42 protein-coding genes and 3 pseudogenes (2 of these 45 cut by a window edge) are annotated in these 57,671 nt (G+C 71.3%); 31 read left to right on the forward strand and 14 right to left on the reverse strand.

From position 1 onward, the window contains the following. The 5 genes from ABT137_RS19120 to ABT137_RS19140 form a co-directional block, all read left to right on the forward strand. A protein-coding gene (locus tag ABT137_RS19120) for an alpha-mannosidase (RefSeq protein ID WP_351710255.1) crosses the window boundary here: on the forward strand, positions 1-1,769 show its 3' portion. The gene continues 1,339 nt to the left of window position 1, outside the view; 1,769 of the gene's 3,108 nt are visible here — the last part of the coding sequence; its start codon lies beyond the left edge, outside the window; the stop codon is at positions 1,767-1,769. A gap of 114 nt (positions 1,770-1,883) precedes the next feature. Further along, positions 1,884-3,104 (forward strand): ROK family transcriptional regulator, encoded by a 1,221-nt coding sequence (locus tag ABT137_RS19125; protein ID WP_351710258.1) that lies wholly within the window; start codon positions 1,884-1,886, stop codon positions 3,102-3,104. Between the two features lie 208 nt (positions 3,105-3,312). After that, a complete protein-coding gene (locus ABT137_RS19130) occupies positions 3,313-5,130 on the forward strand; it encodes an ABC transporter ATP-binding protein (RefSeq protein ID WP_351710261.1) in 1,818 nt (605 codons plus the stop codon). A gap of 190 nt (positions 5,131-5,320) precedes the next feature. Further along, a complete protein-coding gene (locus ABT137_RS19135; RefSeq protein WP_351710263.1) occupies positions 5,321-5,989 on the forward strand; it encodes an NUDIX domain-containing protein in 669 nt (222 codons plus the stop codon). Between the two features lie 74 nt (positions 5,990-6,063). Continuing rightward, a complete protein-coding gene (locus tag ABT137_RS19140) occupies positions 6,064-7,050 on the forward strand; it encodes an aldo/keto reductase (RefSeq protein ID WP_351710266.1) in 987 nt (328 codons plus the stop codon). Here the strand turns inward: ABT137_RS19140 and ABT137_RS19145 are convergent. From ABT137_RS19145 to ABT137_RS19180, 8 genes are all read right to left on the reverse strand, one after another. Beyond that, positions 7,044-9,053 (reverse strand): beta-galactosidase, encoded by a 2,010-nt coding sequence (locus ABT137_RS19145; protein ID WP_351710269.1) that lies wholly within the window; start codon positions 9,051-9,053, stop codon positions 7,044-7,046. The two genes, ABT137_RS19140 and ABT137_RS19145, sit on opposite strands and share 7 nt — an antisense overlap. Continuing rightward, the gene (locus tag ABT137_RS19150; protein ID WP_351710272.1) at positions 9,050-10,372 is read right to left on the reverse strand and encodes a glycoside hydrolase family 36 protein; all 1,323 of its coding nucleotides are present in this window, start codon (positions 10,370-10,372) and stop codon (positions 9,050-9,052) included. Before ABT137_RS19150 ends, ABT137_RS19145 begins: the two co-directional genes overlap by 4 nt. A 26-nt stretch (positions 10,373-10,398) precedes the next feature. Next, positions 10,399-11,286 (reverse strand): carbohydrate ABC transporter permease, encoded by an 888-nt coding sequence (locus tag ABT137_RS19155; RefSeq protein WP_351710275.1) that lies wholly within the window; start codon positions 11,284-11,286, stop codon positions 10,399-10,401. Then, the gene (locus ABT137_RS19160; protein ID WP_351710278.1) at positions 11,283-12,263 is read right to left on the reverse strand and encodes a carbohydrate ABC transporter permease; all 981 of its coding nucleotides are present in this window, start codon (positions 12,261-12,263) and stop codon (positions 11,283-11,285) included. The genes ABT137_RS19155 and ABT137_RS19160 overlap by 4 nt, the downstream gene beginning before the upstream one ends. A gap of 8 nt (positions 12,264-12,271) precedes the next feature. Further along, complete coding sequence (locus tag ABT137_RS19165; RefSeq protein WP_351710280.1) at positions 12,272-13,585, reverse strand: ABC transporter substrate-binding protein; 1,314 nt, start codon at positions 13,583-13,585, stop codon at positions 12,272-12,274. 320 nt (positions 13,586-13,905) lie between these two features. Continuing rightward, positions 13,906-14,691, reverse strand: a complete 786-nt coding sequence (locus ABT137_RS19170) for a GntR family transcriptional regulator (RefSeq protein ID WP_351710282.1) — start codon at positions 14,689-14,691, stop codon at positions 13,906-13,908. A gap of 29 nt (positions 14,692-14,720) precedes the next feature. Further along, a complete protein-coding gene (gene iolD / locus ABT137_RS19175) occupies positions 14,721-16,592 on the reverse strand; it encodes a 3D-(3,5/4)-trihydroxycyclohexane-1,2-dione acylhydrolase (decyclizing) (protein WP_351710284.1) in 1,872 nt (623 codons plus the stop codon). 8 nt (positions 16,593-16,600) lie between these two features. Further along, entirely contained in the window at positions 16,601-16,744 is a 144-nt protein-coding gene (locus ABT137_RS19180) for a hypothetical protein (protein ID WP_351710286.1), read from the reverse strand. A 245-nt stretch (positions 16,745-16,989) separates the two neighbouring features. Here ABT137_RS19180 and ABT137_RS19185 point away from each other — a divergent pair, with 245 nt between their 5' ends. From ABT137_RS19185 to ABT137_RS19205, 5 genes are all read left to right on the forward strand, one after another. After that, a complete protein-coding gene (locus tag ABT137_RS19185) occupies positions 16,990-18,009 on the forward strand; it encodes a sugar ABC transporter substrate-binding protein (RefSeq protein WP_351710288.1) in 1,020 nt (339 codons plus the stop codon). Positions 18,010-18,014: 5 nt separating this feature from the next. After that, a complete protein-coding gene (locus ABT137_RS19190) occupies positions 18,015-19,085 on the forward strand; it encodes an ABC transporter permease (RefSeq protein ID WP_502984538.1) in 1,071 nt (356 codons plus the stop codon). Positions 19,086-19,089: 4 nt separating this feature from the next. After that, positions 19,090-20,001, forward strand: a complete 912-nt coding sequence (locus tag ABT137_RS19195; RefSeq protein ID WP_351710290.1) for an ATP-binding cassette domain-containing protein — start codon at positions 19,090-19,092, stop codon at positions 19,999-20,001. A 4-nt stretch (positions 20,002-20,005) separates the two neighbouring features. Next, positions 20,006-20,908 (forward strand): sugar phosphate isomerase/epimerase family protein, encoded by a 903-nt coding sequence (locus ABT137_RS19200; RefSeq protein WP_351710292.1) that lies wholly within the window; start codon positions 20,006-20,008, stop codon positions 20,906-20,908. Positions 20,909-21,035: 127 nt separating this feature from the next. Then, positions 21,036-21,206 (forward strand): hypothetical protein, encoded by a 171-nt coding sequence (locus tag ABT137_RS19205; RefSeq protein ID WP_351710294.1) that lies wholly within the window; start codon positions 21,036-21,038, stop codon positions 21,204-21,206. A gap of 433 nt (positions 21,207-21,639) precedes the next feature. On the opposite strand, the gene ABT137_RS19210 is transcribed toward ABT137_RS19205, so the two are convergent. Both ABT137_RS19210 and ABT137_RS19215 read right to left on the reverse strand, forming a co-directional pair. Then, complete coding sequence (locus ABT137_RS19210) at positions 21,640-22,644, reverse strand: Gfo/Idh/MocA family protein (protein WP_351710296.1); 1,005 nt, start codon at positions 22,642-22,644, stop codon at positions 21,640-21,642. 60 nt (positions 22,645-22,704) lie between these two features. Continuing rightward, positions 22,705-23,871 carry a phytanoyl-CoA dioxygenase family protein gene (locus ABT137_RS19215; RefSeq protein WP_351710552.1) on the reverse strand — a complete coding sequence of 389 codons (1,167 nt, stop codon included), beginning with the start codon at positions 23,869-23,871 and terminating at the stop codon, positions 22,705-22,707. Positions 23,872-23,993: 122 nt separating this feature from the next. On the opposite strand from ABT137_RS19215, the gene ABT137_RS19220 reads away from it, so the two are divergent. Next, on the forward strand, positions 23,994-25,025 hold the full coding sequence (locus ABT137_RS19220) for a LacI family DNA-binding transcriptional regulator (RefSeq protein ID WP_351710298.1): 1,032 nt from the start codon (positions 23,994-23,996) through the stop codon (positions 25,023-25,025). A gap of 26 nt (positions 25,026-25,051) precedes the next feature. On the opposite strand, the gene ABT137_RS19225 is transcribed toward ABT137_RS19220, so the two are convergent. Further along, positions 25,052-25,399: a cupin domain-containing protein gene (locus ABT137_RS19225; protein ID WP_351710300.1), complete on the reverse strand. Its 348-nt coding sequence runs from the start codon at positions 25,397-25,399 to the stop codon at positions 25,052-25,054. Positions 25,400-25,529: 130 nt separating this feature from the next. Between ABT137_RS19225 and ABT137_RS19230 the strand changes: the two genes are divergently transcribed. The 8 genes and pseudogenes from ABT137_RS19230 to ABT137_RS19265 all read left to right on the forward strand — a co-directional run. Then, positions 25,530-26,042: a hypothetical protein gene (locus ABT137_RS19230; RefSeq protein WP_351710302.1), complete on the forward strand. Its 513-nt coding sequence runs from the start codon at positions 25,530-25,532 to the stop codon at positions 26,040-26,042. Positions 26,043-26,137: 95 nt separating this feature from the next. After that, on the forward strand, positions 26,138-26,995 hold the full coding sequence (locus ABT137_RS19235) for an intradiol ring-cleavage dioxygenase (protein ID WP_351710304.1): 858 nt from the start codon (positions 26,138-26,140) through the stop codon (positions 26,993-26,995). Positions 26,996-27,000: 5 nt separating this feature from the next. Further along, on the forward strand, positions 27,001-28,062 hold the full coding sequence (locus ABT137_RS19240) for a maleylacetate reductase (RefSeq protein WP_351710554.1): 1,062 nt from the start codon (positions 27,001-27,003) through the stop codon (positions 28,060-28,062). A gap of 450 nt (positions 28,063-28,512) precedes the next feature. Further along, the gene (locus ABT137_RS19245) at positions 28,513-29,880 is read left to right on the forward strand and encodes an esterase/lipase family protein (protein ID WP_351710306.1); all 1,368 of its coding nucleotides are present in this window, start codon (positions 28,513-28,515) and stop codon (positions 29,878-29,880) included. Beyond that, positions 29,877-32,036 carry a vWA-MoxR associated conflict system protein gene (locus tag ABT137_RS19250; RefSeq protein WP_351710308.1) on the forward strand — a complete coding sequence of 720 codons (2,160 nt, stop codon included), beginning with the start codon at positions 29,877-29,879 and terminating at the stop codon, positions 32,034-32,036. The genes ABT137_RS19245 and ABT137_RS19250 overlap by 4 nt, the downstream gene beginning before the upstream one ends. Then, a complete protein-coding gene (locus ABT137_RS19255) occupies positions 32,033-32,947 on the forward strand; it encodes an AAA family ATPase (RefSeq protein ID WP_351710310.1) in 915 nt (304 codons plus the stop codon). Before ABT137_RS19250 ends, ABT137_RS19255 begins: the two co-directional genes overlap by 4 nt. Before the next feature lie 91 nt (positions 32,948-33,038). Beyond that, positions 33,039-35,135: pseudogene (locus ABT137_RS19260) on the forward strand (SAV_2336 N-terminal domain-related protein); the annotation flags it as partial. A 981-nt stretch (positions 35,136-36,116) separates the two neighbouring features. Then, positions 36,117-36,446: pseudogene (locus ABT137_RS19265) on the forward strand (NYN domain-containing protein); the annotation flags it as partial. 531 nt (positions 36,447-36,977) lie between these two features. On the opposite strand, the gene ABT137_RS19270 reads toward ABT137_RS19265, so the two are convergent. Continuing rightward, a complete protein-coding gene (locus tag ABT137_RS19270) occupies positions 36,978-37,511 on the reverse strand; it encodes a hypothetical protein (RefSeq protein WP_351710312.1) in 534 nt (177 codons plus the stop codon). A 395-nt stretch (positions 37,512-37,906) separates the two neighbouring features. Between ABT137_RS19270 and ABT137_RS19275 the strand changes: the two are divergent. Both ABT137_RS19275 and ABT137_RS19280 read left to right on the forward strand, forming a co-directional pair. Further along, positions 37,907-38,308: pseudogene (locus ABT137_RS19275) on the forward strand (dehydroquinate synthase/iron-containing alcohol dehydrogenase family protein); the annotation flags it as partial. A gap of 39 nt (positions 38,309-38,347) precedes the next feature. After that, positions 38,348-40,543, forward strand: coding sequence for an ATP-binding protein (locus tag ABT137_RS19280; RefSeq protein ID WP_351710314.1), 2,196 nt, complete (start codon positions 38,348-38,350; stop codon positions 40,541-40,543). Positions 40,544-40,612: 69 nt separating this feature from the next. Here the strand turns inward: ABT137_RS19280 and ABT137_RS19285 are convergent, their stop codons facing one another. Beyond that, the gene (locus ABT137_RS19285; RefSeq protein WP_351710316.1) at positions 40,613-40,978 is read right to left on the reverse strand and encodes an ArsR/SmtB family transcription factor; all 366 of its coding nucleotides are present in this window, start codon (positions 40,976-40,978) and stop codon (positions 40,613-40,615) included. A 196-nt stretch (positions 40,979-41,174) separates the two neighbouring features. Continuing rightward, positions 41,175-41,549 (reverse strand): roadblock/LC7 domain-containing protein, encoded by a 375-nt coding sequence (locus tag ABT137_RS19290; RefSeq protein WP_351710318.1) that lies wholly within the window; start codon positions 41,547-41,549, stop codon positions 41,175-41,177. Positions 41,550-42,615: 1,066 nt separating this feature from the next. Here ABT137_RS19290 and ABT137_RS19295 point away from each other — a divergent pair. From ABT137_RS19295 to ABT137_RS19340, 10 genes are all read left to right on the forward strand, one after another. Next, complete coding sequence (locus ABT137_RS19295) at positions 42,616-44,094, forward strand: sugar transferase (RefSeq protein ID WP_351710320.1); 1,479 nt, start codon at positions 42,616-42,618, stop codon at positions 44,092-44,094. 73 nt (positions 44,095-44,167) lie between these two features. Then, positions 44,168-45,493, forward strand: a complete 1,326-nt coding sequence (locus ABT137_RS19300) for a nucleotide sugar dehydrogenase (RefSeq protein ID WP_351710322.1) — start codon at positions 44,168-44,170, stop codon at positions 45,491-45,493. Further along, complete coding sequence (locus ABT137_RS19305; RefSeq protein ID WP_351710324.1) at positions 45,483-46,748, forward strand: glycosyltransferase family 4 protein; 1,266 nt, start codon at positions 45,483-45,485, stop codon at positions 46,746-46,748. Before ABT137_RS19300 ends, ABT137_RS19305 begins: the two co-directional genes overlap by 11 nt. After that, the gene (locus tag ABT137_RS19310; protein WP_351710326.1) at positions 46,745-48,118 is read left to right on the forward strand and encodes a Wzz/FepE/Etk N-terminal domain-containing protein; all 1,374 of its coding nucleotides are present in this window, start codon (positions 46,745-46,747) and stop codon (positions 48,116-48,118) included. The genes ABT137_RS19305 and ABT137_RS19310 overlap by 4 nt, the downstream gene beginning before the upstream one ends. Then, positions 48,115-49,668 carry a Wzz/FepE/Etk N-terminal domain-containing protein gene (locus ABT137_RS19315; protein ID WP_351710328.1) on the forward strand — a complete coding sequence of 518 codons (1,554 nt, stop codon included), beginning with the start codon at positions 48,115-48,117 and terminating at the stop codon, positions 49,666-49,668. The genes ABT137_RS19310 and ABT137_RS19315 overlap by 4 nt, the downstream gene beginning before the upstream one ends. 3 nt (positions 49,669-49,671) lie before the next feature. Then, positions 49,672-51,606 carry an asparagine synthase (glutamine-hydrolyzing) gene (gene asnB, locus ABT137_RS19320; RefSeq protein WP_351710330.1) on the forward strand — a complete coding sequence of 645 codons (1,935 nt, stop codon included), beginning with the start codon at positions 49,672-49,674 and terminating at the stop codon, positions 51,604-51,606. A gap of 18 nt (positions 51,607-51,624) precedes the next feature. Then, on the forward strand, positions 51,625-53,826 hold the full coding sequence (locus tag ABT137_RS19325; RefSeq protein WP_351710332.1) for a bi-domain-containing oxidoreductase: 2,202 nt from the start codon (positions 51,625-51,627) through the stop codon (positions 53,824-53,826). After that, a complete protein-coding gene (locus ABT137_RS19330; protein ID WP_351710334.1) occupies positions 53,823-55,814 on the forward strand; it encodes an alginate lyase family protein in 1,992 nt (663 codons plus the stop codon). Before ABT137_RS19325 ends, ABT137_RS19330 begins: the two co-directional genes overlap by 4 nt. A gap of 7 nt (positions 55,815-55,821) precedes the next feature. After that, entirely contained in the window at positions 55,822-57,363 is a 1,542-nt protein-coding gene (locus ABT137_RS19335) for a right-handed parallel beta-helix repeat-containing protein (protein WP_351710336.1), read from the forward strand. A 1-nt stretch (position 57,364) separates the two neighbouring features. Then, positions 57,365-57,671, forward strand: the 5' portion of a protein-coding gene (locus ABT137_RS19340) for an O-antigen ligase domain-containing protein (protein ID WP_351710338.1). Its footprint extends 929 nt past the window's final position; only the first 307 of its 1,236 coding nucleotides appear in the window; the start codon lies at positions 57,365-57,367; the stop codon falls past the right edge of the window.

A 57,671-nucleotide genomic window follows, 5' to 3' on the forward strand; every position in this document is an offset into this window, starting at 1 on the left:
ACTTCGCCGACAAGGGGGTGGCCACCCGGTCGCTGGCCCCGTTCGGCCACGGCGACGGCGGGGGCGGTCCCACCCGCTCGATGCTGGAGAAGGCCCGCCGGCTGCGCGACCTGGAAGGCTCCCCGAAGGTCGTCATCGAGTCGCCGGACACGTTCTTCGACGCGGCCCGCGCCGAGTACAAGGACCAGCTTCCCGTGTGGCGCGGCGAGTTGTACCTGGAGAACCATCGCGGCACCTACACCAGCCAGGCCCGCACCAAGCGCGGCAACCGCCGCAGCGAGGCGCTGCTGCGCGAGGCCGAGCTGTGGGCCGCCACCGCCGCCGTCCGGGCCGGGGCGCCGTACCCGTACGAGCGGCTGGAGTCGCTGTGGCGGCGGGTGCTGCTCAACCAGTTCCACGACATCCTCCCCGGCTCCTCCATCGCCTGGGTGCACCGGCAGGCGGAACGGGAGTACGCGGAGATCCACGCGGAGCTGGAGACGCTGATCGCCGAGGCCGTGGCCTTCCTGCCCGGCCCGCCGGCCCTCCTCAACGCCGGGCCGTACCCGCGCCGCGAGGTCGCCGTGGTCCCCGAATTCCCCGGTGGCCAGCGGCTGTCGGACGGCCGTACCGCCGTCCTCGCCGAGGCCGGCGCGCTCGCCTCCGGCTCCACGGTCGACGAGCACCACGGATCGGTCACCGCCACCGCGCGCGACGGCGGCTTCGTCCTCGGCAACGGGGTGCTGACCGTCGTCGTCGACAGCCGTGGCCTCCTCACCTCGGTGTACGACCAGGCGGCGCGGCGCGAGGCGATCGCCCCCGGAGCCGCCGGCAACCTCCTCCAGCTCCACCCGGACGACCCCAACCTGTGGTCGGCGTGGAACCTCGACCCCTACTACCGGGACACCGTGCGCGACCTGGACGAGGCCGAGTCGGTGACACTCGTGGACGCGGGGCCGCTGCTCGCGTCGGTCCGGGTCGAGCGCGCGCACGGCTCCTCGCGGTTCGTGCAGCACATCGAGGTGGCCGCCGAGAGCCGTCAGGTGACCGTCCGCAACGACATCGACTGGCAGGAGCGGGACACCGTGCTCAAGGCGGCCTGGCCGCTGGACGTGCACGCGGACCAGGAGAGCGCCGAGATCCAGTTCGGGCACGTCCGGCGGCCCACCCACGAGAACACCAGCTGGGACGCGGCCCGCTTCGAACTGTGGGCGCACCGCTGGGTGCACGTGGGCGAACGACACTGGGGCGCCGCCCTGCTCACCGACTCCACGTACGGGCACGACGTCCGCCGCGACACCCGCGACGACGGGGGTACGACCACCACCCTCCGGCTCTCCCTCCTGCGGGCCCCGCACAGCCCCGACCCGCAGGCCGACCGCGGCCGGCACAGCTTCGGCTACGCGCTGCTCACCGGCGCCGGCGCCGGCGTCGAGGAGGCCGTGGCCGGCGGCTACGCCCTGAACCTGCCGCTGCGGCCCGCGCCGGCCGCGGCCCGGGCGCTGGTCGCCCTGGACACCACCGATGTCGTGGTGGAGTCGGTCAAGCTCGCCGACGACCGCAGCGGCGACGTCGTCGTGCGCCTGTACGAGGCCTGCGGGGGAGCGGTCCGGGCCCGCCTCACGGCGGGCTTCGCGACCGCCGCCGTCCACGACTGCGACCTGCTGGAGCGGCCGGAACAGGAACTGCCCCAGGTCTCCGGCGAAGCCGCCGTCGACCTCGGGTTCCGGCCGTTCCAGATCCGGACCCTGCGGCTGCGCCCGGCCGGCGGATCCCCGACAGGAGTCTGACGTGTACGCGCACAGAGCATTCGTGTCCGCGGGGCCGTGCCCTAACATTCCACCAACCGAATGCGTCGGAGGGGCGGGCGCGGGGCGCCGCCGGCCGAGGCAGGGAGAAGCACGTTGACCAGCACGACGGGGAGCACGGCGAGCACCGGGCAGCCCACCATCCGGCGCGGTACCAACCTGCCGCGCCTCGGCGACTTCAACGAGTCCGTGATCCTGGACGCCATCCGCCGGCACCCCACGGGCCTGAGCCGGGTGGAACTCGCCCAGGCCACCGGGCTGTCCGCGCAGACCGTCTCGAACATCACGCGCCGGCTGCTCGACGGGGGCGTCGCCCGGGAGTCGGGCAAGCAGAGCACCGGCAGCGGAAAGCCCCGCACGCTGCTCGAGATCGTCCCCGCGGCCCGGTACGCGGTCGGGGTGCACCTCGACCCCGCGGTCATCACCTGCGTCCTGGTCGACCTGCTCGGCACCGTGGTGGCCCAGCGCAGCGTGGTGACACCGAGCGGCGGCGACACCGACGCCATCGCCGCGGACATGGCGGCCTCGGTCTCCGCGATCGTCGCCGAGTCGGGCGCCGACCGGGAGCGGGTCCTCGGCCTCGGCATCGCCGCCCCCGGCCCCATCGACGCGGCCGCCGGCTGGGTCGTGGACCCGCCCGAGCTGCCCGGCTGGGGCCGCTACCCGCTGCGCGACAGGCTCAGCGAGGCGACCGGGTTCCCGGCACTGCTCGACAAGGACGTCACGGCCGCCGTCGTCGCCGAGCGCTGGACCGGAGCGGCCACCGACAGCCGCAACCTGCTCTTCTTCTACCTCGGCACCGGATCCGGCATGGGCCTGGTGGTGGAGGACACCGTGCTGCGCGGGGTCTCCGGGAACGCGGGCGAGGTCGGCGGCCTCGGCGCCGCCTCCTCGACGAAGACGCTCGTCGAGGAGGGCGTCGCCCTGGGCGTGCTCGGCGCCGAGTACACGGTGACGAACCCGGCCGACGCCCAGCGCGGTCTGGAACGGCTCGTGGAACTCGCCGCCGCGGGCGACTCACAGGCGGACGGCATCATCGAGCGTCTCGCGATCCGGATCGGCCGGGGCGTCTGCGCGGCGGCGACCCTCCTGGACATCGACACCATCGTGTTCGGCGGACCGACCTGGAAGCTGCTCGCCGACCGGCTGCTGCCCGTCATCGAACCCATGGTCGCCCGCTCCCCGTTCGTGAAGCCGACCCACCCCACGGTGGTCGTCTCCACCACCCTCGGCGAGAACGTCGCCGCCGTGGGCGCGGCCTCCCTCGTCCTCGACCAGGCGCTCTCCGCCCAGCCCAGGTCACTGCTGCTGGGCTGAGACCCGACCCGACGGGGCCGTACCGGAGCACCCGGCTGCGGCCCCCCGGTCGAGAGCGTGTTCGCTCCGTAGTCGCCGACGAAAAAACACGTGGACCGAGCGACCGTCGTCGCGGGACACTTCCCTTACCTGACCTGCCGATTCCAGGCCGCCGCGGACCATGCGGCGGCCGACTCGGCATGCCGTGCGACGACTACACAGGGTTGAGATGACATCCTCTGTCGATTTACCTGCGACGGGACCACGCAAGGGCGCGGTGCTGCTCGCCCTTCGCTACTACGGACGGGAGCTGGCCCGGCTCAAGCGGTTCACGCTGCCCGGGTTGCTGCTGCCGGCGCTCGGCAACATCGGAATCAACTACGTGGCCCCGCTGGTCGTGGCCAAGCTGATCGGCCGGATCGCCGACGGCCACGGCCTGGGCTTCGGCGCCACACTGCCGTACGTCCTCGGCTTCGCCGGTGTCCTGCTGCTGGCGGAGGTGTTCTGGCGGGTGGGTCTGCACTGCCTGAACCGTATGGACGCCCTCGGCATCGAGCACTTGTACGTCATCGGCATGGACGAACTGTTCGCGAAGGACGCCGCGTTCTTCCACGACAACTTCGCGGGATCGCTCACCAAGCGGGTGCTGAGCTTCGCCACCCGCTTCGAGGAGTTCGGCGACACGCTGACCTTCAACATCGTCGGCAGCTTCGTGCCGCTGGCGTTCGGTTCGGTGGTGCTGTGGCGGTACCAGCCGCTGCTCGTCGTCGCGCTCCTCGCGATGATCGCGGTGACGGCGGGGTGCGTGTTCCCGCTGATCCGCCGCCGCCAGCGGCTCGTCGACCAGCGCGAGGAGGCGATCGCCCGGGTGTCCGGGCATGTCGCCGACAGCCTGATGAACATGGACACGGTCCGGGCGTTCGCCGCCGAGAGGCGGGAGGCCGCCGAACACCGGTCGAGGGTCGCCGAGTCGAGGCGGCGCACCCTGCGCTCCTGGGACTACGGCAACCTGCGCATCGACACGTTCGTCGCGCCGATGTCCGTGGCGACCAACGCGGTGGGCCTGCTGCTCGCGGTGGCGCTGGCGGGCGGCGGGCACAGCGTGGAGGCGGTCGTGGTCGCCTTCACCTATTACACCAACGCGACCCGGATCATGTTCGAGTTCAACCAGATCTACCGGCGCATGGAAAGCTCCATGACGGAGGCTGCCCAGTTCACCGAGTTGCTCCTTGAACCGCCGACCGTCATCGACCCCCCGGCCCCGGAGCCGCTCGCGCCCCGGGCCGCCGACGTCCGCTTCGAGAAGGTCTCCTTCACCCACGCGGGCGCCAAACCGCTGTTCGAGGGGCTGGAGCTGGACGTGCCCAGCGGGTCGAAGTTCGGGTTCGTCGGCCGGTCGGGCGGCGGCAAGACCACGCTGACCCGGCTGCTGCTGCGGATGACCGACATCGACGCCGGCCGGATCATGATCGGTGGCCAGGACATCAGCCGGCTGCGCCAGGCCGACCTGCGCAGCCAGATCGCCTACGTCCCGCAGGACCCGGCGATGTTCCACCGCACCCTGCGGGACAACATCGCCTTCGCCCGGCCGGACGCCACCGACGCCGAGATCCGGCTGGCCGCCGAGGCCGCGCACGTCACGGAGTTCGCCGACGCGCTGCCGGACGGGTTCGGGACCATGGTGGGGGAGCGAGGCGTCAAGCTCTCCGGCGGCCAGCGCCAGCGGGTCGCCCTGGCCCGGGCGATCCTCAGGGACGCCCCGATCCTGCTCCTGGACGAGGCGACCAGCGCGTTGGACTCCGAGAGCGAGATCCTCGTCCAGGAGGCGCTGTGGCGGCTCATGGAGGGCCGCACGGCACTGGTGGTGGCGCACCGCCTGAGCACGGTCGCCTCCATGGACCGGCTGGTGGTCCTCGACCGCGGCCGGATCGTCGAGCAGGGCACGCACCACGAACTGCTCGCCGCGGAGGGTGCCTACGCCAAGCTGTGGCAGCACCAGTCGGGCGGGTTCCTGGACGAGGGACCTCGGCCGGCCGAAGTGCACTAGGCGCTTCGCTGGAGGGACCGGGGGTGCGTTGTCGGTTGGCTGCGGCACCGTCGTGGCTGGTCGCGCAGTTCCTCTCCCAGCCTTCGGCTGGGGGTACCCCCAGCGCCCCTTCGGGGGCGCTGCCGCGGGCGGGTGGTAGACAGGTGACCATGAGCCACCTGAACGCCCTCGCCCGCCCGGCGGGACTGCGATGACCGCCGGCATCGACACCCCCGACCGCCGGGGCCGCACCGGCCTCGACCGGACCGGTCTGGATCTGACCGGCAACCCGCGCGTGAAGGTCCGGGAGGTGAAGCTCCTGTCCAGTCACTGGTACGTCGAGCGGGCCACCACCTTCGACCTCCAGCACGCCGACGGCACCTGGCACACCGAGGAACGCGAGACCCACGACCGCGGCAACGGCGCCACGCTCCTCCTCTACGACGCCGAGCGCGAAACCGTCCTGCTCACCCGTCAGTTCCGGTTCCCGGCGTACGTCAACGGCCACCCCGACGGCATGCTGGTCGAGACCCCGGCGGGCCTCCTGGACGACGAGGCCGAGCATCCCGAGCACGCGGTCCGCCGCGAGGTCGTCGAGGAGACCGGCCACACCGTCGGCGAGGTCGAGCACGTCTTCGACGTCTACATGAGCCCGGGTTCGGTCACGGAGCGGATCTCCTTCTACGCGGCCGCCTACGGCCCCTCGACCCGCACGCACGAGGGCGGCGGCCTGGACGAGGAGGGCGAGGACATCGAGATCCTCGAACTCCCCTTCCGCCGGGCCCTGGAGATGATCCGGACCGGCGAGATCGCCGACGCCAAGACGATCATGCTGCTGCAGTGGGCGGCCCTGGACGGACCGTTCGCCGGGCGCCCTTGACTTCGTGCGCACTTCAAGCCGAAGACTCACCACCGTGCACCTGATTCCCCGGGTGCGCGGACGGAGGAGACGGCATGAAGTACCGCACCATCGGCACCGCCCCGAGCACCCGCCGCGAGGTGAGCGTCCTCGCGCTCGGCGCCATGCTGTTCGGGTCCCGGACCGACGAGCAGACCTCCTTCGCCGTCCTCGACCGCTATGTCGAGGCCGGCGGGAACTTCATCGACACGTCCGACAACTACGCCTTCTGGGAGGACGGCGGTCAGGGCGGCCAGAGCGAGGAACTGCTCGGCCGCTGGCGGCGCAGCCGCGGGATCGGCGACGAGGTCGTGATCGCCACCAAGCTCGGCGCCCGCCCCCTCGCCCCCGGCACGAGCTACACCGACAACCCCGAGGGCCTGTCCGCGAAGGTGATCCGGGAGTCGGCCGAGCGCAGCCGCGAACGCCTCGGCGTCGAGAAGCTGGATCTGCTGTACGCCCACATAGAGGACGCGGCCGTCCCGCTCCGCGAGACCGTCGAGGGGTTCGCCGCGCTCGTCGAGGAGGGCACCGTCGGCCTGCTCGGCGCCAGCAACCACGCCGTCTGGCGGCTGGAGCGCGCCCGCGCCCTCGCCGCCGCGGCCGGCCTGCCCGGCTACGAGGTGCTCCAGTACCAGCACAGCTACCTGCGCCCGCGCACCGACATCCCCGGCGACCTGTTCCCGGACGGCAGCCTCGGCTCCGCCGACGCCCAGCTCCGCAGCTACCTGCGCGCGGAGCCGGACGTCACCCTGGTGGCCTACTCACCGCTGCTCAAGGGCGCCTACACCCAGCCCGGCAAAACGCTGCCCGCCGATTTCGACCACCCCGGCACCCCGGCCCGCCTCGCGGCACTGGACGCGGTGGCCGGGGAGACCGGGGCGACCCGCAACCAGGTGGTGCTGGCCTGGCTGCTGGGCGGGCCGCTGCCGGTCGTCCCGCTGGCCGGGGTGTCGTCCGTGGCGCAGCTGGAGGAGAACCTCGCCGCCGTGGACCTGGAGCTCACGCCCGGCCAGCGCGCCCGCCTTGACGCGGCTCACTGACCGCGCGGCTCCCGTACGACGGCGACCTCGCCCGGCGCCACGGTGACCGTGCCGTCGGCCGGCTTGCCGGACAGCAGCTCCACCGAGCCGGGCGCGACCGGGACTTCGGCGCCCTCGCCGGTGTGGTCGATCACGAACACGTAGTCCGCGTCCGCCCCGCGCCGCACGGCGACCTCCACGCCCGCCGGGGCGGTGCGGCCCGCGGCCACGCCCGCCTCGGCACGGATCCGGCCGAGCAGCCCCGCCAGGGTGGCCGGGTCCGGGAGCGTCGCCACGTACCACGCGGTGCCCGAGCCGTAGCCGTGCCGGGTCACCGCTGGTACCCCGGCCAGCGGCCCGTCCGCGTACGACGTCACCGCCGTCGCGCCCGCCAGCCCCACCCGCTCCGACCAGAGCGAGCCGGTGCCGCCCTCGCTCAGCGTCACCCGCTCCTCGGGCAGCAGCGGGAACAGCTCGTCGGTGCGCACGCCCAGCAGCTCCCGGAAGGCGCCCGGGTAACCACCCAGCCGCACATGGCAGTTCTCGTCCACGGCGCCGCTGTGGAAGCCGACGGCGAGGCTGCCGCCGGCCTCCGCGAAGGCGGTCAGGTTCGCCACGCCCATGTCGTCCACCAGGTACAGGCTCGGGGCCAGCACCACCTTGTACGCCGACAGGTCCGCGTCCGGGCGGACGAAGTCCACCGCCACGCCCGCCCGCCACAGCGGCTCGTACCAGGCGCGGACGACGTCCAGGTAGCGCAGCTGCTCGCTCGGCTGCGAGGGCAGCTCCACGGCCCACCGGGCGTCCCAGTCCCAGACGACGGCCACCTCGGCGGTGCCGGTGCTGCCGCGCACCTCGGCGAGTGCCTGGAGATCGGCGCCCAGCCGGACCACGTCCCGCCAGATCTGGCTGTCGGTACCGGCGTGCGGCAGCATCGCCGAGTGCCACTGCTCGGCCCCCGCCTTCGCCGCCCGCCACTGGAAGTAGCAGATGCCGTCCGCGCCGTGCGCCACATGGGCGAGCGCGTTGCGGCGCAACTCGCCCGCGGTCTTCGCCCGGTTGACGGGCTGCCAGTTCACCGCGCCCGTCGAGTGCTCCATCAGCAGCCACGGACCGCCCGCCAGCGACCGCATCAGGTCGCCGCTCAGCGCGATGTCGATCTGCGACTCGGGGTCGGTGGACCGCAGATAGTGGTCGTTGGCCACCACGTCCAGCTCCGGTGCCCAGCGCCAGTAGTCGAGGGCGTCGAAGTTGAACATCACCATGAAGTTGGTGGTGGCCGGGATGGCGGGCGCCGCCTCCCGGAGCACGTCCCGCTCCGCCGTGTACAGCGAGAGGAGTTCGTCCGAGCAGAACCGCCGCCAGTCCAGCTGGTGGGTCGGGTTGGGGACGGCGCCGGTCGCGCGGGGCGGCAGGACCTCGGCCCAGTCGTAGTACCACTGGCTCCAGAAGGTGGTGCCCCAGGCGGCGTTGAGGGCGGCCAGGTCGTCGCCGTACCGGGCCCGCAGCCAGCGGCGGAAGGAGGCCGCGCTGGTGTCGCAGTAGCAGGCCGCGTTGTGGCAGCCGTACTCGTTGTGGACGTGCCACATCCGGACGGCCGGGTGGCTCGCGTACCGGTCGGCGATCGCGCCCGCGATGCGCAGCGCGGCCTCGCGGTAGGCGGGGCTGCTCGGGCAGAACGTCTGACGGCTGCCGTACGACAGGGTGCGGCCGTCGTGGTCCACCGGGAGTGCCTCGGGGTGGGCGCGGAAGAACCAGGCCGGCGGGGCGGCCGTCGGGGTGGCGAGGTCGGCGGCGATGCCGTTCTCGTGCAGCAGGCCGAGGATCCGGTCCATCCGCGAGAAGTCGTAGACGCCCTCGGACGGTTCCATCAGTGCCCACGAGAAGATGCCGACGCTGACCATGTTCACGCCCGCCTCGCGCATCAGGCGGACGTCCTCGTCCCACACCTCCTCGGGCCACTGCTCGGGGTTGTAGTCGCCGCCGTAGACGATGCCCGGGACGGAGAGGGTGCGGTCGCTCATCGGTTGACTCCGGTAACTCCGGTGAGAAGGCGGCGGGTTGTCTCCACGCCCCATTGGTCGAGGGAGAGCAGCCGGTCGCTGGAGGCGACCAGGCCGCCGACGGCCTCCACATGCGCCGCCCAGCGCGCCCGGGTCTCCACGGCCGGGCGGGCCATCAGGCAGTCGGGGTCGTTGACCCAGAGGCGGCCGTGCTGCCACTGGCGGCCGACGCCGGTGAACTCGGCCGGATCCTGGCCCGGTTGGCTGTAGTCGTCGGCCTCGGGTCGGCGGTGCGGAGCCGTGTCCGGGCTGACCCGCATCGCGTCGAACAGCCCGATGGAGGGCAGCATCGGCGCGCCGCAGCCCAGCAGGTAGGCGTCCGCGCCGATCGCCTCCCGGATCAGGCCGACGCCCAGCCGGTACGCCGTGAGCGGGTCCGCGCCCGAGTGCCGTACGCCGTCCATCGCGCCCGCGTAGAGGAAGTCGGCCTTGAAGTAGTCGTAGCCCTCGGTGCGCAGCGTCGCGAAGACGTCGGTGAGGTAGGCGGCGGCGGCCGGGTGGGTGGTGTCCAGGACGTACAGCACATGACCCCAGTTGCGGCCCGCGCGCAGCGGTCTGCCGTCGGGGTCGCGGACCAGCCAGTCCGGGTACGTCTCGGCGAGGTCGCTCGCCGGGTCGACCAGGAAGGGCGCCGTCCAGATGCCCGCCCGGCGGCCGCGGGCGCGGATGGCGTCCGCGATGCCCCGCCGGGAGCGGAAGCGGCCGGAGAGGGTCAGCCAGTCGCCCAGGGCGCTCTGGTAGCCGTCGTCGATCTGCACGACGTCGATCGGCAGGTCGAGGGTGTCCATCGCCCGCAGGTTCTCGTGGATGTCGTCCTCGGTGACGGCCGTGAAGTACTCGTACCAGGAGCACCAGACGGTGGGCGCGGGGCGGGGCGCCGGCACGGCCAGGGCGCCGGCCCAGTCGGCCAGCACGGACTGGATGCCCGTGCCGGTCCACTCCTTGACCGGGCCGTCGGCCTCGACCTCCGCGACCCCGGCCGCCACGGTCAGCCGGACCGACGGCACCTCGTGCAGCGGGTCGGCCGCCGCCCAGAGCCGGACCGGGGAGCCGTCGCCCGGGTCGAGCGCCAGCAGGCCCTCGCCCTGGAAGGCCCCGGCGGGCACCCGGCGGCCGGGGCGGTAGCACACGGTCGCCCAGTTGTCGTTCGTCGGGCGGTACGGGGCCGCGCCGAGGGCGTAGGCGCCACTGGGCGACCAGGACTGCCAGCCCTCCTCGTGGACGCGGGCGGTGCGCGTGTCCACGGGCACGGAGGCGACCGGGGTGAACGGGTTGTGCACGAGGTTCTCTTTCGAAGGGGGCCGGATCAACCCTTGGCGGAGCCCAGGGTCAGACCGCTGACGAACTGCTTCTGGAGCGCGAAGTACACGAGCAGCGTCGGGATCGCGGTGAGCAGGGAACCGGCGGCGACCAGGTTCGGGTCGGTGAAGTACTGGCCGGAGAGGTTGTTCAGCGCCGAGGTGATCGGCATGTTCTCCCCGGTCGAGATCAGCACCAGCGCCCAGAAGAAGTCGTTGTAGATCCAGATCGACAACAGGGTCGCCAGGGCCGCCATCGCCGGCCTGCACAGCGGCAGCGTGACCTGCCAGTACAGCCGCCACACCGACGCGCCGTCCACCAGCGCGGCCTCGGTCAGCTCGTGCGGCAGCGAACGCATGTAGTTGCTGAGCACGAACGCACAGAACCCGGACTGGAACGCCACATGGATCAGCACCAGGCCGAGCGCCGAGTCGTAGAGCTTGCCGCTCGCGGTGATGCCCGGCAGGTTCGTCAGCAGGTACATCCGGTACAGCGGGGTGATGATGACCTGCTGCGGCAGGAGGTTGCCGGCCGTGAAGACCAGCAGCAGGAAGAGGTTGACCCGGAAGTCGAAGCGAGCGACGTAGAACGCGACCATCGACGACAGGAACAGCGTGAGCAGCACGGCCGGGACCGCGATGACCAGCGTGTTCATGAAGTAGTGGGTCATGTCCGACTGCTCGAACGCGTTCTTGAAGTTGTCGAAGTTCAGCGTGTGCGGCCAGGACACGTAACCGCGGTTGCTGGTCTCGCTGTACGGGCGCATGGCCGAGAAGATCGCCCACAGCAGCGGGGCGAGCCACGCCAGGGCCGTGCCGGCCAGGAACACGTGCAGCAGGACACGGGCCGGGCGGATCGGGTTGCGCTGCTTGGGCAGCGCGCTCAGGGTGCTCATGCGCTCCGCTCCTTCCGGAAGGTCGCGATCAGATACGGGATGATCACGATCAGGGAGATGAACAGCAGCACCACCGCGATGGCCGAGCCGTAACCGATGCGGCTGGACTCGCCGATGATGTTGTTGGTCACCAGGATGGAGAGCAACTCGGTGCCCTGGGCGCCCTTGTTGAAGACGAAGACCAGGTCGAAGGCGCGCAGCGCCTCGATGATGGTCACGACCAGGACGATGGTGTTGGTCGGCCGCAGCGTCGGGAAGATGACGTTCTTGAACGTCTGCCACTCGTTGGCGCCGTCCAGCGCCGAGGCCTCCCGCAGCGACGGGTCGACGCTCTTCAGGCCGGCCAGGTACAGGATCATCATGTAGCCGGTGTGCCGCCAGGACGCGGCGACCAGGACCGCCCACAGGTTGAGGTTCGGGTCACCGATCCAGTCGATGTAGTGGCCCGGCTTGTTGGCGCCGATGAGGCTGTTGATCAGGCCCGTGTCCGGGTTGTAGATCAGCTGCCAGACGAACCCGATGCAGGCCAGGGAGATGACGACCGGGAGGAAGAACGCCGTCTGGTAGACCCGGCTGAACCTGATCTTCTTGTCCAGCTGCACGGCCAGGAAGAGGCCGAACGGGGTCGGGATCAGGATGAGGACGACGAACCAGATGACGTTGTGCTGGACGGCCGGCCAGAACTGCGGGTTGTCGGTGAAGAGTTGATGGAAGTTGTCGAGGCCGACCCACTTGATGGAGTCGAACCCGATGCCGTCCCAGGAGGTGAAGGCGAGGAGGATCGAGGCCAGGGCGGTGACCCAGACGAGGAGGACATGGAGGACCGTCGGCACGCCCGCCATGAAGGCGAGGGTGATCCGGTCACGGCGGGTCAGCAGGCGCTTGTGGCCCTGCCGGATCCGCTTCTTCTCGGACGCGCGCCCAGGAGGCGGCACGGCGGCCGCCTCCTGGGACTTCGTGGGGGTGTCGGTCGACATTCGGGAACTCACTCGGACGCGAAGATCGTCTTCTTCTGGCGCTCGATGGACGAGAGCAGGCTGTCGATCCCCTTGGGGTTCTGCAGGAACTTCTGCAGACCGGGCTGCATCACCGTGGAGGTGAAGTCCGGGCGGGAGTCGCGGTCCATGAACTGGGTGAGGCTCTTGGCGGCGCCGATCATGTCGAACGCCTTCTTCTGCAGGGTCGAGTACGACGAGGTGCTGGCCTTGCTGGAGGCGGCCACCACGCTCGGGTCGCCCTTGAGGTAGAGCTCCTCGGCCGCCGGGGTGCCCAGGTACTCGAGGAGCTTGACGACACCGTCGTGGTTCTTCGGGGACTTGGAGACCATGAAGCCGTCGGTGGGCGCCTCCACGGTGTCCTGGCCGTACGCGGAGTTGATCTCCGGGAAGGCGAAGAAGTCGAGGTCGTCCAGGTCGGCCTTGTTGGTGAACTGCTGGGCGACGAAGGTGCCCAGGAGGTACATGCCGGCCTTCTTCGACACCAGGGTCTGGGCGGCGTCCTGCCAGGTGCGGCCCATGAAGCCGTCCTGGTGGTAGGGGAGGAGCTCGGCCCAGTGGTCGAAGACGTCCTTCACCTTGGAGTCGGTCCACTCCGCCTTGCCCGCCATCAGGTCGACGTGGAAGTCGTAGCCGTTGAGGCGGAAGTTGATCTGGTCGAAGGTGCCCATCGCCGGCCAGGCGTCCTTGTCGCCGAAGGCGATCGGGACCAGGTTGTCCTTCTTCATCTGCTTGCACAGGGCGACCAGTTCGTCCCACGTGGTGGGGACCGTGTAGCCCTTCTCCTGGAAGACGCTCTTGCGGTAGAAGACCGCCCAGGGGTACGTGGTCATCGGCACGAAGTAGTACTTGCCGTCCGCGCCCTTGCTGAGCTTCTTCATCGCGTCGGGGAAGTTGTCCCCGATCTTCTGCCACACGTCGTCGATCGGGGAGGCGAGGCCCTTGGACGCGAAGAACTGCATGCGGTAGCCGGCGAACCACTTGAACGCGTCGTCCGGGGTGCCCTGCAGATACGAGTTGATCTGCTCCTGGAAGGTGTTGTGGTCCTTCGTGTTCACCTTGGCGGTGATGCCGGACTGCTTCTGGAAGGCCGCGTACACAGCCGCGTACGCCTTCTTCGGCACGGCGTCGGAGTCGTTGGAGCCGACACTGACGGTCTTGGGGTCCGACGAACTGCCGCTGCCGCCGCACGCGGAGAGCAGGGGTATGCCGGCGCCCGCGAGGAGGGCGGCCGAACCTGCACCGCGCAGGACGTTACGGCGGCTCGGACCCGGCACGTGAAGACCGGACGGGGAGATGCGCATGGCGGCTCCTGAGTAACAGGGTTCGGCAAGGGGAAGAGTTGATCTTCGAAAGGTCCCGAAACCGATCAGAAACCAACTCGGCCGAACATCGTGGGCGCAATAACAGCCGCTTGTCCGCTCATGCGTCAATAGCCTGCGGCTCTCTCGCCCGTCTCTTGCCCGAAACGTAATCGACATGGTTGTCTGCCGGTTTGTTGAACAAAGCGGTACGACAGAGCCCCCACGGGACAAACTCCGTGGGGGCTCGTGTGCGGGCGTGTTGGTTTCGGGTGGCAGGACCAGCGGTTAAACCCGCAGCAACCGGCCCGGCACGGCATGTTCTACGGCCGTACCAGCAGTTGGAAGTCGAAGGCGTACCGGGACGCCCGGTAGACGTGGCTGCCGTACTCCACCGGGCGCCCGGTGTCGTCGTACGCCGTGCGCTGCATGGTGAGCAGGGCGGCGCCCTCCTGCTCGTCGAGCCGGACGGCCTCCTCGGCGGTGGCGCTGCGGGCGCCCACCGTCTGCCGGGCGCTGTGCAGGGTGATGCCGGCCGTGCGCATCATCCGGTACAGACCGGTCGACTCCAGCCGCTCCGTGTCGAGTTCGAGCAGGGCGGCCGGCAGGTAGTTGCACAGGAACGCCACCGGCTGGCCGTGCGTGCAGCGCAGCCGCTCCAGGACGACCACCTCCGCATCCTCCGCGATCCCGAGCGCGGCGGCCACCTCGGCGGTCGCCGGGATCCGCTCGTTGCGCAGCACCCGGGTGGTCGGGCCCTGCCCGGCCGACTCCAGGTCGTCGTAGAGGCTGCTCAGCTCCAGCGGCCGCTTGACCTGGCTGTGCACCACCTGGGTGCCCACGCCCCGGCGGCGCACAAGGAGGCCCTTGTCGACAAGCGACTGAATGGCCTGGCGGACCGTGGGCCGGGACAGGCCGAGCCGCACCGACAGGTCGATCTCGTTGCCCAGGAGGTTGCCCGGGGCGAGCACCCCGTGCTCTATGGCCTCCTCCAGCTGCTGGGCGAGCTGGTAGTAGAGCGGAACCGGACTGCCGCGGTCCAGGGCGAAGTCCAGGGTGTCGAGCGCCGAGACGGTCGCGCTGCGGGCGGAATCACCGGTACGGGCCACCGGGACACCTCCTTCCGGGGATCGGGGGATCACAGGTGCCGGCGGCGGTCGGCGACCTGCCGGTCGTACTCCTCGCGGGCGTGCACGGCGGCCTCGCGGGAGGCGGTCTCGGCGACCGGCACGTCCCACCAGGCCTCGGCCCCGGGAGCGGTCGGCGCCGGGTCCGTCTCCACGTACACGCACGTCGGCCGGTCGCTCGCGCGGGCCGCGGCGAGCGCCTCGCGCAGCTCCCGCACGGTCTTGGCGCGCAGCACCTCCATGCCGAGGCTGGCCGCGTTGGCGGCGAGGTCCACCGGCAGCGGCGCCCCGCCGAAGGTGCCGTCGGCGGAGCGGAAGCGGTAGGCGGTGCCGAACCGCTCGCCGCCGACCGTCTCGGAGAGGCCGCCGATGGAGGCGTACCCGTGGTTCTGGATGAGGACCAGGTTGACCGGCAGGCCCTCCTGGACCGCGGTGACGATCTCGGTCGGCATCATCAGATAGGTGCCGTCGCCCACCAGGGACCAGACCACGGTGTCCGGGGCCGCCTGCTGGACGCCGATGCCGGCCGGGATCTCGTAGCCCATGCAGGAGTAGCCGTACTCCAGGTGGTACTGGCGCGGCGAGCGGGCCCGCCACAGCTTGTGCAGGTCGCCCGGGAGCGAGCCGGCCGCGTTGATGACAACGTCGTCATCGCCCACGACGGCGTCAAGGGCCCCGAGTACTTGAGTCTGTGTGGGCACGGCGTCCTCGTCGTCCGCGCGATAGGCGGCCTCGACGACCGCGTCCCAACGCTCCTTGCCGGCCCGGTACTCGGCCTCGTACCCGCCGTCCACGCGGTACCCGGACAGCGCCCCCGCGAGCGCCTCCAGAGCCGCCCGCGCGTCCGCCACGACCGTCCGCGCCGCCAGCTTGTGGGCGTCGAAGCCGGTGATGTTCAGGTTCAGGAAGCGGACGTCCGGGTTCTGGAAGAGGGTGCCGGAGGCCGTGGTGAAGTCCGTGTACCGGGTGCCGACGCCGATGACCAGGTCGGCGGCGCGGGCCAGGTCGTCCGCGACGGCGGTCCCGGTGTGCCCGATCCCGCCCAGGTCGGCCGGGTGGTCGTGGCGCAGCGAGCCCTTGCCCGCCTGGGTCGACGCGACGGGGATCCCCGTGGCCTCCACAAGCGCCCTCAGGGCGTCTTCCGCGCGGCTGTGGTGGACTCCGCCGCCCGCCACGATCAACGGCCGCTGAGCGGCCCTCACGGCGGTCACGGCGTCCGTCAGCTCCACGGGGTCCGGGGCGGGCCGCCGGACCCGCCACACGCGCTCCGCGAAGAACTCCTCCGGCCAGTCGTACGCCTCCGCCTGGACGTCCTGGGGGAGGGCCAGGGTGACCGCGCCGGTCTCGGCCGGGTCGGCGAGGACCCGCATGGCGTTCAGCGCGGAGGGGATCAGCGCCTCGGGGCGGGTGATCCGGTCGAAGTAGCGGGAGACCGGGCGCAGGGTGTCGTTGACGGAGACGTCGAACTCGCTCGGGTGCTCCAGCTGCTGCAGCAGCGGGTCGGGCCCGTGGCTCGCGAAGTAGTCGCCGGGGAGCAGGAGGACCGGCAGCCGGTTGATGGTGGCGAGGGCGGCGCCGGTCACCAGGTTGGTGGCGCCCGGGCCGATGGACGTGGTGACCGCCTGCGCGGAGAGCCGGTCCAGCTGGCGGGCGTGGCCGACCGCCGCGTGCACCATCGCCTGCTCGTTGCGGCCCTGGTGGTACGGCATCACGTCGCTGTACTCGACGAGCGCCTGGCCGATCCCCGCCACGTTGCCGTGGCCGAAGATGCCCCAGGTGCCGGCGATCAGCCGGTGCCGGACACCGTCGCGCTCGGTGTACTGCGCGGACAGGAACCGCACCAGCGCCTGGGCGACGGTCAGGCGGGTGGTCGGCTGGCTCATGGGGGACCTCATTCGGACGGGGTGGTGGAGAGGGGCGGGCCGGCGTCCTGCTCCGCCCGGGTGAGGGGTACGCCCGACGGGAGCGGGTAGAGATCGCCTTCGGAACGGCCGGTCGCGACAGGGCCGGAGGCCTGTGGCGGCGACTCGGTCATGCGAGGCTCCTCGGGTGGGCGGATGCCCCTCAGGTGTAGATCGGGGCAGGTCGCGCTGTCAATGGTTTGTACTTACATTCGGACCTGAATGTGAAATGATGTCTTAACAAAGTATTGACAGCGGGCCTCCCAGGGACTTGTATCCCGTCCCAGCGCACAGCAGTGACCCGGACCACCTCCGTCGGCCCGGGTCCGGGGATCCGCCGGATCCCTTCCTTCCCCCCGGTCGCACAGTGAGGTGCAGGATGGACCGCTCTTCCCACTCCCGTTCGCGCAGGCTGGCCCCGATCGTGGCCGTCGCCGCGGCGGCAGCCCTGACCCTCGCAGGCTGCTCCAGCAGCTCCGGAGGAAAGAAGTCCGAAGAGGGAGGTGCGGCGGCCTCCGCAGGCAAGGCGTCCACCCCGCGCATGACGGTCGCGCTGGTCACCCACCAGTCGCCGGGCGACACCTTCTGGGACATCGTCCGCAAGGGTGCGCAGGCCGCCGCCGACAAGGACAACATCAAGCTCGTCTACTCCGCCGACCCGAACGCGGGCAACCAGGCCAACCTGGTGCAGAACGCGATCGACCAGAAGGTCGACGGGATCGCCGTCACCCTCGCCAAGCCGGACGCCATGAAGGACGTCATCGGCAAGGCCAACGCCGCGAAGATCCCGATCGTCGGCCTCAACTCCGGTCTGAGCGACTGGAAGAAGCTCGGTCTGCTGGAGTTCTTCGGCCAGGACGAGACGGTCGCGGGCGAGGCGCTCGGCAACCGGCTGAACACGGAGGGCGCCAAGAAGGTCGTCTGTGTCATCCAGGAGCAGGGCAACGTCGGCCTCACCCAGCGCTGCGACGGAGTGAAGAAGACGTTCTCGGGGACGACGGAGACCCTGTACGTCGACGGCACGTCCCCGACCGCGGTCAAGTCGACGATCACCGCCAAGCTCACGCAGGACAAGGCCATCGACCACGTGGTCACCCTCGGCGCCCCGATCGCGCTGATCGCCGTCCAGTCGGTGTCCGACGCGGGCAGCAAGGCGAAGGTCGCCACCTTCGACCTCAACAAGGACCTGACCACCGCCATCAGCAAGGGAACCATCGAGTTCGCCGTGGACCAGCAGCCCTACCTGCAGGGCTACCTGGCGGTCGACTCGCTGTGGCTCTACAAGAACAACGGCAACTACAGCGGCGGCGGTGAGCAGCCGGTGCTGACCGGGCCGGCCTTCGTCGACAAGTCCAACGTCGACAAGGTCGCCGAGTTCGCCGCGAAGGGCACCCGGTGATCGACATGAGTCAGCAGGCACAGCCGGCGGTGGCGACGCCGCCGGCTCCCGGCCCGAAGGAGAAGGACGGGCGGACCGCGCAGCGCCCCCTGGCGCTGCGGATCCTGGCCCGACCGGACGTCGGCGTCTTCCTCGGCGCCGTCGCGGTCTACGTCTTCTTCCTGATCGCGGCCCCGCCGGTGCGCGAGGCCAGCTCGATGGCGAACATCCTGTACCAGTCGTCGACCATCGGCATCATGGCACTGCCGGTCGCCCTGCTGATGATCGGCGGCGAGTTCGACCTCTCCGCCGGTGTCGCGGTGGTCAGCTCGGCCCTCACCGCCGCGATGCTCAGCTACCAGCTGACCCTCAACGTGTGGGCGGGCGTGATCGTCGCGCTCATCGTGTCGCTGGGCATCGGTTTCCTCAACGGCTGGCTGGTGGTCAAGACCGGACTGCCCAGCTTCCTCATCACCCTGGGCAGCTTCCTGATCCTCCAGGGCGTGAACCTCGCGGTGACCAAGCTGGTCACCGGCAACGTCGCCACCGACGACATCAGCAACATGGACGGCTTCGGCCAGGTCAAGGCGGTCTTCGCGTCCTCCTTCGACATCGGCGGCGTCCAGGTGAAGATCACCATCTTCTGGTGGCTGTTCTTCGCCGCCATCGCCACCTGGGTGCTGCTGCGCACCAAGTACGGCAACTGGATCTTCGCGGTCGGCGGCAACAAGGAGTCCGCCCGCGCGGTCGGCGTCCCGGTGAACTTCACCAAGATCTCGCTGTTCATGCTGGTCGGCTTCGGCGCCTGGTTCGTCGGCATGCACCAGCTGTTCTCCTTCAACACCGTGCAGTCCGGCGAGGGCGTGGGCCAGGAGCTGATCTACATCTCCGCCGCGGTCATCGGCGGCTGCCTCCTGACCGGCGGTGCCGGTTCGGCCATCGGCCCGGTCTTCGGCGCCTTCATGTTCGGCATGGTCCAGCAGGGCATCGTCTACGCGGGCTGGAACCCCGACTGGTTCAAGGCCTTCCTCGGCGTGATGCTCCTCGGCGCCGTGATGATCAACCTGTGGGTCCAGCGGACCGCGACCAGGAGGTGACCCGATGACAGACAACACCACCGGAACCCACGGGGCCGTCCTCCAGGACGAGGCGCCGGCCGACGGCGGCCCGATCGTCGAACTGCGCGGCGCCGGCAAGTCCTACGGCAACATCCGCGCCCTGCACGGCGTCGACCTCAAGGTCTTCCCCCACCAGGTGACCTGCGTCCTCGGCGACAACGGCGCCGGCAAGTCCACCCTCATCAAGATCATCTCGGGGCTGCACCAGCACACCGAGGGCGACTTCCTCGTCGACGGCACCCCGGTCCGCTTCTCCACCCCCCGCGAGGCCCTCGACAAGGGCATCGCCACCGTCTACCAGGACCTCGCCACCGTCCCGCTGATGCCGGTGTGGCGCAACTTCTTCCTCGGCTCCGAGATGACCAAGGGTCCCTGGCCCGTGCGCCGACTCGACATCGCGAAGATGAAGGAGACCGCCGACCGCGAACTGCGCAACATGGGCATCATCCTGGACGACCTCGACCAGCCCATCGGCACCCTCTCGGGCGGCCAGCGCCAGTGCGTGGCCATCGCCCGCGCCGTCTACTTCGGCGCCCGCGTCCTCATCCTCGACGAGCCGACCGCCGCCCTCGGCGTCAAGCAGTCCGGTGTGGTCCTCAAGTACATCGCCGCCGCCCGCGAACGCGGCCTCGGCGTCATCTTCATCACCCACAACCCCCACCACGCCTACATGGTCGGCGATCACTTCAGCGTCCTGCGGCTCGGCACCCTCGAACTCTCCGCCGAGCGCAGCGACATCACCCTGGAGGAACTCACCAACCACATGGCCGGCGGCGCCGAGCTCGCGGCCCTCAAGCACGAGCTGTCCCAGGTGCGCGGGGTCGACACCGAGGAACTCCCCGAAGAGGAAGACGTCGCCGCATCCGCCGCGACCGGTCCGGAAGGGAAGTCGTGACCCCATGACCACCCCTCTCGACCGCATCCGGGTCGGCTCGGCCCCCGACTCCTGGGGAGTCTGGTTCCCGGACGACCCCCGGCAGGTCCCCTGGGAACGCTTCCTCGACGAGGTCGCCGAGGCCGGCTACTCCTGGATCGAACTCGGCCCCTACGGGTATCTCCCCACCGACCCGGCCCGCCTCACCGACGAGATCGCCAAGCGGGACCTGAAGGTCTCGGCGGGCACGGTCTTCACCGGCATGCACCGCGGTCCGGCGGTCTGGGAGTCGACCTGGGAGCACGTCAGCCAGGTCGCCGCGCTCACCCAGGCCATGGGGGCGAAGCACCTGGTGGTCATCCCGTCCTTCTGGCGGGACGACAAGACCGCCGAGATCCTGGAGCCGCCGGAGCTGACCGGGGAGCAGTGGGCCCACCTCACCAAGGGCATGGAACGGCTCGGGCACGAGGTGAAGGAGACGTACGGCCTGGACATCGTCGTCCACCCGCACGCCGACACCCACATCGACACCGAGGACCATGTCGAGCACTTCCTCGACTCGACCGACACGGACCTGGTCAACCTCTGCCTGGACACCGGTCACTACGCCTACTGCGGCGGCGACAGCGTCAAGCTCATCGAGACCTACGGCGAGCGGATCGGCTACCTCCACCTCAAGCAGGTGGACCCGGCGATCCTCGCCGACGTCCAGGCCAAGGGCACCCCGTTCGGGCCCGCCGTGGCCCAGGGCGTGATGTGCGAACCGCCCGCCGGCGTGCCGGAGCTGGGTCCGGTGATGGAGGCGGCGCAGCGGCTGGGTGTCGACCTGTTCGCGATCGTCGAGCAGGACATGTACCCCTGCGAGCCGGACAAGCCGCTGCCCATCGCGGTGCGCACCCGGACGTTCCTGCGGTCCTGCGGCGCCTGACCGCCGCTTCCCGGGCCCGTGGATCTCTCCACGGGCCCCGCGCGCCCCGGCGGGTTCGGGAACACCCGCCGGGGCGCGCGCGTTTGCGAAGTGACGGGTGACGCCCGCTACGACGGGGAGGACGAGCATGAGCCACGAGGAGACCGCGGCCGAGGCCGTGACACGCAAGGAACGCTTCGGCGCGCTGCCCGAGCGGATCCGCCCGGAGGACATGGTGGAGACCAGGCCCGCGATCCAGCACGACCCGGACCGGGACGCCTACGACCCGGACGAGTTCGCGGTCCGCTACGGCCTCTGAGCCGCCACCGGGAGCCGGACCGCGCCGTGGGCGAGCAGACTCTCGGCGCGGTCCGGCACCGTCTGCCGCGCCGCCTTTCCGTCGTGTGCCGGTTGCGCCGGCGCAGCGCGGGGGTGATCTCCCGCAGCCCGGGGTCCCGGAAGCGGGCGGCCGGACGTACGGCGAAGTCGGGCAGCCGCCGGGTGGAGACCTGCCGCCCGCGCTCGCCGAGGCACTCCTCGACGAGGGTCTTCGACCGGCGGCAGGGGATCGGCGTCGGATCCTCCGGATCGGTCCACAGCGTCTCGTCGGTGACACCTTCCGAGGCGTACGACGACGGGCGGGCGGCGCGGATGCTGGCGCTGATCGTCGACGGGCTGCGGGCCGGACGGAACGGCGGGGCGGGGACCGTGTTCCGGTCCCCGCCCCGCCGTGGTGCGAGTGTCCGCGGGTGTCAGGCCCCGCGGACCTCGGCGATCGTCACCGGCCGGTGCTCGTGCAGGGACAGCGTGCAGGCGTCGGCGATCCAGCCGGCCTCCAGGGCGTCCTCGACGGTGCACGGGGAGGGCCGGGTGCCGGCCACGACCTCGGTGAACGCGGTGAGCTCGGCGCGGTAGGCCGCCGTGAAGCGGTCCATGAAGAAGTCGTGCGGGGTGCCCGCCGGAAAGGTCACGCCGGGCTCGACCGAGCGCAGCGGGAGCTTGTCCTCCAGGCCGACCGCGATGGAGTCCGCGAAGCCGTGCAGCTCCATGCGGACGTCGTAACCCCGCGCGTTGTGCCGGGAGTTGGAGACCACCGCGATGGTGCCGTCGTCCAGGGTGAGGATCGCGCCGGTGGTGTCGGCGTCGCCCGCCTCCCTGATGTAGTCGGCGCCCCGGTTGCCGCCGACCGCGTACACCTCGGTGACCTCATGGCCGGTCACCCAGCGGATGATGTCGAAGTCGTGCACAGAACAGTCCCGGAAGATCCCGCCGGACGCGGCGATGTACGCGGCCGGCGGCGGGGCCGGGTCCAGGGTGGTGGAGCGCACCGTGTGCAGCTTGCCGAGTTCGCCCGCCTGGACGGCGGCGCGCGCGGCGACGAAGCCCGCGTCGAAGCGGCGGTTGTAGCCGATCTGGATCGGCACCCCCTTGCCCTGGACGGCCTTGAGGACCTCGACGCCCTCGGCCATGGTCTTGGCGACCGGCTTCTCGCAGAAGACCGGCACACCGGCCTCGACACCGGCCAGGATCAGGGCCGGGTGGGCGTCGGTGGCGGCGGCCACCACGATGCCGTCCACGCCGGCGGCCAGCAGCGCCTCGGGCGAGTCCACGACCTCGGCACCGAACTTCTCCGCGGCGGCCTTGGCGGCGTCCGCGAACGGGTCGGTGAAGACGAGCGACTCGACGACGTCGAGCCCGGAGAGGGTCTCGGCATGAAAAGCACCGATACGGCCGAGACCGAGGATTCCGATACGCATTGAGTGTTGCTCCTTGATGTTGAAATGTACGGTGCTACACGGACCCACGGCCCGTCGGCGTCAGCTCTCCCGTCGCGCCGCGGCCGCCCGCAACCCGTCCCGCAGCACCCGCGGCGCCCACCCCTCCCGCAGCGCCCGCCGCACGAGGTCCGCCTGCGAGGGCGGGGCCATGCCGTCGACCGGCGGGTCGCTGTCGAGGTTGGTCGGGAACGGGTGGCCCTCGGCGCTCGCGGCGATGACGTGTTCCAGCCACGCCTCGCCCGCCCCCTCCGACCGGCGCCGGCGCAGCACCGGGTAGACCGCGTTGGCCACCGCCTCCCGGTCCACGGTCTCCATGGCCCGCCCGAACGCCGAGGACACCTGGAGCAGGTTGGCCATCCGGCGCACGTCGAGGGTCCGGTTGGTGCCGGCCGCGTGGAACACCGCCGGGTTGAAGAACACCGCGTCGCCCTTCGCGAGCGGCAGCTGCACATGGCGGGCCTTGAAGTACTCCTGGAACTCCGGCCGCCGCCAGGCCAGGTAACCGGGCTCGTAGGTCTGCGAGTACGGCAGGTACATCGTCGGCCCCGACTCCACCGGCATGTCGCAGTGCGCGACCGCGCCCTGGAGGGTGAGCACGGGGGAGAGGCGGTGCACATGGGCCGGGTAGGCCTCGGCCTGCTCGTCGGAGAGGAAACCGAGGTGGTAGTCGCGGTGCGCGGTCTGCGCGGCGCCGCCCGGGTTGACCACGTTGATCTGCGAGGTGATCTGGTAGCCGGGGCCCAGCCAGGCCCGGGAGACCAGGGCCACGATGTCGTTGGCGTAGTAGTCGGCGAACGCCTCCGGGTCGTACAGCGCCGCCTTCTCCAGGGCGTTCCACACCCGCTCGTTGGCCCCGGGCGTCGCGAAGTGGTCACCGGCCCCCGCACCGGACTCGTGCTGCTCCGAGATGAGCGCCTCGAACACCGCGCCGGCCCGGTCCACCACGTTCGGATCGGTGAACGCGCCCCTGAAGACGGCGACGCCGGGACCGTCGGTCAGGGCGCGGACGAGTTCGGTCCGCACCTCGTGGGTCGCGCCGGCGGAGCGCAGCCGCTCGCTGTCGTAGACGAGGACGTTGTCCTCGACGGCCGAGGCGTACGAGTAGGCGGCTCGGTCGGTGGTCCGCTCGACCAGGGCACGGAAGACGTCGAGGTCGCAGTCCTGCTGCGAGAGCCAGGCACGGCCCTGTTCGGCGGCGAGGGACATCGGTGTCCTGCTTTCGGTCACGGCCATGGTCTCGGCCACGGCGGGGCTCTGCCATTCTTGTCAGCACAAACCCCTCGAACAACCAGCAGCGACCCGTCAAAAACCCCTCAAGGAGGCAGCCCGTGGGCCACCCCTTCCCCATCCGTGAGATCGCCCGGCAGGCAGGGCTCAGCGAGGCCACCGTGGACCGGGTGCTGAACGGCAGGGGCGGCGTCCGGGAGAGCACCGCCCGTGAGGTGGAGCGGGCCATCGCCGATCTGGACCGGCAGCGCACCCAGGTCCGGCTGGTGGGCCGTACCTTCATGGTCGACATCGTGATGCACGCGCCCGAGCGGTTCACCACGGCCGTGCGCGGCGCGCTGGAGGCCGAGCTGCCGGCCCTGCACCCGGCGGTGGTGCGCTCCCGGTTCCACTTCTGGGAGACCGGGCCTGTGGAGGAGCTGGTGCGGACGCTGGACCGGATAGTCCGCCGCGGCTCGCAGGGCGTGATCCTCAAGGCGCCGGACGTCCCCGAGGTCACCGCCGCCGTCGGCCGCCTCAGGTCGGCGGAGATCCCGGTCGTCACCCTCGTCACCGACCTGCCCGCCAGCGGCCGGCTGGCCTACGTCGGCAGCGACAACCGGGCCGCCGGCGCCACCGCCGCCTACCTCATGGGCCAGTGGCTCGGCGACCGGCCCGGCAACGTCCTCACCAGCCTGAGCAGCGGTTTCTTCCGCAACGAGGAGGAGCGCGAGATGGGCTTCCGCAGCGCCATGCGGGCCCGGCACCCCGAGCGCACCCTGGTGGAGATCGCCGAGGGACAGGGGCTGGACGCCACCCAGTACGACCTGGTCCGCGCCGCCCTGGAGCGCGACCCGGAGATCCGCGCCGTCTACTCGATCGGCGGCGGCAACATCGCCACCGTGCGCGCCTTCGCCGACCTGGACCGCGAATGCGCCGTGTTCATCGCCCACGACCTCGACCACGACAACACCCGCCTGCTGCGCGAGCACCGCCTGTCCGCGGTCCTCCACCACGACCTGCGCCAGGACATGCGCGAGGCCTGCCACCTGGTGATGCGCGCCCAGGGCGCGCTGCCCCCGGCCGGTCCGACCCTGCCGTCGGCGATCCAGGTGGTCACGCCCTACAACATGCCGGCTGCCACGACCCGCTGAGCGCGCCCACGCCTCGCCGACCGCGCTCACAGACTGATCGCGTACGCCTTGCGCAGCGTCTCGTGCACCGTCCAGGTCGTACGGTCGCCCGCGCGCAGTACGGCCATGTCACCGGGGCCCACGGTGAACGTCGCCCCGCCCTCGACCTCGATCGTCGCCGAGCCGCTGACCACCACGAACAGCTCGTCCGCCTCGGTGTCGGTGACCACCCCCGGGGTGATCTGCCAGATCCCGCGGAGCTGCGTCCCGTCGGCCGACTCCCAGACCACCTTCCCGGTGACCTCGGGCGTGCCGGAGACGATCTGCGCCGGGTCGAGCGGGTCGGGTTCGAGTTCGGCGTCGGGGATGTGCAGGGCGAAGCTGTGCGTCGTCATACGGCGACCCTAGCGAGCCCACCGGTGTCCCGGCCGTGGACAGGGTGTGCGGCATCCGGCCTGGTGGGAGGACACTTCGTCGGGCCGTGCCCGGTGGCGGCCGGGTCCGGCCCGGGTGATCGTGGAGGACATGGCTGACTCCACGGCGGCCGTGCCGGAGCCGCGTGCGCACGACACCCGCGAGGCCGTCCTGTTCGGCGGGGTCTACGGCGCCGTGCTGGCCTGCTCGATGGTGGCCGCGCTCACCCAGTACGGCCACACCTCCGAGGCCAGCCGTCGCTACGACGCCCTCTGGCTGCTGGTCACCGCCTGCGCCTCCGCCCTGGCGCACGGCTACGCCCACTACATCGCCGAGCGGGCCCCGCACCGGCGCTGGGACGCGCTGCACACCCTGGCCGACGAGTGGCCGCTGGTCACCGCCGTCCTGCCCACGGTCTTCCTGCTCGCGGGCGCGGGCTGGGGCTGGTGGCCGCCGAAGGGCGTCGAGTACCCGGCGTTCGTCCTGAACATCGTGATCCTGTTCGGCCTCGGACTCGTCACCGCCCGCTGGTCGGAGCGGAGTTGGCCGGCCGCCGTGCTGATCGGCACGGTGGACGCGTTGCTCGGGGTGATCGTGGTGGTGGCCAACGCGCTCATCAAGTAGACGCGGTGAGCGGGCGGTGCGTGGCTGCCGTTCATTGAACGGTGAACGGGTTTACGATCACCTCAGGGCACTGTTCCTCCGGGCAAGGAGCCGGCATGACCACCGATGACGCAGTCACCGCAGAGGCCGTCGACAGTCTGCGGGGCACCGACGCCCCCCGGCTGCGCGAGCTGCTCACCGCGCTGATCCGCCATCTGCACGCCTTCACGCGCGAGACCCGGCTGACCCGGCGCGAGTGGGAGGCGGCGATCGCGTTCCTCACCGAGACCGGGCAGACCTGCACGGACACCCGGCAGGAGTTCATCCTGCTCTCCGACGTCCTGGGCCTGTCGATGCTGGTCGAGACGGTCAACGGGCACAGCGACCCCGGCAGCACCGAGTCGACCGTCCTCGGCCCCTTCCACATGACCGAGTCCCCGGTCCGGGAACTCGGCGCCGACATCGACCTGGTGGGAGGCGGCGAACCCTGCGTGGTCAGCGGCGTCGTCCGCGCCGCCGACGGCACCCCGCTGCCCGGCGCCGTCCTGGACGTGTGGCAGGCCGACCCGCACGGCTTCTACGACGTGCAGCAGCCCGACGTCCAGCCGGCCGGCAACGGCCGCGGCCTGTTCACCGCCGACGACGAGGGCCGCTTCTGGTTCCGCACGTGTGTGCCCAGCGCCTACCCGATCCCGACCGACGGCCCGGTCGGCGCCCTCCTCAAGGCCACCGGACGGCACCCCTACCGCCCCGCCCACATCCACTTCATCGTCTCGGCCGTGGGACACAAGCCGGTCACCACGCACATCTTCGTCGCCGGCGGGGAGTACCTGGACTCCGACGCGGTGTTCGCCGTCAAGGAGAGTCTGGTCGAGGACTTCACCCCGACCGACGACCCCGCCCTGGCCGGGGAGTACGGCGTACCGAACCCGTTCCGGCACGCCCGCTTCGACCTGGTCCTGGAGCGCTCGTGAACCCCCTGGACTTCGTGTACGAGACCCGTCCCTCCCGAGTGGTCTTCCGGCCCGGCGCCGCGTTCACCGCACCCGCCGGGGAGGCCCGGCACCTCGGGCTTCGGCGGCTCCTCGTGCTCAGCGGCGAGCGGGGCGCGGAGACGGCGCGGGCGGTCGCCGACTCGCTGGGGGACGCCTGCGCGGGGCTGCACACGGGCGCCCGGATGCACGTCCCCGTGGAGGTCGCCGACCGGGGTGTCGAGGCGGCCCGGGCCGCGGGTGCCGACGGCTGCGTGGCCGTCGGCGGCGGCTCGGCCATCGGCCTCGGCAAGGCCATTGCCCTGCGCACCGGGCTCCCGCTGATCGCCGTGCCCTCGACCTACGCCGGCTCCGAGATGACCCCGGTCTGGGGCCTGACCGAGCACGGTGTCAAACGCACCGGCCGCGACCCCGTCGTGCTGCCGCGCAGCGTCGTCTACGACCCCGGACTCACCCTCTCCCTGCCCGTCCCGCTCTCGGTGACCAGCGGGATCAACGCCCTCGCCCACGCCGTCGAGGCGCTCTACGCCCCCGACGGCTCGCCACTGGTCGCGCTGATGGCCGAGGAGGGCGTACGGGCGCTGGCGGGCGCGCTGCCGGAGATCGCCGCGGCCCCGGACGCCGTACCGGCCCGCTCCCGCGCCCTGTACGGCGCCTGGCTGTGCGGAGCCTGCCTCGGCGCCACCACCATGGGCCTGCACCACAAGCTGTGCCATGTCCTCGGCGGCACCTTCGGCCTGCCGCACGCCGAGACCCACACCGTCGTCCTGCCGTACGCCCTCGCCTTCAACGCGTCCGCCGCCCCGGACGCGGCCGCCGCCGTCGCCCGGGCTCTCGGCACGGACGACGCCCCGGCCGCCCTCCAGGAACTCGCGGCCCGCCTGGGCGCACCCGGCTCCCTCGCCGAACTCGGCCTGAAGGAAGCGGACTTGGCGGTCGCCGCCGCCCAGGTCGCGGGTCAGCCGTACGCCAACCCGAGGCCGGTCACGACCGACGACGCACTGACCGTACTGCGGGCGGCGTACGAGGGCGGTCCGGCCCGGGTGTGACGGCCCGACTCGCCGGCGGCGCCGCGACCCTGGACGGTGGCGGCCGCCACCGGGGCGTTCTTCGTGATCGGCGCCGGCCGCGAGGAACTCGGAGCACTCACCTGGGGGGCCGGCCCGGCAGCGCTCGCGGGCAGTCGGTGCTCCGCCGCCCAGCGCCCCGCGACGTCGCCGAGGCCGTCGCCCTCGCGGGGCGTTTTCTCCGCGACGGCTCCGTATCGCCATCGCCGGCCGTCGTCCCCTGCGCCGGTGCGCGTCACGGCAGTGGCCGGTGAATCCGGGCGGAAGTGTCACCAGTTCGTCGGACAGCGGGCATGATGGGGTGTCAGCGGGAGTTCAGGGGGACGAGTGCTCGATCGCTTACGCTTTGATGATTTCATCGTCGTACTGCCGGGAATCGGTGGCAGCACGCTGTACCGGGGTGATCAACCCGTCTGGAAGCCGCCTCTGTCGTTGGGCGGAGCGCTGAAGACGCGCGGTCGCGGCTTCGAGGACCTGGCGGGTGATCACGGCCTGCTGGACGACCCCGAATACGACGACGGTATCGCCGCGTCTGGCCTCATCGGCGGAGGGCGCAGCCTTCCGGGTCTCTCCAAGGTGAACCAGTACAACCTCCTGCGCAGGAGCATCAAAGACTCGTTCGACGTCGTCGAGGGCGACTGCGCCGTCGACGGGGCGCCGGCCAATTACTTCGAGTTTCCGTATGACTGGCGGCGCGACAACCGGGTGTCGGCGCAGCGGCTGAAGGAGTTCATCGACCGCGAACTGCCGAAGTGGGCGACGACGCTGCCTTATGGACGCCCCAGGGTGGTCTTCGTCTGCCACAGCATGGGTGGGCTGGTGGCCAAGTACTACCTTTCCGCTCTCGGCGGCTGGGAACACTGCCGCTCGCTGATCACTTTCGGTACGCCGTTTCGCGGCTCACTGGCGGCCCTGGACCTGCTGGCCAACGGTGCCCGGAAGTTCGGCCTCGATCTCGGCGCCGTCTCATCCGTGCTCCGCGAGTTCACTTCCGTCTATCAGCTCCTGCCCCGCTACCCGGTGGTCGTCGACCACCGGGCCGGCGCACCCACCGGCCTTCCTCCCGTACGAGTGCACGAACTGTCGGGTGACGTAGGACGGCTCGACCTCAAGCGAGCCGGGGACGCGTACGAGGATTTCCACCGGCGGATGGACGAGGACCGGTCCACCCACGCCGGGAGCAGCCTCGCCTCGCTGATCTCGATGACGCCCGTCGTGGGCTATGGGCACGGCACCGACCAGTCCGCCGTCATCGACGACAAGGGGCTGCGGACCACGGAGGAGGCCATCGCCCTCGGAGTGGACCGGCAGTGGCTCGCCACCGGGGACGAGACCGTCCCCGCCGTGTCGGCCATGCCGGTGGAGTTCTCCGAGACGGGCACCTGGGCGTGGGAGAACGCGAAACACTCGTCCATGCATGCGACCGAGGAGGTTGTGAACCGGTTGCTGAAGGTGCTCGCCCAGTACAGCGCGGCACTTGTGGACCTGCAGGGCCCGGAGTGGGACGGCGGCCCCTCGCCCTTTGCCGCGAGCCCGGACCCCCGCGCCCTGGACCTACGCACCGATCCGGTCCACAGCGTCGACGAGCCTGTCGTCGTCACGTGTGCGAGCCTCGACATCTCCGTGGGCACCCACCCGCCCCAGCTCTCCGTCTCCGGGCCCGGGGAGCCGGCCGAACTCGTGCTGGACGAACAGGGCGGTGCCGCCCGCTGGACGGTCGTCGGCCTCTGCCCCGGGAGCTACGAGATGACCGCCACCGTCGGAGACCGCTCGGTGAAAGACGTCTTCGAGGTCTGGTGACCGGTCCCGAACATGCCGCGGGCCGGTGGGAGAAATGGAAGAAGACCGAGCCCGCCCGGCTGTCGTCCTACGTGAACCCGGAGGCCGTCGCACGGCGGTTCGGGTCCCTCGGCCCGACCCACGCCCAGCGTTCGGCCGACCTGAGACATGCGGTGCGACAGGTCTACGACCACGTCGTCGGGCAGAAGCTCCCCTACGAGACCGCCACCATCGACTCCACGGGATTCCACGAAGCCGAACAGGTCATCCGGCCCCCCGCGGCCATGATGACCGAAGGCGGCAACTGCCTTGAGCTGTCCCTGTTGTTCGCCGGGATGTGCATCCGCCACAAGCTGCGCCCTCTGGTGGTCCTCCTCGACGACCACGCACTCGCCGCCGTCTGGCTCGGCGGCGACCTCGACGCGGCGTGGCCTCACGGGCGACCCGCCCCCGGCGATCACCTGATCATGAGTCAAGGTGTGGCCAACCAGAAGTTGTCGGTCGTCGACCTGCGCGGCAACCTGCTCCGGCTGGTCGAACAGGGGACCTACCTTCTCGTCGAGTGCACGGGCTTCGCCCACTCCGGTGACTTCGGGGCCGGAGCAGGACAGTTGACCTTCGAGCAGGCGGTGGCCGCGGGCGCGGACCGGGTCGCACGAGGCAACCTGACCAACGTCGTCGACATCGCCTTTCACCACCGCCACGGTCTCTACCGGCCGTACGCCGCTCCTGAGCCATCGTTCCTCCCGGACACCGCGGCGGCCGAAGCCGTGCCCGAGAGCGAGACGGAGACCACGCAGGACCCGCAGCTCAGCCCCATCGGCAGCCGGGCGCTGGCCGCCGCCCTGCGGAGCGCTGCCGAGACGCTCCCCCAACTGAACGCTCTGCTCGACCGGTCGAGATGGTCGCGACCGGATCTCGGCAGGCTACTCGACTCGCTGGGCGCCGCGCCCCCCGGCCCGGAGCGGGACCACCTGCTCTGCCTCGCACAAGGTCTGGACCACGCCGTGGACGTCGGCTCGTTCATCACCGCGTGGATGCCCCGGGCCGCCACCGCGGTGGGCCTACGCCGTGCCCTGCTCGCCTGCGTGAGCGGCCTCGGAGGCGTGACGCCCCAGGGGCTGTCCGAACACCTCGACACGGTCGTGCTCCGCCGTCCGGTCACCGACGTGGACGGCCGTGCGTCGCTCCTGGGTTTCGTCCTGCGCCTGGCGACCGAGGCAGGCATCGACACCGACAATCCGGAGTTCGACGCGTGGTGCCAGCAGAGCGGCTACGACATCGGCGAGGCCAACGCACTGCGGCAGAAGGCCATGGCGCAGGCGCGGGCCAGACACCGACGGCTGCTGATCCACCTGAGAGGCGATCCTGCTCGCGACTGGCCCGAGGAAGGCAGGGCCTGGCTGCTCGACGAGATGACCGACGACACGACGGGCAGGACGACCGAGAAGGCCACGGCCGAACACCCGTCCCTGCGGTGCGCGCCGAGCGCCGACGGCGTGGCGGCGCTGCTCGACGAGGTCCTGGACTGGGTTCACGACCTACCCGACATCACGCTCCTGCACCGCGTCGACATCGCGATGCCCGCCCGTACCCTGCTGTGCTGGCGAGCGGAGGAGGCGGACGTGGGCAGCCGGCTGGGAGCCCATCACGACGTGGTCCTGCACTGGGGAGACCGCATGCATCCGCCGCAGCACCTGCGGGGTCTGGCGCGCGCGGCCCGTTACCGCCTCTACCACATAGATGTGCAGGACCAGGTGAGCGGCTGCCTGGACTGGGTGGCGGCGGACATGGTGGACAACCAGTCGGCATTCGAGGAGAACCTGCGCAAGGACGTGTACCCGGGCGCTCTCGGCCTGCGATCCGCGCCGATCGGCCAGGAGGATCTGTTCGAGGCGCTACTCGCGCAGTTCCCCATCCTCCTGTGGCCCGAGCGGGCCGTGTCCGCGTGGGTGCCGATCGAGGAGACCGTGCGCGAACAGTGGGTGAACCTGCCCGGCGGGTTCACCACCGCCTACAAGACCGCCTGGTCGTGCCCGGAGGACGAGGTCCCGCCGCTCGCCCGGCTCCGCGCGGTCTGGGACGACCACCACTGGCTCACGTTCTGCCGCACGATCGGGAGACACCGGGCCGGAATCGCGCTGGCCGACAGCGCCGGATTGGGAGGACAACCATGACCTGGCGTCCCTACTACCAGGGCAACGGTGAACGGTACGAGGGCGAGTTGCCCGCGCCTCCGTCCTGGCGTTTCGCCCCGCCAGAAGTGTCCGCGGAGCGGTTCCGGCCACCGGACAAGCTGGCCGAGGCGGTCAACGCTGCGCTGTGCCTGCGCCGGCCCCTGCTGCTGACCGGGGCGCCGGGCACCGGCAAGTCGACCGTGGCGACGTCCGTCGCGTACGAACTGAACCTGGGAGAGGTGCTGGAATGGCACATCACCTCCCGAAGCACCCTCACCGATGCCCTGTACCGCTACGACGCACTCGGCCGGCTGGACGCGTCACGTCACCATGAACCGCACGACATCGGGCGTTTCCTTCAGCTGGGCCCGCTGGGCACGGCTCTGATGGACTGGAAGCGGCCACGGATGCTCCTCGTCGACGAGATCGACAAGAGCGATATCGACCTGCCGAGCGACCTGCTGAACGTCATCGAGACCGGCGAGTTCGAAATCCCGGAACTGACCAGACACGCGGAGAAGGAGGTGCAGGTACGGCTCTGGGGCGGGGACGGGACCCGTACTGTCCGCAATGGCCGCGTCAAATGCGGCGAGTTCCCCTTCATCGTCATGACCAGCAACGGCGAGCGCAGTTTTCCACCGCCTTTCCTGCGCCGCTGCGTCCGTTTCGAGATGCCCGACCCGGACGCGCGCAGTCTTGCGGCGATCGTCGGGGCCCATCTCGGCGAGGACAACGCGGAGCGGGCGAAAAGCCTGCTCGTCGATTTCGAATCGAGGCTCAAACGCCGCGAGAGCCTCGCCACCGACCAACTGCTCAACGCACTCCACCTCGTGACGGGAGAGTTCGCACCCGACGATGACCAGCGCGCTCGCCTGATCAAGCTCCTGCTCCGCGATCTCTCCACCACCTGACATGCTTGAGGATCTCGTCCGCGGCCTCCAGCGCCTCGACGCCGACTTCGACGCCGTCTCGTTGGCCGACGCCCTGTGGCTGTGCGGTCTCATGCCGCCCGGCGAAGGCGGCGGCCCCGCACCGGGCCCGGCGGAACAACTCGCCGCCCCCGGTCCGGCGACGGACGACGGAACCGCTCCGGCAGAAGGAGCGCAGGAAGAAGCATCCGCCGAATCCCCGGAGGGCAACGACGTCTTCGACTCACCCGGAGGCCATGGAAGCAGGCCGGCCGTCGTCGACCGGACCGGGCGCGGCCCCGCGCTGCCCGACGACCTGGCACTCGCCCGCGCACTGCGACCACTCAAGCGGAGCTACCCCCACGGCCGCGGCCATGCCCTCGATACGGAGGCCACCGTCCGGGCGTACGCCGAGACGCAGGAGCTGGTGCCTGTTCTCGCCCCGCGTCCCGAGCGCTGGTTCCATCTTGATCTGGTCGTCGATCAGTCGGCCTCCATGCAGGTGTGGCAGGACGTAGCCGGGGAACTCCTCATGCTGCTCCAGCAGCTCGGTGCGTTCCGCACCGTCCACCGATGGCAACTCGACGCCCGGTCCGAAGAGCCCCTCCTGTACGACGCCTCCGGTGCTCCGGTCCGGCCCCACCGGCTGCGGGACCCGCACGGCAGACGGCTCGTTGCGGTCTTCTCGGACTGCGTCGATGCCGGATGGCACGCGCCACCGATCTGGCAGACCCTGCGCTCATGGGCGCAGTCCACCGCCACCGTGTTGCTCGACCCCCTGCCGCCCAGGCTCTGGCCGCATACCGGACTCGACGGGCCCGTGGTGCCCTTGACCCCGGCAGGACCGGGAGCACGGGCCGTGGACATGGGCTGCACGGTCCCGGCCGCCGTGCGGATGCTCTCCGCCATGACCCCGAGTGGGGTCGGCAACTGGTTGCCGTGCCCGGTCGCCGGCATCTCCGCCGATTCTCTCGCGGCCTGGGCCCGCACCGTGATGGCCACCGGCACGGAGGGCTGCCAGGGAGTGCTGATCCCGTCCTGCGGCCGTCTGGCGGAGGCGGACGACGACATGTACGGCGACACGTATGACGTCTTCGCACCGGGCGGTACCGGGCCGGGGCCCGACCTCCTCGCGCAGGCAGCCCTGTCCGCCCACCAACTCGTCCGTACTTTTCGCCATCTCGCCTCTCCGGCGGCCGGCCGGCTCGCTGTCCTCTGCAGCCGCCAGACGGAGCTTTCGCTGCCCGTCCTGCGCGCCGTGCAGCAGGCGATGGAACCGGACTCCGGCGTCGCGGAACTCGCCGAACTGATCATCAGCGGCCTCTTCGAACATGTGCCGGGGTCCAGGACGGCGGATCTCAGGCTGCGCTTCAGAGCCGGTGTACGCGGCGAACTCCACAAGTTCCTGGCCGCCGAGGACGCCTGGCAGGTTCACCTCGCCCTGCGCCGGTTCCACGAACGGGAGACGGCCCGTCGGACCCATCCCGTCACCGTCGCGGCCGAGCAGGGGGGCACACGTGTGCCCGACGGTCTGGCGCCCTTCACCACGACGAGTCAGGTGGCATCACGTCAGGAGGCACAGACGCGGCCCACGGCGCTGATCCTGACCACGCTGGCCCTGGAGTACGCGGCCGTACGAGCCCACCTCGCAGACATCGAAGAGTTGGTGCACCCCAGCACCGGCACCAGGGTCCAGCGCGGCCGGCTCACCGGCACGCCGTGGAGCGTTGCCCTCGCCGAGACCGGTGGCGGTAGCTACGCCGCCGCCCTCACCGAGCGCCTCAGCACGTGGCTCCGCCCCCAGGTGCTGGTCATGGTAGGCGTCGCGGGCGGGCTGAAGGACGACATCAAGATCGGGGATGTCGTGGTGGCCACCCGAGTTCACCGGGTCCCGAGCACCGACCGGACCCTGGAAGGCCACTTGGTCCGCTCCGAGGCCTTGTACTCCTCACCCAGCCTCGTGCAGACAGCCCGCCACGCCCTCCGCGGCAAGGCCCACTTCAAGCCGATCGTCGTGGGGGACTCCGTCCACGCCGACGACGAACACGAGTTCGTGCAGCACCTCCGCACGCTCTACGACGACGCGGTCGCCATCGAGATGGAAGGCGCCGGCTTTGTCCAATACGCCTACCGACACACCAGGGCGGACGCCCTGATCATCCGGGGCATCAGTGACAGGGCCGACGCGCAGAAGTACGGTGGGAACACGGAGGCCGCGCGGAACGCGGCAGCGGCCGCCGTCGCGGTCCTCCGTGAGTTCGAGCCCCCGGACGGTGACCGCTTGGACTTTCGCGGCGGCGTCTTCACCGGGTCGGTCACCGGTAAGGCGGTCACCGTCGACGTGCCGCTGCCCGACGAGGACTGGGCTCTGCCCACCACCTCGGCCGGAACCGGCCCACCGTCCCCGCAAACGGTGGAACCCGAGCTTCGAGGGACGGGGGCGGGTACTCCTTCGTCGGCGCAAATCGTCGTGCTCGCACGCAGCGCGGATCCGGTAGCGGGTGGCAGCAGAGTCCGTCGTGTGGGGATCGGCCTGCTGCTGAGTCCCCGCCTGATCCTCACTGCCGGGCACATCGTGTCGGGAGCCGGTGCACGAGGGGCCGTCAAAGCCATCAACACGCAGGGGTATGTCACCGCGCGTGGCTGGCGGGACTGCGACGTCCTGTGGCACGACAGCACGCGCGACGCCGCGCTGCTCCTCGCCGGGGACGACGTCGTCGCCCCGGTCGGCGAAGCCGGCCTCTCCCTGCTGAGCTGGGGAGAGATGACCGGCACCGGTTCTCTCCCTGGATGCGAGGTGATCGGACTTCGGTCCGCCGCAGCCGGTTCCGCACTGTCCCACAGGGGTCGCCTGGAAGGCATCCTCTACCCGTCACGGCGTCACGACGGCTCATACGAGTTCGAAGTCGCCGACCGGTCACCACTGGGAAGCGCCCCACCGGATGTGGAGCTCCTGTCGGGAGCGCCTTTGCTCCGCGGTGATCTCGTGGTCGGCGTCACCACCTCCACGAGCTCTGTTCTGGCGGACGACCTTCGCCTCAAGGTAGCCGCGGTCAGCACGCTGGCGCGCGACCCGGAGTTCGCAAGGATCATCAGAGCGCATCTTCACGAGGTGCCACGTCTTCAGCCCCTGCCGCTGGCGGCCGAGCCGAGCGGGAACAGCGCTTCGGGACCACCGGCGACCGGTGGCCTGCCGACGCTGGCTCAACTCACCACCGCCGAGCAGCGGTGGGCCGACCGCGAGGAGGACATCACCACCGTAAGCGGAGAACCCTACGATGTCGGCGAGGTCTTCGCCCGCCGTTGGATCGAACGGCTCCCCTCACCGGACCGGCTGCAGGAGCTCGTCGTCCAATACCCGCGCATTCCGCACCGGATCGATGGTGAACTCCTGCGGTATGCCGCTCGTTTCGGACTGCTCGCCCACATGGACGATCGCATCGACGAGGGCGACCGCCATGCGCTCCGGGCGGGTTTCTGGCATGAAGTCAACCGTTCGACGCCGAAAGCGGAGCAGGGCGAGGCGGCGACGGCTGAGAACGAACTGGAGCACGTGCGAGTCGGCGTCACGGGTCACCGTGAGATTCCGGCCGCGATACTGCCGATGGTGCGCGATTGGGCACTGAGAAGGCTTGACGTCGGCGACAATGTGGTGATCCTCAGCTGTCTTGCGCCGGGTACGGATCAGATTTTCGCCGAGGCCGCCCGGGATCACGGGATCGAGATGACCGCTGTGGTCCCCGGCACGGACTACGAGGCTCAACTCGGTGACGAGGAAGCACGCGCCCTTTATCTGGCTTATAACCGGAGTTGTGCGATAAGGGTCGATCTGCCAGTCCAGCCCACTGTCGAGGAGGCGTACCTCGCGGCCGGCATGTGGATCGTCGACCACGCTGACGAGCTGGTCGCCGTCTGGGACGGCCGGCCCGCCCGGGGACTGGACAGGACAGCGGACGTGGTGGCCTACGCGCGGCGAACCGGAGTTCCGGTGACGGTCCTCTGGAAGCCGGGCGTCACACGTGACGAGTGAGGCTCATGTGCCCGGCCCCGACGGCGTCCGCCCGGTGAGCGGCGGTTGGTGGAGTGCCTCCTGCTCCGCCAGGATCAGCGCGCTTGAGGGAACTGCGGCGCGTAGTTCGTGCAGGACGAGAAGGGCGGCATGCAGTCGCTCCGGGCCCTCATAGGCGTCGTGGGCGAGGACGAGGCGGGCGCGGTTCTCCAGGTTCTGCCACGCGTACCGGCGGCGGAGATTGGCCATGTGGCGGGCCTCGGAGCGCAGGAAGGCCGAACCGGCGGACAAGCCCGCAGACAGCAGGGCGAGGATCGCCGCGGGGACGCGGGCGCCCTCGGAAGCCAGGCCGGCGGCCCCGGAGACGCCGGCCAGGACCGCGGCAGGCAGTCCCAGGCCGATGTACACCGCGTGCCAGAGCTTGGCCCGCCACCGCGCCCGGCGTGCCCCGGTCCGCGCCTCGGTGATGATCTTCTCTACCTGGGCGCGCAGGGCGAGCAGCCGAGGCCCCTCTCCCGTACCGCCGTCCGATGCGGGTCCGGCATTGCCCTCCACCACGGATCCCCCTACAGGGTGCGGGAGTCGGACGTTTTCAGGCCCGTACTGTACGACCGTGGGACGCGTCGCTGACAGGGGGCGGTTTGTGTCGTCCATTCCCGGTGTCCGGAAATACTCCGGACCGGGTTGGCGGCATCAGGGCACCGGTGGCGCGGAGTAAGGTCGATCGATTCCGTTCGGGCATCCGTTCGTGCCCTTCCGGGAAGAGCTCGGATTACGCGGAGAGCGCGAGAGGTACGGGTTTTTCGGCTGCCTGCTGAATGGGAAGGGACTCCCTCACCGAGTGTCCCTTGTCGGTCGGGCGGTGTTCTCGGGGCCCGTCGGGGCGGGATCCGATGGTGAACCGGTCGATTTCGCCGTCGGCGTCTGGTCGCGAGCGGAGTCGTGAAGATCCATACGGGGCCTGGCTGTGCGGGTCCTGCCTGGGCGCCACCACCATGGGCCTGCACCACGAGCTGTGCCATGTCCTCGGCGGCACGTTCGGCCTCCCGCACGCCGAGACCCACACCGTCGTCCTGCCGTACGCCCTCGCCTTCAACGCGTCCGCCGCCCCGGAGGCAGCGGCCGCCGTCGCACGGGCCCTCGGCACGGACGACGCCCCGGCCGCCCTCCAACAACTCGCGGCCCGCCTCGGCGCACCCCGTTCCCTCGCCGAACTCGGCCTGAAAGAAGCGGACCTGGCGGTCGCCGCCGCCCAGGTCGCCGGGCAGCCGTACGCCAACCCGAGACCGGTCACGACCGACGACGCACTGACCGTGCTGCGGGCGGCCTACGAGGGCGGTCCCGCTCGGGCGTGACGGCCTGCCGGCGGGACCGGCTCGGCTACCATGCGCGATGTGAACTCACAGGTGGGGCGGGCGCTTTGGGCAGTGACGGGCGCCGCCGGGGCGTTCGCCGCGGTCGCCGCCGGCTGGCAGGTTCTCGGCGACGTGGGCCCGGAGCAGTTCGCGTTCGCCGGGGTGAGCGCGCTGATCGGCGGAGCCCTCACCTGGTTCCAGGCCGACGGCCCCCGGAGGCCGTCGGTGCCACCGCATCCGGTGCCCCGGGAACTGCCCCGTGACATCGCCGACTTCACGGGCCGCGGGCCCGAACTGTCTGAGCTCGAAAACCTGTTGCGCACGAGGGACCGGTCGACCGGGCCGCTCGTCGCGATCTCGGGCAGGGGAGGACTGGGCAAGACGACGCTCGCGGTACGGGCCGCACAGCGCGTGGCGGCCGACTTCCCCGACGGGCAGCTGTTCACGAACCTGCGCGGGTACGACGCCACGCCCGCCGAACCCGCCGAGGTACTGGGCAGCTTCCTGCGGTCGCTGGGCACCGACCCGCATGCGATTCCCGAGGCCCAGCAGGACCGCGAGCAGTTGCTGCGTACGCTGACCACCGGACGCCGACTGCTCATCGTCCTCGACAACGCCAACGGACCCGGACAGGTGCGGCCGCTCCTGCCCGGCGGGCCGGGCCCGGCGGTGGTCGTCACCAGCCGGGTCCCGCTGAGCAGCATCGAGGGGGCACGCCCGATCGTCCTCGGCCTGCTGCAGCCCGGCGAGGCGGTCGAACTGCTGGGCAGGGTCGCCGGTTCGGACCGGGTGGCGGACGACCCGCAGGAGGCGGCGCGCCTGGTGGCGCTGTGCGGGTACCTGCCGCTGGCCGTACGCATCGCGGGAGCGCGGCTGGCCGAGCGTCCGGACCTCGGCCTGGCCGCGCTGGCCGAGCGGCTGGCCGACGAACGTCACAGGCTGGACCACCTGGAGATCGGAGATCTCGATGTCCGGGCCACCTTCATGATCAGCTATCAGGGCCTGTCGGACGAGCAGCAGCGGGCGTTTCGACTGCTGGGCCGCTTTCCCGGACCCGACTTCGCGGCCTGGCCGCTCGCCGCGCTCATGGGTGTCGCGACGCGCGACGCCGAGCGCCACCTGGACGCGCTGGTGGCCGCGCAACTGCTCGATCCCCTCCGCCCGGACGAGACCGGTGCCACCCGCTACCGGTTCCACGACCTGCTCCGCGCCCTGGCCGCCGAACAGCCCGAACCCGAGGCCGACGCCGCGGCCGGCCGGCTGCTCGGCGCGTACCTCACGCTGGCCGCCGAGGCGGAGGACCGGTTCCAGCCGGGCGAACTGCGCAAGACCGGTGGCCACCCGCGCCACGAGATCGAGGCCGGGCACCGCGACCGGCTGCTGCTCGACCCGGTCGCATGGTTCATCGCAGAGCTGCACAACGTCGCGCCGTGCGTGCGGTTCGCACACGAACGGCAGTTGTGGGACGCTGCCTGGGAACTCGCCCACATCGCCGCGCCGTTCTTCGAGATGCTGGCCGCCTGGGACGACTGGGACACGGCGTTGGGCCTGGCTCAGGACGCGGCCCGGCAGTCCGGGAACCGCCGGGCGGAGTCGATCACACTCTTCGACGCAGGGGCGCTGTACCGCTACCAGGGCCGGCCCGACGAGGCGGCGGCCGCCTACGAGGAGGCGCTGGCCGGTTACGAGGCGTCCGGCGACCGGCACGGCGTGGCCGCCGTCCTGCTGGGACAGGGCATCGTCCACCGCAACCGGGGCACGTGGGACCTGGCCGCGCAGTCGCTGACCGCCGCCGCCGAACAGCTGGCGGCCGCCGGGGACCGTCGGCTCGCCGCGCAGGCACTGCGCAGTCTCGCGGTCGTCCGGCGCGGCCAGGGGCGGCTCGACGAGGCGATCGCGTCGTTCCGGCAGGCGAGGGAGGAGTTCCACCGGCTCGGGGACAGACGAGCCGAGGCATTCGCCTGGCGCGGTCTCGCACAGGCCCTTCTCGACAACGGCGCCCCGGACACGGCGGCGGACGCCTTCGGCAGAAGCCTGGAGCTGACCCGGGAGCTGCACGATCGCAGGGGTGAGGCCCGGGCACTCCAGGGACTCGGCCGGGTCGAAGCCGCCCTCGGCACGAGCTCTGCGGCGCTGCGCCGCTTCGCGCAGGCCAGGGAGATCGCCGAGGAGACCCACGACCAGGCCCTCAACGGCGAACTCGACCACGACATCGTGTCCGTGTCCGGGGCGTAGCCGCGTCGGCCGCCGGCGCGTGGCCCACACGCGCAGCCGGTCCAGCCGGGCCCTTCGCCGGTCCGTCGGTCAGCCGCGGCCGCTCGTGGACATCGGTGGAGCGGACGCGTCGGCCTGTCGTAGTTCGGCGAGGAGGACGTTCTGCCCGTCGAGGAGTTCGGTGAGGATCCGGCGGGCCGCGCGCAGGAGTTCGGCGACGTCCCCGCCGGCCAGTGCGTAGCGGACGGTGGAGCCCTCCCGGGTGGAGACCACGATGCCGGAGCGGCGCAGGACGGCCAGTTGCTGGGAGAGGCTGGACGGCTCGATCTCGATGTCGGCGAGCAGATCCCGTACCGGGACGGGCCCGTGCTGGAGCAGCTCCAGGACCCTGATCCGTACCGGGTGCCCGAGCATGCGGAAGAAGTCCGCCTTGGCCTGGTAGAGGGGGACTTGCATGACCGCTCGCTCTCTGCCGGGACGGGTGGGGGCGCCGAGGTGCGGCGGCGCCTTGCGACACCGCCGCACTGGCCCTGTTCGGCCGATCCTTGCCGCCCGGGGCCGTGCGCAGACATGAGTTGGGATCATGCTGATGTGGTCACTTGAAGAAGTTTTCACATCATGGGCGCACGAAGTCCCGAAACCTGGAGAGTCGCTAGACCTCGAGTTCTTCCTCGACCCGCTTCAGCTGGTGACGGGCCATGGCGAGGTTCGAGCGCTCCTTGTCGAGCACCAGATAGAGGAACAGGCCGTTCCCGCTGCGGCCGGTGATCAGGCGGATGAGGTGATACTGCTTCTCCAGTGTGATCAGGATGTCCTCGATCCGGCTCTTGAGGCCCAGCTCGCCCATCGTGCGCACCTTGGCCCGGATGACATCCGTGTTCCCGGCCGCCGCGACCGTCAGATCGAGGTCCTTGCCCCCGCCCAGGGTCCCCAGGGCCATGCCGCTGGTGTAGTCGACGACCGCGGCTCCCAGTGACCCCTCCACCCCGGCCATCATTTCCTTCAGCGACACTTCCACGCTCGCCATACTGGCGCCTCCCCTTCGCATGCGGATGGCGACGGACCAGCGGTCGCCGGCCCGCCCGATGCAGGGACCGTAGGTCGGCGGGAGTGACGCCGGGACGGCGTTCTCCGGGTCTGACGCATGCTGGCCGATCAACTGCGCCGCCGGATCGTTTGAGCGACGGAAACTGGTTCGATGAAGGGCGAAGTTGACTCTGCGCAGAAGTGCCCACTGTGAAAGCCGAGATGTTCCGCGTCCGGTCCGGATCTTGGTGCGCGGTGTCAGCGGGGGACGCGGCACTCCGTCGCCCAGGACCCCCTGGCGCGGCCGAGGCACCCACTCGTACAAACGGGACCGTCCTCGGTGTGCGCGCGCGCCGGCAGAACTGTGAAGATCCTTTCCCGGGTGCCGTCGCCCGCCCGTTCCGCAACCGTCGCTCGGTGCTTACCCGACGAGAATGCGCCGAACACGCTTTGATTGCAGCCCAGTTGGAAGAGCCGGGACGCCTCGGGTTGTCGACGGTGCCGGCACCCCGGAGAACTTGCGTCACCGCAGGTCACGAGGCGCGTCGTCCGTCGCTGAGGCACCCACGGGCGGTCGCCTGTCTGTTGACCCGTCTTCAAATCCCGAGCACAAATTCCACACAGCCCTCTCTTCAGACGGGCCCGGATGGTCTAGATTGACCGTGCTTCGCATGCTGGGACACGGGGCGACAAATGATGATCTATGGGTCGGGCGATGCGGGCGGCCAGTGGCCGCGTCCGTGCCGCCGGACGTGGGGATGATCAATTCCTGGGGCCCGAGAGGGACTTCGGGTGCGGGGAGCACCTGCGGTTTCCACGGGTTCCCGCGCACCTCGGGAGCCTCGCAGGGCAGGCAAGTCCGCTGCGGCACGGGCGGGTTGTACAAGCAGCGCTGAAGTAGCCGGGATGTCATACGCGGAGGGCGGGGGCCGTCCGCGGGAAGAACAGCGCGGCGCGGGGAGCCGGGGGGCCTCCCGGGGGCGGAAGCGTACGGGAGGCGGGGGCCTCCCAGGGGGAGGAACGGTGTCAGGGCACCATGTCGAACCACTGGGGACCGGGGGGCTTCTGTGCGGCAGGGGGGACTAGTCGGCCCTCTTCCGCCGGCGCGCGGGCATCTGGCGCACGGGGGAATCAGCAGGCCGGCGATCGAATGGGAGCAGCGGTACCGCCGTACCGTGATCATCAGCGATACCGTCGCCACCGCCTTCGTGGTGGCGGGGATCGGCGAGTTCTTCGGGGCTCGGGACGCGGCCAACTGGCATGAGAAATGGGGGATTCTCGCCTTCGGCACCGAACTGCTGGTGCTGTCGGCGCTCGTGGTCGGCCGGTCGTGGGCTCCGGCCGTGCTCGGCCAGGGCGCCGAGGAATTCCGCCGGCTCGGACGCTCGCTGTTCGCGGCGACCGTCGTCCTGGCGCTGGGTGGAATCGCCCTCACCTCACGCAACATCAAACTCTGGATCTTCGTCGCGATTCCCGCGGTCGGGCTCGTGACCATGACCGCGCGGTATCTGCTCCGCCTCGATCTGCACAGACGGCGCAAGGACGGGCGGTGCCTGAGACCGGTGCTCGCCGCCGGCAGCCCGGCCACCGTGGGCGACCTGATCACCCGGACCCGCAAGTTCCCGCACATCGGCTGGCGGGTGGAGGCGGTGTGCACCACGGACGGCCGCGGGCTCGACGGCGACGAGCTGGACGGCGTGCCGGTCGTCGGCGGACTGGCGGACGTCGCCAAGCACGTCCGCCACGACGGCTACCGCGTCGTCGCGGTCACCCCGGACCCGCACTGGACCCCGGACCGGTTGCAGCGGCTGGCCTGGAACCTCGAAGGCAGCGACGCCGAGATGGTCGTGGCCCCCGTGCTGATGGAGGTGGCCGGTCCGCGGCTGCACGTCGACGCGGTGCTCGGGATCCCGCTGCTGCGGGTCAGCCTGCCGACCTTCACCGGGGGCCGCCGGGCGATCAAGGAAGTCGTCGACCGGGTGGGCTCGGCGCTCCTGCTGATGCTGTTCGCGCCGCTGATGGCGTTCGTCGCGCTGCTCGTACTGGCGGACAGCCGGGGCGGGGCCTTCTACCGCCAGCGCAGGGTCGGCAAGGACGGCCGGGAGTTCACGATTCTCAAGTTCCGCACCATGGTCGTCGGCGCGCACCGGGCACGCACCGAGCTCGCCGACCGCGACGAGGGCGCGGGGCTGCTGTTCAAGGTCCGCCGGGATCCGCGGGTGACCCGGGTGGGAGCCGTGCTGCGCCGGTACTCGGTCGACGAACTCCCGCAGCTCTTCAACGTGCTCACCGGAGCGATGTCACTCGTCGGCCCGCGGCCCCCGCTGCCGGAGGAGTGCGCCGCGTACGACCCGGACATCCGGCGGCGGCTGCTGGTCAAACCCGGGCTCACCGGCCTGTGGCAGATCAGCGGACGCAGCGACCTGCCGTGGGAGGAGGCGGTCCGCCTCGACCTGCGGTACGTGGAGGACTGGTCGCTCGCCCTCGACACGGTGATCTTGTGGAAGACGATGCGAGCGGTGCTCCACGGGCAGGGGGCCTACTGATGCGCGGGGGGCGTCGGCCGGCCGACGCGCGGACCGCAGGCCACAAGGGCCTGCCTGGGGGGAGGGACGAGTCATGAGAGTCAGCGTTTTCGGGCTCGGCTACGTGGGCTGCGTATCAGCCGCGTGCCTGGCCGGCATGGGCCACGAGGTCATCGGGGTGGACGTCAACCAGGTGAAGGTCGACCTGGTCAACGACGGCAAGGCCCCGGTGGTGGAGGAACGTATCGGCGAGCTCCTTGCCGAGGTCGTGCGGACCGGAGCCCTGCGCGCCACCGGCGACGTCCGCGAGGCGATCATGGGCAGCGACGTGTCGCTGGTCTGCGTGGGCACGCCGTCGGAGCCCAACGGCAGCCTGTGCACCACGTACCTGGAGCGGGTCACCGAGCAGATCGGCGCCGCGCTGGCCGAGGGGGCCGAACAGGGGGGCCGGCATACCGTCGTCTTCCGCAGCACCATGCTCCCGGGCACCTGCCTGAACCTGCTGGTGCCGATCCTGGAGAAGAACGTCGGCGGCACCGCCGGGGTGGACTTCGGGGTCGCGGTCAACCCGGAGTTCCTGCGCGAGGGCACGAGCGTGCGGGACTTCTTCGACCCGCCCAAGACCGTCATCGGCGAACTCGACCCGGCAAGCGGCGACACGGTGCTGGCGCTGTACGAGGGCCTGCCCGGCGAGGTGTTCCGGGTGCCGGTCCCGACGGCCGAGGCGATCAAGTACGCGGACAACGCCTTCCACGGCCTCAAGATCGGCTTCGCCAACGAGCTGGGCGCGGTGTGCCAGGCGCTCGGGGTGGACTCGCACCAGGTGATGGACGTGTTCCTGGCCGACCGCAAGCTGAACATCAGCCCCGCCTACCTGCGGCCCGGCTTCGCCTTCGGCGGCTCCTGCCTGCCCAAGGACCTGCGCAGCCTGGTCCACGCGGCCCAGCGGGCCGACGTCTCGGTCCCCATCCTCGCTCACGTGCTGACCTCCAACTCCGACCATCTGCAGCGCGCGGTGGACCTGGTCGAGCGCACCGGCAAGCGCCGCGTGGGCATGTTCGGGCTGTCCTTCAAACCCGGCACCGACGACCTCCGCGAAAGCCCGCTCGTCGAGCTGGCGGAGCGGCTCTTCGGCAAGGGCTACGACATCAAGATCTACGACGCCAACGTGAGCCTCTCCCGGCTGATCGGCGCGAACCGCGAGTACATCGAGACCCGGCTGCCGCACCTCGCGCAGCTGCTCGCGGACTCCGTCGAGGAGGTGCTGGACCACGCCGAGGTGTGCCTTGTCGGGACCAGGGAGCCCGCCGTGACGGCGGCGCTGCCCCATGGCGAAGGACCGGTGATCGTCGACCTCGTCCGCCTTCCCGACGCCGAGACGCGCCGGACCGAACCGGGGTACATGGGCCTTGCTTGGTAACGCAATCAGCGGCGACGGTTCCGGCCGGCGCGCGCTGATCCTGGTGGAGAACCTGTCGGTGCCGTTCGACCGGCGGGTGTGGCAGGAGTGCACGACGCTGCGCGACGCGGGCTGGACGGTGCACGTCATCTGTCCGCAGGGCAGCAAGCGCGACACGGAGCCGGAGGCGGAGATCGACGGGGTGCGGATCCACCGCTACCCGTTGCGCGCGGCCACCGGAGGACCGGCCGGCTACCTGAAGGAGTACGGATCGGCGCTCTGGCACACGGCCCGGCTGGCCCGCAAGGTCGGCCCGGTCGACGTGGTCCACGCCTGCAACCCGCCCGACCTGCTGTTCCTGCCCGCGCTGTGGCTGAAGCGACGCGGCGCACGGTTCGTCTTCGACCAGCACGACCTGGTACCCGAGCTGTACCTCTCCCGGTTCGACCGCGGCGAGGACCTGCTCTACCGCGCCGTGTGCGCGCTGGAGCGGTGGACCTACCGGGCCGCGGACGTCGTCCTCGCCACCAACGAGAGCTACCGGGACGTGGCGGTACGCCGCGGCGGCCGGCGGCCGGAGGACGTCTTCGTGGTGCGCAGCGCACCCGCCGTCGAGCGGTTCCAACCGGTGCCGCCCGAGCCGGAGTTGAAGCGCGGCAAGCCGCATCTGCTCTGCTACCTCGGCGTCATGGGCCCGCAGGACGGCGTCGACTACGCCCTGCGAGCCCTCGCGAAGCTCCGCGACGACCTCGGCCGGACCGACTGGCACGCGGTGTTCGTCGGCTCCGGCGACGCCTTCGACGCGATGGTGGAGCTGTCCCGGCGGCTCGGGCTCGGTGAGCAGGTGCAGTTCACCGGGCGCATCCCGGACGCCGACCTGGTGCGCTACCTGTCCACCGCGGACGTCTGCCTCTCCCCCGACCCGCGCAATCCGCTCAACGACGTGTCGACCATGAACAAGGTCCTGGAGTACATGGCGATGGGCCGGCCGATCGTCTCGTTCGACCTGAAGGAAGCCCGCGTCTCCGCCGGTGAGGCAGCCGTCTACGCGGCCGACGACGACGAGACCGAGTTCGCCGCGCTCGTCGCGCAGCTCCTCGACGACCCGGACCGGCGGGCCCGGATGGGCAAGATCGGCCAGGAGCGGGTCGGCGGCCCGCTCTCCTGGCGCAACTCGCAAGCGTCGCTGCTTGCTGCCTACGCAGCCGCCTGCCGTGACCACACCCCGGTGTCGGCGGCCGATCAGGTTCGAACAGGGAAGAGGCAGCGCAGTTGAGCGAGGAATCGATACGTCTCGTCACCATCGGGCGGATATTCCGCCGGCGCTGGCGGCTTCTCGCCGTCCTCGCCGTCATGGGCGGGCTCGTCGGCTACGGCGCCTCGGTGGTCTTTCCGCCGCGGTACACGACGTCGGCGTCGGTCCTGCTGCCGGGACAGTGGGAAGAGCGTGAGCTGCTGACCCAGGTCGACATAGCGACCAGTACGACCGTGGTCGACCGCGCGGCCGCCGCGCTCAATTGGCGGGACGTCAGCGCCGCCGAGCTGCGGGACCGGGTGACCGCCTCGGCCGCCGACGGGAACATCATCAAGATCTCGGGTACGGCCGACACCCCCAAGCGCGCGCAGCAGCTCTCCGACCAAGTGGCCGCGCAGTTCGTCAAGTTCGCCGCACGGGTCGCAGGCGGTGGCACCGACTCCGCCGCGGCCACCGAGGCCGAGGCGCTGCGGAAGCAGGTCGAGGACACCAACCGTCGTATCACCGAACTGGCCGACGCAGCCGATCCGGGGCAGACCGTCGAAGGCGTGCAGGCCCGGACCGAGCTGGAGAAGCTGAGCACCTCGCTGGAGGAGGCCATGACCAAGCTGGACGAGGCCGACCCGGCGACCAACAAGGCCGGCATGGTCGTCATGGGCCCGGCGGCCCGGCCGACCGGCGAGGCGCCGCCGACGCGGACGCAGTTCATCGGCGCGGGAGCGCTGCTGTTCTTCCTGCTCGCGGTCGTCGGCCACCTCGCCGCCGCCCGGATGAACCGTCGGCTGCGCACCGAACCGGAGATCACCGCGGCGCTGGGCTCGGCGCTGCTGGGCACCGTCGAGGTGCCCGGCGACCGGCGCGGCGCGCACCGGCCGCAGGACGGCGGCCCACGGACCTGGATCCGCCGGCTCCTCGGCGTCGACACCCGGTGGGACCTGCCGACCCCGCCGAGATCCGACGACGAGGCCGCCCGACGGATCCGCTACCGCCGGGTGTGCGTCCGCCTCCGGGACCAACTGCCCGCCCCCCGGCGGCTGCTGGTGGTCGTACCGGACGGCGACGAGATCGCCCGCCGGGCCGCCGGACAGCTCGCCGCCGAGGCCAAGAGCGATCCGCAGCTGCGGGTGGTGGAGGTCTCCGTGGACCGGCCGATCGTGCCGGACCGCGACACCGAGTCCGGTGCCCTCGTCGTCCTCAGCGCGGGCAGCTGGACCGCGGAGGAGCTCGCCGGCATCGCCGAGGCGTGTGCGGACGGCCGGCACGAGGTCCTCGGCATCGTCGTCGCCGACCCGGTCCGCGCCCGTGAGACACGGTCCGCCGGCCACCACCCTCCGGACGACGCCACTCTCGCACTCGCGGTTCGCGGCCAGGCCACAGGAGGTTCAGCGTGACGACCAGCACGACCGCGGAGTCGTCGGCCGCCACTCCGCTTCTCGACGTGCAGGCCCTGGTGGTGGCGGTGCGCAGGCGCCGCCGCCTCTGGTACGCCACGGCGCTCCTCGGCCTGCTGGCGGGCTCCGGGCTGGCGGTCGCGATGCCGCCGGCGCCGACCGCGGTGACCGAAGTGCTGGTCGCGCACGAGGCGGACCAGCCGAACGACACCGGAACGCTGATCCGCACCGACGTCCAGCTGCTGCAGACCACGCAGATCGCCGGCAAGGCCCTGCGGTCCCTCAAGTCCCCGGAGAAACCCGAGGACTTCCTGCAGGACTACCGAGGCACCGGCCTGACCAACAACCTGCTGCAGATCACCGTGTCCGGCGACACCGACGCCCAGGCGGTGGCCCGCGCCAAGGCGCTGGCCGACGCGTTCGTCGCGGACCACGTGCAACGGATGCAGAAGACCGCGCAGGCCGAAGCCCAGGCCCTGCTCGACCAGCGGGACCGCATGCGGGACGAACTCGCCCAGGTCAACAAGGAGATCGGGAACCAGTCGGCGGGCAGCGACCCGAAGGCGTCGGCGACCCTCGAGTCGCTCTTCGCCCGCCGCGCCGAACTCAACTCGCGCATCTCCGACTTCGACGAGCGCGCCGCGGACGCGCGGACCGGCGCACCCCAGGTCGTCGCCGGCACGCAGATCGTGGACACCCCGCGCGCGCTGCGGCACTCCCTGCCCAAGGCCGTCGCCACCGACGCCGGGATCGGCCTCGTCCTCGGGCTCTTCCTCGGGCTCGCGCTGGCCGCGGTCGGCACGGTGGTGGCGGACCGCCCGGTGCTGCGCCGGGACATCGCGGCGAACCTGGGCGCCTCGGTCATCGCGGAGCTGCCGCGCCGGTCGGGCAGGCCGTGGCAGCGCCGCCGGACCCGGCTGACCCGCGAACGGCTCACCGCGTCCCTGGCCCGCACCCTGCGCGGCTCCGCGGAACCGGTGTCGCTGCTGGAACTGGGCTGTGCGCGCAGCGCGAGCGTGATCGCCCTGGACCTCGCCAGGGCCCTGGCGGCGGAGGGGCCGGTGACCGTCGTCGACGCGCTGCCCCGCCCGCAGTTGGCGGGCCGCCGCCAGAAGCCGGGCGACCCGACCGTGGTCGGCGCCGAGCAGGCCGCGACCGTGCCGCCCCAGGAGCGCCGGATCGGCGTCGGCTCGGTGGCGCCCGGCACGGCGTGGACCGACCTCCAGTACCTCGGCACCCAGACCGTGCTCGTGGTGCGGGCCGGACACGGCAGCGCCGCCTGGCTGCACACCGTGGCCCGGCAGCTCGCGGACCAGCGCATCCCGGTGATCGGTGTAGTGCTGATCGACCCCGATCCGCGGGACCGGACCGACGGCACCCTGTGGGACGGGTTGCACACCGCGCTGCGCGGCCGGAGCGAGCGGCCGGCCCGGCAGCCGGGTGGGGGTACCTCCCACGCCGTTCAGGCAGTGGGGGAGGGCCAGCGGCGGGCGGAGCGGCAGCCGGTGTGGGCCGTCCGGGGCCCGGACAACGACCAGGAGGCGCGGTAGCACATGTGTGGCATCGCAGGTACGTACCGCTGGCCGGACGGAAAGGTCGTGACCGACCGGCTCACCGACACCCTCGCCCACCGCGGCCCGGACGGGTCGGGCCGGTACAGCCACCCCGTGGGTGACGGCGAAGTGCACCTCGGGCACCGCCGGCTGGCCATCATCGACCTGTCCGACACCGGCGCCCAGCCGATGGCCTCGGACGGCCTCGTCCTGACGTACAACGGCGAGCTGTACAACGCGCCCGAACTCCGGGCCGAGTTGGAAGCCTCCGGGGTGCGTTTCCGCGGCACCTCCGACACCGAGGTGCTCCTGGAGGCCTGGCGGCGCTGGGGCACGGACTGTCTGCCCCGGCTGCGCGGCATGTTCGCGTTCGGCGTCTTCGACGAGCGCACCGGGGACCTGGTGCTCGCCCGCGACCAGCTCGGCATCAAGCCGCTGTTCCTGCTCCGGCGGGGCGGCGGCCTGGTGTTCGCCTCCGAGCTCAAGGCGCTCTCCGTCGCCACCGGCCGGTCCTTGCAGGTGGACGACGCGGCGCTGGTGGCCTCGCTGCTGTACTACTGGGTGCCGGACTCCCGGTGCGCGTTCCGCGAGGCGGAGAAGCTGGAGCCGGGGAGCTGGCTGAGGTGCCGGCCCGACGGGCGGGTGGAGCGCGGCCGGTTCTGGAGCCTGAAGGACGTCGCCGCCGAGGGCCGGGAGCGGGCCCTGGCCGGGGAGCGGCCGGACCTGGCCGCGATCGTCGAGGAGTCGACCCGGCGCCACCTGCTCTCCGACGTACCCGTGGCGACCTTCCTCTCCGGCGGCCTCGACTCCAGCTACCTGACCGCGCTGGCGGCCCGCCACCAGCCGGGGATCTCCGCCTACACGATCGGGTTCCGCGCCGAGGACGCCAGGTTCGAGGCGATGCCGGACGACCTGCGCTACGCCCGGCAGGTGGCCGAGCGGTTCGGCGTCGACCTGCACGAGATCGAGATCGCGCCGAACGTGCTCGACCTGCTGCCGCAGATGACGTACCACCTGGACGAGCCGATCGGCGACCCCGCCGCGATCAACACCTACCTGATCTGCATGGCCGCACGTGAGGCCGGGGTGAAGGTGATGCTCTCGGGGATGGGCGCGGACGAGCTGTTCGCCGGGTACCGCAAGCACCTGGCCAACCTGATCGCGCTGCGCTACCAGCGCGTCCCGCGGCCCCTGCGGCGCGGGGTGTCCGCGGCCGTGGACCGGCTGCCGGTCGCGACGAGCCGCCGCGGGTACCGGTCGGTGCGCTTCGCGAAGCGGTTCCTCTCCTTCGCCGACCTGCCGGAGGAGACCGCCTTCCGGCGCAGCTACACCATGTACGACCAGGACGAGCTGCTCGCCCTGCTCGATCCCGACCTGGCCGGGACGGTCGAGGACGTGCTGACCGAGCACGCGGACGTCTACGAGGACAACGACCTCGACGACTTCGTCAACCGCATGTGCCTCACCGACGCCCGGATGTTCCTGCCGGGCCTGAACCTCACGTACACGGACCGCTCCAGCATGGCGGCCTCGACCGAGGTGCGCGTGCCGTACGTGGACGTCGAGGTGGTCAGGGCGGCGTTCGCGGTGCCCGGCGACCGCAAGATCGTCGGACGGCAGGGCAAGGCCGTCCTCAAGGAGGCGGCCACCTCGGTCCTGCCCCGGGAGATCGTGTACCGGCCCAAGGGCCTGTTCAGCGCCCCGCTGCGGGCCTGGATGAGCCGGGACCTGGCACCGCTGGTGCGCGAGGTGGTCGAGGACGGCCTGCTCGTGCGGTCCGGGTTCCTGCGCCGCGACGCGCTGGCGCGCATGGTCGCCGAGGACGCCGCCGGGCAGCGGGACTTCTCCAAGCATCTGTGGCACGTACTGACCCTCGAGTACTGGTATCGCGACGCGACCGCTGGGTCCGGCCAGAGCACTCGGTTGACCGCTTAGGAATTCAGAGGAGTTCGGGTGAAGCAGGTTGTGCAGAACTACAAGAGCGGCGAGCTGGCGGTCCTCGACGTTCCGGTACCGGGGTGCAAGCCGGGCGGTGTGCTGGTCCGCAGCGCCTACTCGCTGATCTCCACCGGCACCGAGCTCATGAAGGTGTCCGAGGCCGGCATGTCGATGCTGGGCAAGGCCCGCTCCCGGCCGGACCAGGTGGCCAAGGTCATGCAGAGCGTGGCCACCAACGGGCTGCCCGCCACCTACCGCAAGGTGATGGGCAAGCTGGACTCCTACACACCGCTGGGCTACTCGCTGTGCGGAGTGGTCGAGCAGGTCGGTGCCGGCATCGACGACGTGAAGGCCGGCGACCTCGTGGCCTGCGCCGGCAACGAGCACGCGCTGCACGCCGAGTTGAACTGGGTGCCGAAGAACCTCTACACCCCGGTGCCGGACGGCCTCGCGCCGCGCCACGCCGCCTTCGGCACCGTCGGGTCGATCGCGATGCAGGGCGTCCGCCAGGGCGAGCCGCAGCTCGGCGAGGTGGCCCTGGTCATCGGCCTCGGTCTGATCGGGCAGCTGGTGGTCCAGCTCCTGGCCGCCTCCGGAGTCCGCGTCGTCGGCGCCGACCCCGACCCGACGCGCTGCGAACTCGCCGCGCGCCTGGGCGCCGTGGCCTGCGGCGACCCCGCGTCCGCGGCCGTGGAGGCCGCCGTCGCCGAACTCACCGACGGGCACGGAGTGGACCAGGTGTACCTGGCCGCCGGCGGCGGCAGCAACCAGCCCGTCGAGCTGGCCGCCCGGCTCTGCCGGGACCGCGGCCGGGTGGTCGACATCGGCAAGTGCCGTCTGGACCTGCCGTGGAACGCGTACTACGAGAAGGAGCTCGACGTCCGGTTCTCGCGTTCGTACGGCCCCGGCCGCTACGACCCCGAGTACGAGCTGGAGGGGCGCGACTATCCGATCGGCTACGTGCGCTGGACCGAGCGCCGCAACCTGGCGTGCTTCCTCGACCTCGTCGCCCGCGGCAGCGTCGACGTGGAGCCCCTGGTCTCCCACGTCGCCGACTTCGACGACGCGGTCGACACGTACCGGCGGCTCAAGGACGGCGAACTGAAGGCCGTGGCCGTGCTGTTCCGGTACCCCGAACAGCCGGCGGAAGAACGGGTGGCGGAAGGGGCGGCGGAGGCCCCGTCGGTGGCCGTGCCCGCGGTGCGCCGCGGCGGGGGAGCGTCCGCCCCGGCCCGGGCCGTCAACTCGTCGGTGCGTCTCGCGTTCGTGGGCGCGGGGAACTACGCGACGTCGATGCTGCTGCCGCACCTGTCCCAGCGCGACGGCGTCGAGCTGGCGACCGTCGTCACCACGACGGCGCTCTCCGCGGCCAACGCACAGCGGAAGTTCGGCTTCGCCGAGGCGACCACCGACCTCGACGCTGTGCTCGGCGACACGTCGATCGACGCGGTGTTCGTGGTCACCCGGCACAGCTCGCACGCCGAACTGACCCGCAAGGCACTGCTGGCCGGCAAGACGGTCTTCGTGGAGAAGCCCCTGGCCCTCACCGAGGACGAACTGGCCGGCGTCCTCGCGGCGGTGGAGGAGTCCGGCAACGACCGGCTGCAGGTGGGCTTCAACCGCCGCTTCGCACCGCTGCTGACGGAGGCCAAGGAGCGTCTGGGCGCCCGGACCGGACCGGCGAGCCTGCGCTATCTGGTCAACGCGGGCCAGTTGCAGCACGGCAGTTGGTACCTCCGCCAGGGCACCGAGGGCTCGCGGTTCGAGGGCGAGGGCGGGCACTTCGTCGACACGGCGAGCTGGCTGCTCGATGCCGACCCGGTCTCGGTGTACGCGGTCGCCCCGTCCGGCAACGAGGACCTTCAGGTCCTGCTGCGCTACCCGGACGGGTCCACGGCCACCATCAGCTACGTCACCACCGGCGCGCCCGGCTTCCCCAAGGAGACGCTGGACCTCCTCGCCGACGGCAAGGTGCTCAAGCTCGACGACTTCGTCCGTGCCTCGGTCTACGGCCGCAAGCGCTGGGTGAGTTCGCGGCTGCCGAAGGCCCGGGACAAGGGCCAGAGCGCCGAACTGGCCGCGTTCATCAAGGCTGTTCGGACCGGCGGGCCGATGCCGGTGCCGCTGGAGTCGCTGGTCGCCACCACGGCGGCCACCCTCGCCGTGCGGAGCGCCCTGGCCGCCGGCGCGCCGGTGACGTTGGAGCGGGCCCGATGACTGTGATCTCGGGGAGTGCAGGCTGGTACCTGCGACGGCTGTCCCGGATGGGGCCGCGGGAGGTCGCGGGCCGGGTGGGCGACACGGTGCGCAGACGGCGGTGGCGGTCCGACCGGCCGGACTGCCCGAGCGTGACCGGCGCCCGGTTCACCGCGGTCCTGCCCGCCGGGACGATCGCCGCGGTGCCACCGGACGCCGCGAAGCGTCTCGTCGCCGAGGCGGACCGGCTGATGTACGGGCACGTCGAGTACTTCGGGGTGGTCCGCGACGACCTCACCGACCCGGACTGGTGGTGCGACCCGAAGACCGGGCGCCGGGCTCCGTGGGGCTACGCCTTCGACGTGCCGTACCGCAACGAGGACGTGGTCGGGGACATCAAGCAGATCTGGGAGCCGTCCCGGCACCAGTACCTCACCGTCCTCGCCGCCGCCTACGCGGTCACCGGGAACGAGCGGTACGCCGAGCGCGTGGCCGAGCACCTGCGGTCGTGGTGGACGGCCAACCCCCCGCTGCGGGGCGTGCACTGGATCAGCGGCATCGAGCTGGGCATCCGGCTGCTGTCCTGGGTGTGGATCCGCCGGCTGCTCGACGACTGGCCGGGCGCGGCCGGGCTGTTCGAGGACAACCCGGTGGCGCTGAACCAGATCTGGCACCACCAGCGCTGGTTGGCCGCCTTCCCCAGCCGGGGGTCCTCGGCGAACAACCACGTCATCGCCGAGGCCGCCGGGCAGTTCGCCGCGGCCTGCGCGTTCGGCTGGTTCCCCGCCTCGGGGCGCTGGCGGGCCGACGCGCTGCGCTCGCTGGAGCGGCACCTGCGGAGCAACACCTTCGCCTCCGGTCTGAACCGCGAGCTGGCCACCGAGTACCACGGACTCGTGCTGGAACTGGGCCTGGCCGCGGTGGCCGAGGCGGACGCCGCGGGCGTGCCGCTCCCCGCGTCCGTCCGGCTGGTGCTGCTGCGGATGACCGACGCGCTCGCGGCCGTCGTGGACAACCGGCTGCGGCCGCCGCGCCAGGGGGACGCGGACGACGGGCACGGCCTGGTCGTGGACGGCGCGGGCACCGAACGCTGGGCCTCGCTGCTTGCCACCGGCGACGCCGTGTTCGGCCGGCTCGCCTGGTGGCCGGAGGTGACCGGCACCGACGTGCGCACCCCGCTGCTGGCCGCGCTCATCCGGCCGTACCCGCAAGACGGAACCGGAACCGGTGCCGGAACCGCACCGGCCGTGGCCCGCCCGGCTCACCGGCCGGCCCACTTCGCCGACGCGGGGCTCACCGTGCTGCGCGGTCCGGAAGAGATCTGGTGCCGCTGCGACGGTGGTCCGCACGGCTTCCTGTCCATCGCCGCGCACGCCCACGCGGACGCGCTGTCCGTGGAGGTCCGGCACGACGGGGTCGACGTGCTCGCCGACCCGGGGACCTTCTGCTACCACGGGCAGCCCGTGTGGCGGCAGTACTTCCGGTCGACCCTCGGCCACAACACGCTGCAACTGGACGGCATCGACCAGTCCGTGTCCGGCGGCCCGTTCCTGTGGACCCGGCAGGCCCGCACCCGCGTCCTGACCGCGGAGCCGTCCGGCGACGGTGTGGCCGGCTGGTGTGCCGAGCACGACGGGTACCAGGGCTCCGTGCACCGCCGCCGGGTGGAGCTGACGGCCGCGAGCCGGGAGCTGAAGGTGGTCGACGAGGTGCGCGGCCCGCGCCGGGCCGTGCGGCTGGCGTTCCACCTCGGTCCGGAGATCGCCGCGGACCTGGTCGGGAACCGGGCGGTGCTCACCTGGATCCGGGACGGCGAGGGGCGTTCCGCGGTGCTCGACCTGCCCGGGCAGCTGTCCTGGCGGGCGCACCGCGGCGAGACCGACCCGCCGCTGGGCTGGTACTCCGCGGGCTTCGGGCGCAAGGAACCCACCACGACGCTGATCGGCACCGGCACCAGCCCCGCCGACGGCGCGGGCGGGTTCACCACCGTGCTCAGGTTCGGCGGCTAGGGGGCACGTGGTGATCAAGAGGCGGCACTGGGCGCTGGCGGCGGCACCGCTGGCGCTGGCCCTGCTGACGGCGACCGGCTGTGACAGCACGTCGGGCGCCGGCGCAGCGGAGCCGACCGCCGCGCCGTCCACGTCCACGTCCGCGGCCCGAGCCGTGGCCCGGGTGTGCGCCAACCCCGCGGCCGGGCCGGCGAAGGCGCCGGCGGGCGCGGTGACGGTCGACCCGGCGGTCGTCGGTGACCTGGCGGCGAAGACCAAGAACAACCCTGCGAACACCACGTTCTGGCTCCGGCCGGGCAAGCACCGGCTCGCCCCGGACCGCTACGCCCAGGTCATCCCCAAGAAGGGGGACCGCTACCTCGGCGCGCCGGGCGCGGTGCTCGACGGCGGGAAGAAGAACCAGTACGCGTTCGCGGGCACCGCGCCCGACGTCACCATCCGCTACCTGACCGTGCAGCATTTCGCCGCACCGCAGAACGAGGGCGTGGTCAACCACGACTCCGCCGACGGGTGGGTCATCGAGCACGCGACGATCCAGGACAACTCCGGGGCGGGGCTGATGGCCGGTGCCCACCAGAAGGTCCGCGCCAGCTGCCTGCGCGACAACGGACAGTACGGAATGAACGCGTACAAGGGCGGCGGCGGCATCAGCGGCCTGGTGGTCGAGGACAACGAGATCGTGGGCAACAACACCGACGACTGGGAACGGCGGCAGCAGGGCTGCGGCTGCACCGGAGGCATCAAGTTCTGGGCCGTCGACGGCGCGGACATCCGCGGCAACTGGGTGCACGACAACCGCGGAGCCGGGTTGTGGGCGGACACCGACAACAACGACTTCCTCATCGAGAACAACGTGCTCGACGCCAACGACGGTGCCGCGCTGATCTACGAGACCAGCTACAACGCGGTCATCCGGAACAACACGATGCGGCGGAACAACTGGGTCGAGGGCCGCAGGTACGCCGACCGCGGGGACAACTTCCCGTACGCGACCGTCTACCTCTCCGAGTCCGGCGGGGAACCACGGATCCGGGCCCGCACCGACAAGATCGAGATCTACCGGAACGTGCTGGAGAACAACTGGTCCGGGATCACCCTGTGGGAGAACGCCGACCGGTTCTGCAACAGTCCGGCCAACACCTCGTCCGGTGACTGCACGCTGCTGGTGAAGAACGCCGGCCGCTGCGCGAGGCCGGCCATCGACAAGGCACCGCTCTACGCCGACTGCCGGTGGAAGACCCAGCGGGTGGACATCCACGACAACCGGTTCGTGCTCGACGAGTCCGTGGTCAAGTGCACCGAGATGTGCGACCGCATGGCGGTGCTGTCCAACTACGGGACCTATCCGGACTGGTCGCCGTACAAGGGCGAGAAGGTGGCCGAGGCGATCACCCACGAGCAGGACAACCACTGGCACCACAACGTCTACCTCGGACCGTGGCAGTTCGTCGCCTACGACCCGAGCCGGGTGCTCGACTTCGACGAGTGGCAGGGCACGGACTACCGGCAGGACGCGGGTAGCACCCTCGACCCAGGGGCCGGTGGCTGAGATGGAGAGACAACACGGCGCCGAACAACCGAGCCGCGCCGGAACCCCGAGGACCGTCGGGGTCGTCTGGGGGCTCCTGGTCCTCAACACGCTCGGCTCCGCCGGGGCGAAGACCATCGTCCCGCTGCCCCGCTCCCTCATCCAGATGGTCACCATGGGCGCCCTGGTCGCCGCGTTCGCGCTGGCGCTCGTGGTCAACCTGCGGCTGCGCATCCGGCCCAGCGCCTACCTGCTCCTGCTCACCCTGCTGCTGGTGACGAGCGTGATCTCCAGCGCGAACCTGGAGTCCGGGTTCGGCGCGCTGTTCC

This window comes from Streptomyces sp. NPDC001980 (genome assembly GCF_040296885.1).
In the GTDB taxonomy this organism is placed as follows: Bacteria; Actinomycetota; Actinomycetes; order Streptomycetales; family Streptomycetaceae; genus Streptomyces.

What these genes read in the sequence shown, in the direction of transcription:
- ABT137_RS19205 (WP_351710294.1), top strand. Translation starts at nt 21,036, where the DNA reads ATGAGCCACGAGGAGACCGCGGCCGAGGCCGTGACACGCAAGGAACGC.
- ABT137_RS19185 (WP_351710288.1), top strand. Translation starts at nt 16,990, where the DNA reads ATGGACCGCTCTTCCCACTCCCGTTCGCGCAGGCTGGCCCCGATCGTG.
- ABT137_RS19160 (WP_351710278.1), bottom strand. Translation starts at nt 12,263, where the DNA reads ATGTCGACCGACACCCCCACGAAGTCCCAGGAGGCGGCCGCCGTGCCG.
- asnB (WP_351710330.1), top strand. Translation starts at nt 49,672, where the DNA reads ATGTGTGGCATCGCAGGTACGTACCGCTGGCCGGACGGAAAGGTCGTG.
- ABT137_RS19155 (WP_351710275.1), bottom strand. Translation starts at nt 11,286, where the DNA reads ATGAGCACCCTGAGCGCGCTGCCCAAGCAGCGCAACCCGATCCGCCCG.
- ABT137_RS19215 (WP_351710552.1), bottom strand. Translation starts at nt 23,871, where the DNA reads ATGTCCCTCGCCGCCGAACAGGGCCGTGCCTGGCTCTCGCAGCAGGAC.
- ABT137_RS19195 (WP_351710290.1), top strand. Translation starts at nt 19,090, where the DNA reads ATGACAGACAACACCACCGGAACCCACGGGGCCGTCCTCCAGGACGAG.
- ABT137_RS19330 (WP_351710334.1), top strand. Translation starts at nt 53,823, where the DNA reads ATGACTGTGATCTCGGGGAGTGCAGGCTGGTACCTGCGACGGCTGTCC.
- ABT137_RS19230 (WP_351710302.1), top strand. Translation starts at nt 25,530, where the DNA reads ATGGCTGACTCCACGGCGGCCGTGCCGGAGCCGCGTGCGCACGACACC.
- ABT137_RS19130 (WP_351710261.1), top strand. Translation starts at nt 3,313, where the DNA reads ATGACATCCTCTGTCGATTTACCTGCGACGGGACCACGCAAGGGCGCG.
- ABT137_RS19200 (WP_351710292.1), top strand. Translation starts at nt 20,006, where the DNA reads ATGACCACCCCTCTCGACCGCATCCGGGTCGGCTCGGCCCCCGACTCC.
- ABT137_RS19225 (WP_351710300.1), bottom strand. Translation starts at nt 25,399, where the DNA reads ATGACGACGCACAGCTTCGCCCTGCACATCCCCGACGCCGAACTCGAA.
- ABT137_RS19180 (WP_351710286.1), bottom strand. Translation starts at nt 16,744, where the DNA reads ATGACCGAGTCGCCGCCACAGGCCTCCGGCCCTGTCGCGACCGGCCGT.
- ABT137_RS19300 (WP_351710322.1), top strand. Translation starts at nt 44,168, where the DNA reads ATGAGAGTCAGCGTTTTCGGGCTCGGCTACGTGGGCTGCGTATCAGCC.
- ABT137_RS19145 (WP_351710269.1), bottom strand. Translation starts at nt 9,053, where the DNA reads ATGAGCGACCGCACCCTCTCCGTCCCGGGCATCGTCTACGGCGGCGAC.
- ABT137_RS19140 (WP_351710266.1), top strand. Translation starts at nt 6,064, where the DNA reads ATGAAGTACCGCACCATCGGCACCGCCCCGAGCACCCGCCGCGAGGTG.
- ABT137_RS19255 (WP_351710310.1), top strand. Translation starts at nt 32,033, where the DNA reads ATGACCTGGCGTCCCTACTACCAGGGCAACGGTGAACGGTACGAGGGC.
- ABT137_RS19165 (WP_351710280.1), bottom strand. Translation starts at nt 13,585, where the DNA reads ATGCGCATCTCCCCGTCCGGTCTTCACGTGCCGGGTCCGAGCCGCCGT.
- ABT137_RS19285 (WP_351710316.1), bottom strand. Translation starts at nt 40,978, where the DNA reads ATGCAAGTCCCCCTCTACCAGGCCAAGGCGGACTTCTTCCGCATGCTC.
- ABT137_RS19190 (WP_502984538.1), top strand. Translation starts at nt 18,015, where the DNA reads ATGAGTCAGCAGGCACAGCCGGCGGTGGCGACGCCGCCGGCTCCCGGC.
- ABT137_RS19235 (WP_351710304.1), top strand. Translation starts at nt 26,138, where the DNA reads ATGACCACCGATGACGCAGTCACCGCAGAGGCCGTCGACAGTCTGCGG.
- ABT137_RS19135 (WP_351710263.1), top strand. Translation starts at nt 5,321, where the DNA reads ATGACCGCCGGCATCGACACCCCCGACCGCCGGGGCCGCACCGGCCTC.
- ABT137_RS19210 (WP_351710296.1), bottom strand. Translation starts at nt 22,644, where the DNA reads ATGCGTATCGGAATCCTCGGTCTCGGCCGTATCGGTGCTTTTCATGCC.
- iolD (WP_351710284.1), bottom strand. Translation starts at nt 16,592, where the DNA reads ATGAGCCAGCCGACCACCCGCCTGACCGTCGCCCAGGCGCTGGTGCGG.
- ABT137_RS19290 (WP_351710318.1), bottom strand. Translation starts at nt 41,549, where the DNA reads ATGGCGAGCGTGGAAGTGTCGCTGAAGGAAATGATGGCCGGGGTGGAG.